Origin of the sequence: Rhizobium sp. LjRoot254 (genome assembly GCF_964254105.1) — a bacterium.
Lineage (GTDB): Bacteria > Pseudomonadota > Alphaproteobacteria > Rhizobiales > Rhizobiaceae > Rhizobium_E.
The window spans coordinates 57,672-114,949 of record NZ_CAXUSM020000002.1 but is presented as its reverse complement, the minus strand read 5'-3'; the positions used below and the strand labels follow the sequence as shown (position 1 = coordinate 114,949).

Below are 57,278 nucleotides of genomic sequence, written 5' to 3'. Positions count from 1 at the left end.
GCACGATCGCGCGCTCGGGCACCAAGGCTTTCATGGAGCGGATCGAGGCAGCGAAAAGCGGCGAGGGCGCCGAGCTGATCGGCCAGTTCGGCGTCGGTTTCTATTCGGCCTTCATGGTCGCCGACAAGGTCGATGTGATCTCGCGCAAGGCCGCCGGCAATGACGCCTGGCAATGGTCGTCGGATGGCAAGGGCAGTTTCTCGGTGCAACCGGCTGAATTGGGTGATGCCCCAGCGCGGGGAACGCGCGTTATCCTGCATCTGATGGAAGATGCGAAGAATTTTACCAGCAAATGGACCGTCGAGCGCATCATCCGCGAGCAATCCGGCCATGTGCCGGTGCCGATCCGTATTGCGGAAAAGCCGGGCGAGGAACCGACTTCCATCTCCGATGGCAGCGCGCTGTGGACCAAGCCGAAGGGCGATATTTCCGAGGCTGATTATACGGATTTCTATCGCGGCGTCTCCGGCCAGTATGACGATCCTGACCTCACGGTGCATTTTCGCGCCGAGGGCCGCAACGAATATACGGCGCTGGCCTTCGTTCCCGGATCACAGCCCTTCGATCTCTCCGATCCCGACCGCAAGGGCAGGATGAAGCTCTATGTCCGGCGGGTTTTCATCACGGACGATGCGGAGCTTCTGCCGCGCTACCTGCGCTTCATGCGCGGCATCGTCGACACATCGGACCTGCCGCTCAATATCTCGCGCGAAATGATCCAGGATAGCCCGATCCTCGCATCGATCCGCAAGGGGCTGACCGGCCGCATTCTGACCGCGCTCGAAAAGCTCGCCGAATCCGACGCGGAGAAATTTGCCAAGATCTGGGAGCATTTCGGCAGCGTCATCAAGGAAGGGCTATACGACGATTTCGAGCGGCGCGGCCAGTTGCTCGGCCTGACACGCGTCCGGTCCACGGTGTCGGGCGAGGGGCTCCGCAGCCTCGCCGACTATGTGAAGGACATGAAGGACGGCCAGAAGGCGATCTATTATCTCACCGGGGCCAATCTCGAACAGCTCAAGGCCTCGCCGCAATTGGAGGGTTATCGTGCCCGTGGTGTCGAGGTGCTGTTTCTCACCGATGCCGTCGATAGCTTCTGGGCGCCGAACGCGCCGGAATTCGACGGCAAGCCCTTCCGGTCGATCACCCAAGGTGCGGCCGACCTCGACGAGATTGCCAAGGCGGACGGAACGTCAAACGAACCCTCCGAGGCATCCGCCGACGTGCAAACCTTCATCGCCTTCGCCAAGGAAAAGTTGGCCGAAGAGGTCGCCGATGTCCGCGTCTCCTCGCGGCTGACCGACAGCGCCGCCTGCCTCGTCGCGTCCGACCAGGCGCTCGACCGCCAGCTCGAGCGTATCCTGCAGGGCGCCGGCCGGCTGCAGACGGCGGAAAAGCCGGTGCTCGAGATCAATCCGAATAGCGAGCTGATCCAATCACTTGCGGGGCAGGGCGACGAGGCGCTGCGCAGTGATGCAGCATGGCTGCTGCTCGACGAGGCGCGGATACTGGACGGCGACAAGCCTTCCAATCCCCGACTATTCGCCGAACGGCTGTCGCGCCTGTTCGAGCGCGCCTTGAAAGAGCATTAGACGAAAGTATAAATGCGCCGCACAATAATCACTTGAATATTGTGCGGCGCAGCATTATATTGATTTTGAAGCTGATCATCCTCCTCCCGATCAGCTTCGGGACCATCGGCACTCCTCCTCCCAGCCGCTGGTCATAATCAAGAGCTCGGTGCACCTCCTCCCGCACCGGGCTCTTTTGTTTTTGCGGTGAGGTTTCTTGAAAATTGCTCTCAGTATGTTATGTTGGACGAAATGGAAAAACGTCTGACAGGGAATCATGTCGATGGCCAAGACCGCAAAAGAGCAGACCGTAAAACGGCAGCGAACTATTACTCGGAATGCTAAGACTGGCGAATTCATGACTGTAGGCAGCGCTCGGTTTGAAGCGGTGATGAAGGCCGCTGAGCAGTCGGGCCTGCTGGGTGAGAAGAGCAAGCGCATTGGCGGCCGCATCAGCCCGGCGCTGGTGGAGCAAGCAAAGAGGCAAACGGGTATTGACGCCGATACAGATTTGATCGAGTTCGCATTGGCAAATGTCGCGCTCGATGACAATTACGGGGAGACTTTACGTAAAGTACGAGGCACGGTAGATCCTAGCATAAAGCTCGGATTCTGAGTTGCCGGTTGTCAATTTCGATACGCTGATACGTTGGGCAAGGTTCGACCCTGGCCGGACTTTGGCGCGTAGAGACGATAGCGAGCTGCCGTTTAGTGGCGACGTTGCTCAGGCCGGGCAAGAGCTTCTGCTCGATACTTGCGTCTATATAGATGCTCTGCATGGACGCATGCCCGATGTAGTTGCCGAACTCCTGAATGTGCGGCTAGGCAATCACTCAACCGTCGCCATTCAGGAACTGATGCATGCTGCGGGCGCTCTTGATCCCAGGCATCCCGGCACAAAAGATGCTTTGAGGCAGATCGGCATTACGATTGATAACATGTCGCGGAGTCGCATTTTCACGCCTGATGCCGATGTGCTGGCGAGAGCGGCGTTGGTTTCCGGCATGTTGTGCCGGCTCCAGGGATATCAGAAGGATGCGCGTCTACGCGCGCTTCAGGATTGCGTTCTGTTCCTGCAAGCCCAGAAACTGGGTTTCACGGTGCTGACGGCGAATGTGAGCGATTTCGACTATCTGCTGCAACTGATCCCCGCAGGCCGGGTGTTGTTTTACAGAGCTGAACACTAGTTTTTTGTTACCTAGATCGGGAGCATTAAAGATGGATGTTACGCCCAGTCCAATCTTCCGCATCCTCACGATGGCGGCCGAGATGGCTGGCGATGAGCATAAGGCCAGCATCTGGTTCAAGCAGCAACCGATCCCCGGATGGGCAGGTAAGACCGCGTATGACTTGGTGACGGAAGACAAGCCGGATGAGGTCTTGAAGTATCTGGAAGCGGTGCGATCCGGCGCCTACGGCTGACCGGCTGGAGATGCCGTCGCCAAGCAAGATGATCGAGGCTTTAATCCCCATGCCAAGGTTTGATTGGCATGGGCGTTGTCGATCTGGATACAGATCCGATTATCGGACCTTGTTATCAGTTCTTCACCGTGTCTTCGAGGAAGAAGCGGCCGAGCGGGTTCTGGTAGAAGTTCTCGATATTCTTGCGCGCGACGTTGATATAGGGGCTGTAATAGAGATCAATCCAATGGACGTCGTCCTTGGCCATCTTCTGGATCTCGACATACATCTGTTCGCGCTTGGCCGGATCGAGTTCGAGGCGGGCGGCGGCCACCAGGTCCTTGACCTTGTCGTTCTTGTAATGGGTCATGTAGTTGTTGTTGCTGTCATGGCCGACGACAAAGGTGGTCTTCTGGTCGGGGTCGAGGATGTCGTTGGTCCAGTAATTGACGCCGACATCATAATCGCCGGCGACCAGCATGTCCCATTCCTGGCTCGGATCGACCTTGTTGATATTGACGGTGACGCCGGCCTTGGCCAACTGCTGCTGCAGCAGGACGGCAGTCTGCTCGACCACTTCATCACCCGCGCGGACGACATAGTTGAGCGTCAGATCGGAAGCACCGGCTTCAGCCAGCATCGCCTTGGCCTTTTCAGGGTCGTAAGCGCGCTGCAGGTTGTCGGTGTAGTAGTAGAGCGCGCCCTTCGGGACGTAGGAATTGGCGACGGTACCCTGGCCGAAGGTCACGGTGTCGACCAGCGCTTTCTTGTCGATGGCCATGTCGAGCGCCTGGCGGACTTCCTTCTTGGCAAGCGCGCCGTGCTCATGGTTGATCAGCAGGTGGTCCTCGCGGGTCGAGGCGTCGATCAGGACGTGGAGATTGGGATCCTTCTTCAGTTCCTCGACGCGCGAGAAGGGCACGAAGATCGCGGTATCGAGTTCGCCGGCCTGGACGTTGAGCATGCGGGTATTGTCGTCGGGCACTGAAATCCACTCGACGCCGTCGAGCTTGACGCGATCCGCCTGCCAGAAGTTCGGGTTCTTTTCGAGGATGACCCGGTCGCCGCGGCGCCATTCCTTGACGATGAAGGCGCCCGAGGATGCCGTCGGCAATTCGGCGAAGGCATCTTCACCGGCTTCGACCGCCTTCTTCGAAAGCACCGAGACGTTGGGCAAAGCGAGCGTCGACAGGAACGGCGCGGAGGGGTTCTTCAGCTTGACGACCAGCGTTTTGTCGTCGGAGGCTTCGGCGGTGTCGATCACCTTGTAGCTGTCGCTCCACAGCGAGCCCTTGTTGTCGCGAATGCGCAGCAGGCTGAAAGCCGCGTCGCCCGCCGTGATCGGCGAGCCGTCCGAAAACTTGGCGTCGCGCATCTTGAACGTATAGGTCAGGCCGTCCCCGGAGACGGTCCAGCTTTCGGCCAGTCCCGGCTCGAGCTTGGTGCCTGTCTTGTCGACGCGGATCAGCACGTCGAAGACGTTGGAAAACACCCAGTTGTCGACGTTTTGCGCCGTCTTGATCGGATCGAATGTCGTCGAATCCTCGCGGCGGCCGATCGTCAGCGTGCCGGCGGCTTCGGCGATCGTGGTTCCCAGCGTCAGCATGGCCAGCACGGTTGCCACGCTCAAGTTCATCCATCTGTTTTTCATGGTCTCGTTCCCTTTGTTGTTGTCAGGCAGGCATCAATTGGTGGGCGGAGGCATCGGCCAGCAGCGGCTTGTCCGGATTGATGTCCGGAATGGCACCGATCAGGGCCTTGGTATAGGCATGTTGCGGATGAGCGAAGACCGCATCGGAACGGCCTTCCTCGACGATCTCGCCGCGATACATCACCACCACGCGTTCGCAGAGATTGCGGACGATGGCGAGATCATGGGCGATGAAGATCAGCGTCAGGTTCATCCGCGTCTTGAGATCGCGGAAGAGGTCGATGATCTGCGCCTGGATGGTCACGTCGAGGGCCGCGACGCATTCATCTGCGATAACAAGCTTCGGATCGACCGCGAGCGCACGGGCAATGCCGGCGCGCTGGCACTGGCCGCCGCTCAGGCTGCGCGGCTTGCGGGTGGCAAATTCGCGGTCGAGGCCAACGAGGTCGAGCAGTTCGCCAATGCGTTCCGGAATCTGGTGTTGAGGCACTTTGTTCTGTACCTTCAGCACCTCGCCGATCATGTCGCCGATCGTCAGTCGCGGATTGAGTGCGCCGTAGGGATCCTGGAACACCATGGCCGCCTCGGTGCGGATGCGCGCCAGCGTCCGGCTGCGCTGCTGGGCGAGGTCGGAGCCCTCGAAAGTGATATGGCCGCCGCTCAGCGGCGTCAGGCCGAGTATGGCACGGGCGAGCGTACTTTTACCCGAACCGCTCTCGCCGACAATGCCGACACTCTCGCCCGGCATGATCCGCAGGCTGACGCCATTGACGGCCGCGATGGGTTTTCGGGTACCGAAGAGGCCGAGACCGGGGGCGGGGAAGCGGACATAGAGGTCGTCGATTTCGAGGAGGGGACGGGTTGGTACAGTCCCGACAAGCGCAGGTGCCTCTTCTCCCCGGCGGGGAGAAGTGCCGAGCGCATGCGAGGCGATGAGGGGGTGTTCTTGCTCAGCATTGGCGCTTCGCGCCCCCCTCATCCGGCCTTGCAGGCCACCTTCTCCCCGCTGGGGAGAAGAGGGAGCGAGTGGCTCGCTTTGCGATAAATCCGCTTCCTCCGGCATCGAGGGATGGCTCTTGAGCAGGCTGATGGTATAGGGATCCTTCGGCGCCGAAAGCACCTGCCGTTTCGGGCCGATCTCCAGCAGCTTCCCTGCACGTAGCACCGCGATCCGGTCGCAGGTCTGGGCGACGATGCCGAGATCGTGGGTGATGAGGATGATCGACAGGCCCTTGGAATGGCGGAGGTCCATGAGCAATTGCAGGATCTGGGCCTGGATGGTCACGTCGAGTGCTGTTGTCGGCTCATCGGCGATCAGGATATCAGGGTTGCAGGAGAGTGCTACCGCGATCATCGCCCGCTGCCGCATGCCGCCGGAGAATTCGTGCGCGTAGTTTTCGTATTGCCTGACGGGATCGGGAAAGCCGACCTGGCGGAGGATTTCGATGGCGGCTGATTTGGCTGCGCGGCGGCCGGCATTCTGGTGATAGCGGATGCCCTCCGCCACCTGGTCGCCGATGCGCATCACCGGATCGAGATGGCTGGTCGGGTTCTGGAAGATCATGCCGATCTCGCCGCCGCGCACCGCCTGCATCGATTTCTCGTTGAGCCTGGTGAGGTCGCGGCTGCCGAGCATGACCGAGCCGCCGGTGATGGAGATCGCACGCGACGGCAGCAGTCGCACCAGCGCGCGGCAGATCATGCTCTTGCCCGAACCGCTTTCGCCGACCAGCCCGAGGATCTCGCCACGGTTGAGGTCGAGCGATACGGCATCGAGCAGCGTCCGCACCTCGCCATCGAGGCGGGCCTCGACCGTCAGGTCGCGGATGGAGAGGATCGGGCCGCTCATTCCTTGACCCCGAGCAGTTCGCCGAGGCCATCACCCAGCAGGCTGAAGCCGAAGGCCAGAACGACGATCGAGAGGCCGGGAAACAGCGTGATCCACCAGGCAGTGGTGATGAAGCTCTGGCCCTCTGCTACCATCACGCCCCATTCGGCGATCGGCGGCTGGATGCCGAGCCCGAGATAACTGATTGCGGCGCCATTGAGCAGGACGAGAACTGCATCCGACATCGAGAAGACAATCGAGCCTGATATCGCGTTGGGCAGCAGGTGGCGGAACATGATGCGGCTGCGGCTGAAACCGAGGCTGGTGGCGGCGACCGCGTAGTCGCTGGTTTTCACGACCAGCATCTGGGCGCGGATGAGCCGCGCATAGGACACCCAGCCGACCAGCGCCATGGCGATATAAAAGCTCGAAAGGCCGGGGCCGAGAATGGCGATGATCGAGAGCATCAACACCAGGAAGGGGAAGGCGAGGATGATATCGATCAGCCGCATGAAGACGATATCGACAATGCCGCCGAAGAAGCCGGCGCAGGTGCCGATCAGCGTGCCGATGAGGAAGGGGAAAACGACGCCGATCACCGCGATCTGCAGGTCGATGCGCGCGCCCCACATGACCCGCGAGAGAATGTCGCGGCCGAAATTGTCGGTGCCGAAGGGATGCGCCCACGATGGCGCCATCAACCGGACATCGCCATTCTGCAGGATCGGATCATAGGGCGCGATCCAGGGCGCTGCTATCGCCATCAGCACGAAGAGTGCCAGCAGCGCCGCGCCGATGGCGAGCGTCGTGTTGCCGCCGAGCCAACGTTTGCCAGTCGTGGTCCTGCCGATCGCCGCCGCCGTCATATCTTCACCCTCGGATCGACGGTGACGGTGAGGATGTCGGCGATGAAATTGACGAGAACCGTGGCGCAGGCGAAGACCATGGCGACGCCCTGTACGACCATGTAATCGCGCGAGAAGATCGCCCGGACCAGCAGCTGGCCCATGCCGGGAATGGCGAATACGGTTTCCACGACGACGGTACCGCCGATCAGCCAGCCGATATTGACCGCCAGCAGGTTGATCGTCGGCACGATGGAATTGGGCAGCACATGGCGGCAGAAGACGATGCTTTCCGGCATGCCGCGCGCCCGCGCGGCCGTCGCCAGGTCCGATTGAAGCTCGATGATCATCGCGGCGCGCAGAGATCGGGTCAGCACGGCGGAGAGCGAGAGCGCGATCGTCAGGCTCGGCAGGACGAGATGTGCCGCCTTGTCGGAAAACGAGTTGCCGTAGCCAGAGACGGGGAAGATGCCCATCTTCACCGACAGCAATATGATCAGCATCAGCGCCAGCCAGAACGGCGGAAAGCCGATGCCGATGGTCGAGACGATGCGGATGGCGTGATCGGCGAAACGGCCGTTTGCGCGCGCCGAGATCGCCGCAAGCGGCACGGCGATCAGGATAGACAGCAATACGCTGACCAGCACCAGCGTCAGGGTCGGCTCGATGCGAGTGGCGACCAGCTTGAGGACGTCGATCTTGTAGAGGATCGACTTGCCCATCTCGCCCTTGCCGAGATTTTGCAGGAAATAGAAATATTGCAGCCACATCGGCTCATCGAGGCCGTACTGGGCGCGGATATTGGCGATCGCCGCAGGCGTCGAACGCGCGCCGAGCAGCACGCGGGCGGGATCGCCAGGGATCAGCCGCACCAGAATGAACGTGATGACGCTGATGCCGAACAGTACCGGCAGGAACTGCAACGGCCGAAACAGGACGAACCTATAGCGGTGCATTCATGCGCACCTTTCCGATCAGGGTCGTTGTCTGGCTTAGAGCCTCTTGCATTGAAATGGAGCCGGTTCTGCCGGAGCAGGTTTTCGTCAGGGCAGGGGCGATTGGCGAAGGTCGTACCCGGATGTACGGCCGAGCCGATCGCCTCTGATCCTGGCGGAAAGATGCCCGGCCCTTCGGGTTGGCTGAAGCGGGCCGCCTCTTTGACCGGCCGGCTTGGCCGTATGCTTTGGCTACGGCACGCGCCGGCCGGTCAAACATGCGACTCCGCTTGAGCCAACAGAACCGGTTCCATTTCAATGCAAGAGGCTCTTGGATCATCTGGCGGTCCTGTGCCGCTGGAGAAAATCGATCAGCGCAGGATAATATGCACCGGGATTTTCATAGAAGGGCATGTGGCTGGAATGTTCGAAAACCTGCAATTCGGCATTCGGCAGGTTGAGTTTCATGCGCAGCGCACAGGCCGGCGTCAGTTCATCATGGGCGCCGCAGGCAATCAATACCGGCATGGTGATGTGGGGCAGATCGGGGATGCGGTTCCAGTCCTTGAGATTGCCGATATAGAGGAATTCGTTCGGCCCCTGCATCGTGCCGTAGGGACCCATGTTCCAATCGTCGAGCGAGCGCATGACGGGAGCCGGCCATTCCGGCAGGCGGCAGACGTGGCGATAGTTCAGGATGGTGATCGCCGCGAGATATTCCGGATGGTTGATCGTGCCGCGCGCCTCGTGTTTCTGCATCATCGCGACCGTTTCGGACCCCAGCGCCGCGCGCAGGCGTTCGAGTTCCAAAATGAGATGCGGCATGTCGGCGACGGTGTCCTCGAGAATCAGAGTCTTGAGATTTTCGGGGTAGGTGAGTGCATAATCGATGCCGAGCCAGCCGCCCCAGGAGTGGCCGAGCAGATGCACCTTGCCGAGGTGGAGCGCCTTGCGCACGGTCTCGGTCTCCTCGACATAGCGGCCGATCGTCCAGAGCGCCGGATCGGTCGGCCGGTCCGAGGCGCCGGTGCCGAGCTGGTCGAAGGCGACGACGCGGTAGCCCTGGTCGATGAGGCAGGAATGGGCCTCGCGGAGATAATCGCAGGGCAGGCCCGGACCGCCATTGAGGCAGAACACGACCTCGTCGCCGGTACCGAAGGAATAGGCGACGACCTTGTAGCCATCGACATCCACCACGATCCTGTCGTCCGGCTCGATCTCACGCCACATGGTGCTCTCCGGTCACGGATTGTTGCTTGCTCATCTTTTGAGCATGGCTAATTTTTAGCGGATTGACAGTTCCGCGCCAGCTATAAGAAGTGATAGGATAGCGGCTTGGCGCCTTGAGTTACAGGCCGGACGGGATGACCTGATGCTTGACGAGATCGGTGAGATCAGACAGCGGTTTTCGGCCGAGCCGACGCTTGAAGGGCGGATCGACCAGGCATTCGAGGCGATGAAGCAGCTCGGCTTCGATGCCTTGATCTATGACTATACGCCAGTGCCCTATGATCTCGCGGGCGAGCTGATGATCCCGTCGCTGCTGAAGCTGCGCAACATCTCGGAAGACATGCATGAATACTGGTGCGAGCGGGGCTATTTCCGTATCGATCCGGTGCAGCAGCTGGCGCTGCGGACGACGACGCCGTTCTTCTGGAACTACGATCGCGATGCCGGGACGCTGATCAACCGCTTCATGACCGAGGCGACCGCGCCGGTGGCGCGCTACCTGCACGAACGCGACATGTCCTGCGGCGTGACCGTGCCGGTGCATATGCCGCGCGGCGATTATGCGACGGTCACCGGGCTCAGGCTGGGCGACAAGCGGGATTTCGAACGCGAGGCGGGCGAGACGCTCGCCGATTTCAGCCTGCTGGCCCATGTCTTCCATGAAACCGCCTATCCTGTCTTCGATCGCGATGCCCATAGCTGCACCTCCATGCGGCTGACCGAGCGGGAGCGGGAATGCCTGCGTCATTCGGCCGAGGGCCTGTCAGCCAAGGAGATTTCGCGGATCATCAACCGGTCGGTGCCGACTGTGGTCATGCATCTCAATGCGGCCTCGCGGAAGCTCGGCGCCAAGAACCGCACCCAGGCCGTGGTGCGCGCCGCCCATTACCGCCTGCTCGACGACGCACCCTATTACTTATGATAGCTGCCGCGCTTGGTGCTACGGCGCTATGTTTCCACCATGCTTTTTGAGTGATGGAGACAGATGGTGGGATCGATCGCGACGACAGAGGGTCATGTGCCATTCCGTGATTACCAGACATGGTATCGCGTCACGGGATCGCTGGATTCGGCCCTGCTGCCGCTGGTCGTCGCCCATGGCGGGCCGGGCTGCACCCATGATTATGTCGATTCCTTCAAGGATATCTCGGCCCTCGATGGCAGGCCGGTCATTCATTACGACCAACTCGGCAATGGCAATTCCACCCGGCTTCCCGACAAGGGGCCGGATTTCTGGACCGTGGACCTGTTCCTCGAAGAGCTCGACACGCTGCTCGCCCATCTCGGCATCAAGGATCGTTATGCCTATCTCGGCCAATCCTGGGGCGGCATGCTGGGCGCGGAACATGCGGTGCGCCAGCCCGAGGGGTTGAAGGCGCTGGTCATCGCCAATTCGCCCGCCAACATGCGGACCTGGGTGGCGGAGGCCAACCGGTTGCGCCGCGACCTGCCTGATGATGTGCAGGCGACGCTTCTGAAGCATGAGGACGCGGGCACGATCACCGACCCGGAATATGTCGCGGCGTCGCGGGTGTTCTATGATCGGCATGTCTGCCGCGTCAGCCCCTGGCCGCCCGAGGTGGTGCGCACCTTCGCGATCATGGACGAGGACAATACCGTCTATCGCAACATGAACGGGCCGACGGAATTCCATGTCATCGGCACGATGAAGGATTGGACCATCGAGGATCGGCTGTCACGGATCACGGCGCCGACGCTGTTGATCTCCGGCCGGCACGACGAGGCGACGCCCGAAGTGGTGCGGCCCTATGTCGAGAACGTGCCCGGCATAAAGTGGGTCCTGTTCGAGGACTCGAGCCACATGCCGCATGTCGAGCAAAAGGCGCTTTGCCTCGCGACAGTCTCCGATTTCCTCAAGCAGCATGATGGGCTCTAGCCTCGCACCTTGCTCCGGTTGCTCAGCGCGTTGAACAGGCGGTCGGCGATGATGCCAATGAAGGCGATGGCGAGGCCGGCAATGATGCCGCGCCCTGAATCGGCTTTTGAGAGCGCGATGAACACTTCCTGGCCGAGGTCGCGGGTGCCGATCATGGCACAGATGATGATCATCGAGAGCGCCATCAGGATCGTCTGGTTGATGCCGAGCATGATTTCGGGCAGCGCAAGGGGCAGCTGCACCCGCCAGAACATCTGCCGCCTGGTGCAGCCGGAAACCAGCCCCGCCTCGATCAGCGAGGGCGAGACCTGCCTGATGCCGTGATTGGTGTAGCGGATGGCGGGCACGACGGCGAAGGCGACCGTGGCGATCATCGCGGTCACGTCGCCGACCCGGAACAGCATCACCACGGGGATGATGAAGCAGAAGGATGGCAGGACCTGCAATGTGTCGATCAGCGGCGTGACGAGGCGCTCGAAGCGATCGTTGCGGGAGGCGATCAGGCCGATCGGCACGCCGATCAGGCAGGCGATGAAGGCCGAGATTCCGCAGAGATAGACCGTGGCCATGGTCTTTTCCCAGAGACCGGTGACGGCGCAAAAGGCGGTCAGTACCGCAAGCGTCAGGGCCAGCCTCAGCCCGCCGAGCTGGAAACCGGCGAGGCCCAGCAGGAAGACCGCGCCGAGCCAGGGGAAGTTCTCGCAGAAGGCCCTGATAGGATTGAGTACGTAGAGGATCAGCGTGACGCGGAACACTTCGATCACGTCGAACAGGTTGATTGTCACCCAATTGAGCGCGGCTTTCCAGATCGGCGCGGTGCTCAGCGTCAGCGATTTCGGCAGCTGGACGAAGGCGGGGATATAGAGGCTGAGGACCGTGGTGACCACGAGCAGCGCGATAGCGAGCGACAGGTTGGGGTAGCGGCGCCAGAACGGCCTTGCATCGGCCTCGTCGGTGCTTGCGGTGGATTGGCGCGTCGCCATGGCCTGGCTGAGGCGATCGAGCGCGATGGCGAGTGCGACGATCGCGAGACCTGCCTCCATGGCCTCGCCGACCTTGAGTGCCCGGAGCGCCAGAAGCACGTCGTAACCGAGGCCGCCGGCGCCGATCATCGAGGCGATGATGACCATGTTGAGCGCCAGCATGATCACCTGGTTGACGCCGACCATCAGCGTCGGCCGGGCGGAGGGGATCATCACGCGCCAGAGCTTCTGGCGTTTCGTGCAGCCCGCCATGTCGCTGAAATCGACGATCTCGGAGGGCACGCGCGACAGGCCGAGCATGGTTGCGCGCACCATCGGCGGGGTGGCGAAGATCGCGGTGGCGATCATCGCCGAGACCGGACTGTTGCCGAACAGCAGCAACATCGGGATGAGATAGGCGAAGGTCGGGATCGTCTGCATCAGGTCGAGCGCCGGCGAGATCAGCACCCGGTTCAGGATCGGCCGGCGCCATGCGATGATGCCGACCAACAGGCCGGCGATAATGCAGAACGGAACGGCGATCGAGATCAGGCCGAGGGTCAGCATCGCGCTCGTCCATTTGCCGAACAGCGCGATATAGAGAAAGCAGCCGCCAACCAGAAAGCCCAGCCTATTGCCCCCGAAGGCGCGGCCCGCGAGGAAGGCTGCGGCGCAGATGCCGACCCAGGACAGCCGGGGCAGGGTGATCGCCTCGAGGCCACGGCCGATCTTGAAATTCTTGGCGAAGAGATTGAGCGCGAAATCGAGCGGCACGTTGAAGACTGTAGTGATGAACCGCGTCAGCCAGCTGATATTGGTCTTCAGCCACACCATGACCGCCGTCACCCAATCGGCGACCGGGATCACCAGTGAGGCCGGATACTGGACGGCCGCGGGCAGGGTGTCGCGGAACAGGAAAAGCAGCAGTACGGCTGCGAGCGCCGCGGCCCAGATGACCAGCCATTTCTGTACCGGCCGCTGTTCGACCGAACGGGCGTCAGAGGCGAGCAGCGCCATTCCCACTCCCTTTTTCTTCCACGCCCGCAAGCAGGTCGATCACGGCGTTCGGCGTGACTTCGCCGAGAAGCTGGCCTGATTTGTCGACCACCGCAAAAGGCTTGCCAGCGGTGACGATTGCCTGGGAAAAGCTGGCGATGCGGGCCTCGGGCGTGACATTGCCGCCATGGTCGGATGTGCTGGCGGCGCGCATCAGGCGATGGGCGGACACCACCTTGGCGCGCTGCACGTCGCGGGTGAATTCGGCGACGTAATCGGTCGCCGGGTGCATCACCAGTTCCTCCCGCGTACCGATCTGGATGATCTCGCCGTCCTTCATGATGGCGACGCGGTCGGCGAGCCGGATCGCCTCGTCGAAATCGTGGGTGATGAAGACGATGGTCTTGTTGAGCACCGCCTGCAGGCGCATCAGTTCGTCCTGCATTTCGCGCCGGATCAGTGGATCGAGTGCCGAGAACGGCTCATCGAGGAACCATATCTCGGGCTTGGTCGCCAGGCTGCGGGCGATGCCGACGCGCTGCTGCTGGCCGCCGGAGAGTTCGCGCGGATAGAAGTGCTCGCGGCCGTTCAGGCTGACCAGTTCGATGACTTCACGCGCCCGCTTCTCGCGCTCGGCCTTGCCCATGCCTTGAATGCTCAGGGGAAAGGCGATGTTTTCCAGCACGTTGAGATGCGGCAGCAGGGCGAAGTTCTGGAACACCATGCCCATGCGATGACGGCGGAGTTCGATCAGTTCGGCATCGGAGACCTTGAGCAGGTCCTTGCCCTCGAACTCGACCTTCCCATAGGTCGGCTCGATCAGCCGCGACATGCAGCGCACCAGGGTGGACTTGCCGGAACCCGAAAGCCCCATGATGATGAAGATCTCGCCCTGCCGGATCTCGAGATCGACGCGGCGGACAGCGCCGACGAGGCCGGCCTGTGCGATGTCCTCGGCACTCGCCCGCCCATCGCGCGTTTCGATGAACTGCCGCGCCCCGGCCCCGAAGACTTTCCAGACATTGCGGCAGGCGAGTTTGATGGGCTTTTGTTCGCGTGCCGCATCGAAGGGTGCCGCAACGCTCACATCGGCAATACTGTTCATGCACGTTCCCCGAAACTATTGCCTTGGAGGGCGGCTCCATGCGCGAGGCACAGAGCCGCCGTCATTCCGGTGACGGGCTTACTTGGCCCAGGCCTTCCAGGTCGCTTCGTTGGCCGCGATCCATTCGGCCGCAACATCCTCGGGGGTCTTGCCGTCGAGGTCGATCTCGCCGCTCATCTTGTTGAGCACGGCGGTGTCGATCGTATAGGCCTTGGCGACCTTGTAGGCGACCGGCCACTTGTCCTTCATGCCGGCCCAGGAATATTTGAAGATGTCGCCATGCGGCTTGCCGCAGTCATACTTTGCGTCGGGATTGGAGCCCCATTTCGGATCCGTGTAGCATTCCTTGGCATGTTCGGGGAATTCGATCCATTCGCCCTTGTACTTGGCCGGCGCCCAATGCGGCGAGTAGACCCAGAGCATGATCGGCGCCTTGCGCTGATAGGCGGAGTCGAGTTCGGCGAACATCGCGGCATCGGTGCCGGCATGGATGACCGTGAATGGCAGGCCCAGAGCGACGACACGCTCATCGTCGAAGCCTTCCCAGGTCACCGGTCCGCCGAGATAGCGGCCCTTCGGCGCGGTTTCGGCCGTCGAGAAGGCCTCGGCGCATTTGGGGTCCTTCAGCGCTTCCCAATTCGGCAGGCCGGGGCATTTTTCCTTCATATATTCGGGATACCACCATTCTTCCTTGGCCTTGGGGCCGAGGGCACCGAGATTTTCGGTCTGGCCCGTCGCGTCCGATGCGGCCATGGCCTCGCCTGCGGTCGTTGCCCAGAATTCCATGCCGACGGTCAGGTCGCCGTTGGTGAGCCCCGTGGTCAGGCTCGAGAGATAATCGGCGGTCGGATATTCGACCGTATAGCCGAGCTTTTCCAGGATGCCGCCATAGATCTTGGCGTTGAGGTTGACGCTGGTCCAGTCGAACAGCGCGATCTTGATCGGATCGGTCGATTCAGGCGCCTGCGCGGATGCCGCGGGCGCCATACAGGCGGCGGCTGCAAGCGCGATGACGCCGGCACTCAATGTAGAAAGCAATGCACTTCTCATATTGAACTCTCCCGTTAAAACGCTGCATTCGCCATATTCTTGAGACGGCCAAGAAGCGCGTATGTCTGATATGGATGGCGCGGCAGCTTGGGAGGCGCGTGTTCCGGCCTTGTGAATGGCCGATTACGGCGTCTTTCGTCCGGGGAATATTAATACACTCCCAGTAAGATTTCGCAAATCGCAATTGCTGATTTCGGTCGAATTTGCCGTTGCTTGCGCGGCATGGGTATTGTTTAGCTGAAGTGCTTGAGTGGAAGGCGAATTGCTTCGTGGCGTGCAGTATTTGCTTGATATTTAGGCAATCACGGCCAAATGCGGGCTGATCGGCCCGCTGCAAGTTGAAAGCCGTTCACCTGCAATTGGCAAACCGGTTGTTTCGCGCGATACTCCCGGTGGAGAAATGTGTTTGCGAGGAGAGCGAAATGCGTCCAGTCGATCCGGCGGAGCGTAAGGTTGCCAATATCTATTCAGCGGAGTTCAAGCCCTTCGTCTTCGAGGACGGGGCGACGATGGGCGACAGCGTCCTGCAGCTCGACGAGCAGTTCCCGCTCGGTGTCGGATTTCACGTCTACCGCATGCCGCCGGGCATGACCTCGCGTCCGCACCGCCACAATGGCAGCGAGCAATTCCTGATCCTCGACGGTGAGCTGATCGACAATGACGGGACCGTGTTCCGGAAGGGCGACATGGTGTGGTTCAAGGATGGAACCGAGCACAGTTCCCATACGCCGACGGGGTGTCTGCTGGCGGTGCATATCACGGAGCTTGAGACGACGGTGGAGTGAGGAAGACCCCGCCCCGAAACCCCTCCCCACAAGGGGGAGGGGCCAACTCGTGGCACGAATGCTGCCCCTACTCTCCGCCCAGTGTGTGGGTCGAGAAGGGCGCGTCTCGCTGGACGTAGAGCTGATCGAGGCGGTGCGGAGGGTTAAGCCCCTCCCCCTTGTGGGGAGGGGTTTGGGGCGGGGTCTTCTTGAATCCGATCAACCCGTAACCGGGATGGAGATCTTGCATGGCAAAGCTCGTTTTCGGAATGAACCAGTCCCTGGATGGCTATGTCGACCATATGGAACTGCCTGCGCCAAGTCCCGCGCTCTTTCGTCACTGGATAGAGCACGTGCGCGACCTGACCGGCAGTGTGTACGGTCGCCGCATGTACGAGGCCATGCACTATTGGGACGAAGACCGTCCTGAGTGGAGCCCGGAGCGGCAGGAATTCGCCGCAGCCTGGCGGCGCCAGCCGAAATGGGTCGTGTCGCGTTCGTTGAAATCGGTCGGCCCCAACGCCACGCTTATCGAGGATGACTTGGAGACGGTGGTACGCGGACTGAAGGCCGAGCTAACCGGGGAGATTTCGGTTTCCGGACCAGAGCTGGCACAAAGCCTGACCGAGTTCGGTCTTATCGATGAGTATCGACTCTATTTCCACCCCGTCGTGCTCGGTCGCGGCAAGCCATTCTTCGCCGGTCCCCGGCCGCCGCTCCGCCTGGTCGCCAGCGACCGCATTGACGAGGATGTGATCAGGTTGACCTACGTTCCTGCCTGAATGGCGGCGCAGCATGAGGGGCGGTCAAAACGCAAACGGCGCCGAATTTCTTCGGCGCCGTTTTTTCATGTCCGTCCAATCAGCTCGGGAGCTGGAAGAACCAGTTGGCCCAGAGCACGATCGCGAGGCCAGCGGCGAGGGTGAGATAGGGCAGGATACCGGCTTTCTTGACGCCGAGATCCTGGCCGGTCAGGCCGAGATCGTCCATGGCGCCGGCCGGGAACTTGCCCCCGTCGCGGATGTAATGCCGGAACGCGAAGACCGGCAGGATGAGTGCGGCGAAGATGAAGCCCACCCAAAGTGCGTTGGAATAGCCCCAGACCTTGGCGCCGGCACCGAGGAAGAGCACGTTGACGAAGGCGAGGATGGTGTTGAGGCCAATCAGCCAGGTCGGCGCCTTCCAGGGACGCTCAATGTGGCCTGAATCGACGCGGTGGATCCAGCCGGCATTGAGATTGAGGAAGTTGAAGATGATGTAGCCGACGTTGGATACCGCAAGCACGAAGAAGTAGCCGGCGACATCCGAGGCGATCGCCAGCAGGATCAGGTTGAAACCGAAGTCGGTCCACATCGCCCGGGTTGGGGCGCCATGCTCGTTGGTGTGGTCGAGATATTTCGGCAGCCAGCCATCCTTGGCGCCCTGGTAGAGGGTGCGCGACGAGCCGGCCATGGCCGTCATGATCGCCAGGAACAGTGCCATGATCATCAGCACGACGAGAAGCTGCGTGACGATCTTGCCGCCATGGACGAGACCCGCCAGCGCTTCGGCAACGCCCGTGCCATCGACGATACCCGGCGCCAGCATGCCGCTATGGCCGAGAACGCCCTGGAACGTGAACGGGATCAGGAAGAAGAACAGGATGCACAGAAGGCCGGAATAGAAGATGGCCTTGAATGTGTCGCGCTTCGGATCCTTGAGTTCGCGCGTGTAGCAGACCGCGGTCTCGAAGCCATAGGTGGACCAGGCGGCGATGTAGAGACCGCCGAGGAACAATGTCCAGCCGCCGACCGTCCACAGGCCGTCTATACCGGAGTAAGCGGCCGTCGGCGGCACCAGGCCCATGATGTTGGCGCTGTCGATGTTGCCCGAGATGATCGGATAGATGCCGATCAGCAGCAGCGGCACCAGCACGATGATCGCCAGCCATTTCTGCACGCTTGCCGTGCCGGAGATGCCGCGATGCTGGATCGCGAAGATGACCAGCATCAGCAGGCCGCCGATGAAGAAGGTGGCGTTGAGGTTCGCGGTTGCGAGATAGGGAATGTTGAAGCTCGCCAGCGACCAGCTGCGCAGCGCCGGCGTCAACGCCGTAACGGCGTCACCCGCAAGCAGAGCCTGCATGGCGGCGTCCGGCGCGGTGCCGGCATGCGCTGCGATATACTCCGCGACGCGCGGGCTGTCCGCCGTCAGCGATGCTGCATTGGCCTTGATCCAATCGAGCACCGGCTGCGAATCAGCCAGCGGAATAGGAAACAGCGCGTTGAGGATATAGCCGGCGGCGATGGCACAGCCGAGCGACAGGACCGGCGACCAGGCGAACCAGTTGCACCAGACCGAAAGCGGCGCGATGAACTTCGAATACCGCAGCCAGGCCGTGGCGCCATAGATCGAGGCGCCGCCGGATTTATTGCCGAACATGCCGGCGATTTCCGCATAGGTGAAGGACTGCAGGAAGCCCATCACCATGGAGATGATCCAGACCAGGAATGCGAGCTTTCCCGTGGTTCCGGCGATGCCGCCGATCGAGAACAGGACCAGCGGCGGCACGCCGGCCGCGACCCAGAATGCGCCTTTCCAATCGAGCGCCCGGTGCAGCGAACTGCTTGAGTCCGCCTCACTGGCCGGCATGCCTGCTTGTGTAACCTGTGACATTGATAACCCCCGTTTTTCGATCGCGCCAACGCGCGGTTCCCCTCGAATCCCATCCATGCACGCGGCGCTTTAGCGGGCCTGTTCTGTGCAGGATGTGTGAAGCCACAGTGAATTAAATTTCATACAGGTCAAGAGGGCTTTACTTTGCGCGGGCCTTTGGGGAATAATAATCCCAGCATTTTGGAGGCGGATCGGCGCTTTGGCGTCATAGAGGACCGATGCAGGAGTCTGCTCTATATCCAGAGGTTGCAGCACCTCGACCCAGCACTATTTTGCGTCCTGGCATTCCGTCGTTCGGACCCGGCCGGGAGCGCTATCGCGTGCGCGGCTGCGGCACGGTGATGATTCGCGTCGCGGCAGGGGATCGCATCACGCTGGTCGACGTCGAGGGCTGCCAGCCCTGCGAAGTCACCTTCATCGACAAGGACGGCCGCTTCGATGCGCATGGGTTTGGGCTCCCGTTCACCAACGGGGCCGAGGGGATCAAGGCGATCCTGTCATCCGGCGATGAGAGTGCCGCACGCACGCTCGCGGCACTCAGGCGGCGCGGCGCGGATCTCGCACAGGCCGGGGCGCTGAGACTGTTCGGCACGCATTCCAATGCCGGCACCGAGGCGAGCCTGACGATATCGGCCGACGGCCTGCTGCTCGCGGCCGCACCCGGCGAGGCGATGGCACCCGATAGCCAGGACACCGCCACACCGATCGAGATGCGCGTCGAGCGCACCCTGATCGACCGCTCCTACGAATCCTTGCTGCCCGAGCCGATGGCGGATTCACTGCAGGAAATCCGCATCAAGGCGGCGACGGCGTCGGCCTATTTCGTCCGCGCCGGCGAGTTTATCCAGGTCATCGACGTGTCGGGCCGGCAATGCACCGACTTCCAGGCATTTTCGGCACGCAAGGTCGACAAGGGGCTCGATCTGGCCCTGGATTCGACCGTCACGCGCACGCTTCTCGGCCGCAGCTATCCCATGCCGGGCCTGCCCTCCAAGGCCTTCGACCGCGACTTCGAGCCGCTGATCGAGATCGTGCGGGATACGGTCGGCCGCCATGATGCCTTCGCGACCGCCTGCAATTCGCGCTATTACGACGACATGGGCTATCCCGGCCATGTCAACTGCACCGACAATTTCAACGCGGTGCTGAAGCCCTATGGCATCGCGCCGCGCAAGGGCTGGGAAGCGATCAACTATTTCTACAACACGGCAATCGATCACAACAACCAGCTCTATCTCGACGAGCCGTGGTCGCGGCCGGGCGATTATGTGCTGATGCGGGCGATGACCGATCTGGTCTGCGTCTCGTCTTCCTGTCCTGATGATATCGACGCGGCCAATGCCTGGAATCCGACCGACATCCACGTCCGCACCTATTCCGGTGCCGAGAAATTCACACGAGCGGTGGCAACAAGAATGACGCCCGATGCCGATGCCGAACTGACCCGCGAGACCGGATTTCATCCCCGGCTCGCCGAACTGACCCGCGATTTCACGGAGTATCGCGGCTACTGGCTGCCCAACAGCTTCACGGATCACGGTCCGACCGACGAGTACTGGGCCTGCCGCGAGGCCGCCGCTGTCATCGATCTGTCGCCGCTGAGGAAATTCGAGGTCACCGGGCCGGATGCCGAGGCACTGCTGCAATATTGCGTGACGCGCGACATCCGCAAGCTTTCCGTCGGCCAGGTCGTTTACACCGCGATGTGCTACGAACATGGCGGCATGATCGACGACGGCACCGTGTTCAAGCTCGGCGACAACAATTTCCGCTGGATCGGCGGCGACGATTTCAACGGCATCTGGCTGCGCCAGCAGGCCGAGAAGATGGGCTTCCACGCCTGGGTGCGCTCGTCGACCGATCAGATGCACAATATCGCGGTGCAGGGACCTAAAAGCCGCGATATCCTGAAGGAAATCATCTGGACGCCGCCACGTCAGCCGGCACTCGCCGAGCTCGAATGGTTCCGCTTCGCGGTCGCCCGTATCGGTGATTTCAACGGTCCGCCGATCGTCGTGTCGCGCACCGGCTATACCGGCGAACTCGGCTACGAGATTTTCTGTCATCCGCGCGATGCGGTCGCCGTGTTCGACGCGGTGTGGAAGGCAGGCGAGCCGCATGGGCTGAAGCCGATGGGCCTCGCGGCGCTCGACATGCTGCGCATCGAGGCGGGACTGATCTTCGCCAATTACGAATTCACCGACCAGACCGACCCGTTCGAAGCCGGCATCGGCTTCACCGTGCCGCTGAAATCCAAACCCGATGATTTCATCGGCCGCGACGCGCTGATCAAGCGCAAGGAGAACCCGCGCCAGGTGCTGGTCGGCCTCGATATCGATGCCAACGATCCCGCCGGACACGGCGACTGCATCCATATCGGCCGCGCCCAGGTGGGGGTGATCACCAGCTCGACCCGCTCGCCGATCCTCAAGAAATCGATCGCGCTCGCCCGCATCGACGCGATGTATGCCAAGCCGGGCACCGAGGTTGAAATCGGCAAGCTCGACGGCCAGCAGAAACGCCTGCCGGCGGTGGTGGTGGGGTTGTCGCATTATGATCCGGGGAAGGTGCGGCCACGGTCGTAGTGAACCCTCTCATCTTGACAATGCCACCATAATGGTGGCATTGTTAGTCATGGAGAAGTTGCGGCCGACATACGATCTCGGAGCCATAAAGAGAGCGTTCGACTCGGCCAAAAACCTTTCCCTGACTACGACCGCACTTTTGAGTGCTGCGGCTTGGGCTTTGACCGTCACGGCATTGTCGAGACGATATCGACCATGACATCGAAAATGTTTCAGAAGTCGATGACGACCTATGCGGATCATCGGGTTTGGCAGGACGTGTATTTCGTCCCTGCGGGAGACGTCATCCTCTATGTCAAATTCCAGGCTGATATCGTGACGGAATTCACGCTTGTTTCCTTCAAGGAGAAATAAGATGGCCGAACAGCAGGACATGAAGATGGTATCGCCAGAAACCGGGGAACCGTTGTTTCGCGGCGTCCGACCCGTCGAGGTCACCTATAAGGGCCACAGTATCACCGTTGACCTGCCGGGATATTATCCCGCAGGCGAAGGTGAAGGCGTGCATGTCGGCAAGGACATGGCGGTGGTGGATCAGGCGTTGCGCGTCCTGAAGGAGAGGGCAGATGGCCTGCCGTCGCCGGCAACCATCCGCCGTGTCAGGACGAAATTGAAGCTCTCGCAGAGAGAGGCCGGCAACCTGTTCAAGGTCGGGGAGAGCGCCTTCGACAAGTATGAGCGCGGCCTGATCGAACCGAGCGGCCCGACCATTCAATTGATCAAGGTGCTCGACCGGCATCCCGAACTGGTCGACGACTTGCGCTAGCGGGAAATCGCCGAAGCAAGCACTCTAAGCCGTCTTGCGCTGCGCCTGCGAGATCTGCCGCGCCGTTGCCTCGGATTCGTTGGCGAGGTTGCGCATTTCGCCGGCCAGCACCGCGAAACCCTGTCCCGCCGCGCCGGCGCGCGCGGCCTCGATTCCGGCGTTGACGGCGAGCAGTTTCAGGTAGCGTAGCGAATGCAGGATCTCGGCGGTCTTGGATGCGGTGATGCGCATCTCCGCCGTCTGCGCATCGAGCCGCTGGTAGAAGGATTCGATGTTGATGATGCTGCCTTCGAGATAGAGCAGGGTGCCATCGGTATCCCAGACACCGCCGCCCGTTTCCGACACCCAGATGTAATGGCCGCTATTGTGGCGCAGCCGATATTCCATCGACCAGTTGGTCCTGGTTTCGAGTGCCTGGCCCACGGCCTCATCCATGCGCGGCACGTCTTCCTCGCACATGATTGACGTGAACGTCCGGACGCGATTGCCGATGATCTCGTCGGCGGGATAGCCGAAGGCCCGGGTGATACCGTCGGTCATCTCGAGCATCGTGTAGTTTTCGTCGGCGCGGCACTGGTAGAGGAAACCGTTCATCCGACCCAGAATGCTGGTTTGAAAATCCATGGCAATGCCCGATGCTGGAATTGATCGGAGAAGTATTGGCGAAGATGGATAATAAAGTCTTACGAAGGCGGGGTTTTGTGCCAAATCCTCCGCCGTCATGCTCGGCCTTGTGCCGAGCATCTGGTGACGTCCAAATAGACTTCAACGTCGATTGCTTGACCGACGTCACCAGATCCCCGGGACAGGCCCGAGGATGACGTCGCGGGTGGGACTGTCGACAGGCCCCATCGCCTTTCAATTCTTCAAATACACTTCCATCGAATCGTCCATCGCTTCCAGCCACTTCGTGTGGTGCTTGGGCGACATCGTGCCGGTCATCAGGGAGCGGTAGGCGTTGTCGCGGAAGCCCATGATGTTTTCGGCCTTGTGGTGTTCCCATTCCATGAAGGTCTTGTTGGTCGCCTGGATATCGAAGGAGGGGTAGTCGGTGGCGTCGATCAGTTCCTGGACATAATCGCCCTGGAACCAGATCATCTGCTCGGCGTCCTCAAGCGTTTCCTCGCGGGCGCGCCACGTGTCGAACTCGGCCTTGAGCTCGGCCTCGGCGGGCAGCTTGATGCGGCCGAGGATGATATCGCGGACATACCAGGCCTGTGCGTCGAACATGTTGAACGTGTAGAACTGGTCCTGCATGCCGATGAAGAACAGTTGCGGGTTCTTCGTCGAGACCACGCCCTTGTAGAGTCCGTCCGACCACATGCGGTTGCCGGTGATCAAGCGGAGGCTGTCGGGCAGGAACGGGAAGTGGTGCAGGTAGCCGGTGCAGAGGATCAGGACGTCGACGTCCTTGGTCGAGCCATCGCGGAAATGCGCCGTCTTGCCGGTGAACTTGGTGAGCAGCGGCCGCTCCTCGAAGCGCTCCGGCCAGTTGAAGCCCATCGGCTTGGAGCGATAGGTCGTGGTGACGGATTTCGCTCCGTATTTCCAGCATTGCGAGCCGATGTCCTCGGCGGAATAGCTGCGGCCGACGATCAGGACGTTCTTGTCCTTGAATTCCAGCGCATCGCGGAAATCATGCGAATGCATGACCCGGCCGCCGAAGCTTTCGACGCCCTCGAAATGGGGCACGTTCGGCGTCGAGAAATGGCCGCTGGCGACGATGACATTGTCGAATTCCTCGCTATACATCACGTCGCGGACGCGGTCATGCGCGGTCACGGTGAATTTCTTCGTCGCCTCGTCGAATGTCACCATCCGCACCGGCGTGTTGAAGCGCACCCATTTCTTGACGTCGGCCTTTTCCACCCGGCCCTTGATGTAATCCCACAGCACGGCGCGCGGCGGATACGAGCCGATCGGCTTGCCGAAATGTTCCTCGAAGGAATAGTCGGCGAATTCCAGGCATTCCTTCGGGCCGTTCGACCAGAGATAGCGGTACATGCTGCCGTGGACGGGCTCGCCGAATTCATCGAGGCCGGTGCGCCAGGTGTAATTCCACAGGCCGCCCCAATCGGCCTGCTTTTCGAAGCACACGACCTCGGGAATGTCGGCGCCCTTCTGGGCCGCCGATTGAAAGGCCCGCAACTGTGCGGTTCCGGACGGGCCGGCGCCGATGACTGCAACTCTGCTCATGAACTGTTCCCTTTTTGATTATATGCCGTGGTCCCCGCGCCCTGATGTCAATCGGGCCAGATGCCGGGGCTGGTCGGCGCGCCGTCGTCATACTTCGATAGCCAGTCGATCGTCGTCTCGCGAAACCGGGTCAGGCCCTTGTAGTCCACCAGTTCCGGCGGCAGAGTGCGCAGCACGCGCGGAAAGCGCCGCGCCCATTTCGGCACCGTCACCAGTTCTTCCATGCTGATCAGATAACAGCGAATAACGAACAGGATGGCATTGGAACGCGGCAGCCGCCAGAGGCTCTGCAATTCGACGCGCAGATGCACCTTTTCGCCCACATTTTCGGGCGTCACGGTCATGCGGTCCGGACCCCATTTGTGGTAGTTTTCCGGGCTCGTATCGAGGCGCGGATTGATCGTCATCGTCCAGTTGAAACGCCGCGTCGGCTTGCCCTGCTGCAGGTTGAGCAGGAATTTCAGCGCCCGCTCGAACACACCGATCTGGTGTGCCAGCGGCACGGGGCCGTGCCATTCCATGAAGTTCATGCCGATGTCGAAATCAAGCGACCAGTCGGCCTGGGTGGTCACCATGCCGGCATCCATCCACAGATTGCCGTCGCGCTGATCGACGATGCAGAAATCGCCCTGTGCCTGGCGGGTGATGTATTCCATCGGCTCGTAGGGCAGGGTGGCGCGGTCGCCGAAGGTGAAGGTATCGTCGATGCCGAGCGGCCGGTTGATCCAGCGCCACTGGTCGCCATTGCGAATGAGCGTGAAATGCTCGGGATACCCCGCCGCCTGCTGTTCCATCAGGAGTTCCAGCGTATCCCACTGCGCCGTCATCATGTGGGGCAGGGCCTGGCAGCGCAGCGGGTCTTCCTTCAGCACCAGCGCCCGGTCATGCATTTCGGCGATATAATGCTCGTCGACGTCGATCAGGCTTTCATAGATCGAGTTGGGCTGGCCGAGAACATGCGGCTCCATGTTGACGGAGTACATGTATTCGTCGCGATCGAAGGGGAAGGGGAAGCGGCGGATATTGGCCGGGCTGTTGCGATAGGTGAAGTCGTCCCGGAACGTTTCCTGCTTGAACTTGATCGTCATGTCAGTGTTCCCTAAAGTTGAAGCACCAGCTGCTGGCCCTTGAAGCGCGATACGCAGACCATGATCTTCTTGCGCTCCGCCTTCTCCTCGTCCGAGAGATAGATGTCGTTGTGCTGAATTTCGCCGTCGCAGGAAAGCACTGACGTCTGGCACTCGCCGCAAGCGCCGCCACGGCACATATAGGGCGCGTCGATGCCGGCGGCCTCGATCGCTTCCAATATGCTCTGGTGCTCGCCGACGGTGATCGAAAGCCTGGATTGTTCGAGCCAGATCTTGAACGGCTGTCCGGGCGGCGGCGCCAGGAAGCGTTCCGAATGCAGGTTCTCGCGCGGCCAGCCGGCTTCGAGCCCGGCCAGCAACACGCCATCGATCATGCCCGCCGGGCCGCAGACATAGAGATGCGTGCCGAGCGGCTGGTTATCGAGGATGGCAGTGAGCGGGATGCGGTCGCCCTCGGCATCGAAATAGGTCTTGATGTGCTGCGGGCCGTACGCGTCCAGCAGTTCCCGCCAATAGGCGCCATGGCTGCGCGACCGCATGGCGTAATGCAGTTCGAACGCGATGTTGTCGCGCGAGAACTGCGCCATCATGGCCAGGAACGGCGTGATGCCGATGCCGCCGGCGATCAATATATGCTTGCGGCCACGGTGATCGGCGGGAAACAGATTGACCGGCTGGCTGACCCGCAGCTCGTCGCCTTCGCCGAGCCGATGCATGAAGACCGAGCCACCGCGCGAATTCTCCACCGCCAGCACGCTGATCTCATAGGCGCTGGAATCGTAAGGCGCCGACATCAGCGAATAGGGGTTGCGGCGCAGGATATCGCCGTCATGCATCGAGACCACGACATGCGAACCGGCCGAGAAATAGGGCATCGGCTGGCCGTCCAGCCGCTCCAGCCGGAAGCGCCTGATCGTCTCGGCCACCGGTGTGATCTTCGCGACCCGGACCGGAATTTCCGTATTGATGCTCACGAGAACAATTCCTCCGGATCGGGTGCGGTGCCGGGTTCCTCCGCATCGATATTGACGCCCTGGAATGCCGCGAGCCGGCGCGAATAGTGATCGCGCACCAGAAGCGACAATCCGCAATGGCTGCACTGGAACGGGCTCACGGTCACATTCTCGGTGATGCCCTTGCAATGAACACACTGGACGCGCCGGGCGAGGGAACCGCGATGCTCGGTGGGAATGGAATTGAAATCCATGCCGAGGTCGAGCGCGATCTGCATCGCCTGGCCGATGAACCCTTCGGTGCCCGATATATAGAGCCGCGTGCCCATGGTCGCATTGGTCAGCGACGCCTTCAGCCGGAAGAGCAGCGTGGCAATGGTCGGCGCCTGCCAGAAGACATCTGCGCCCAAGGCGGCGAGCGCCAGGTCATGATCCTGACCGCGAGAGCTACGCGGCACATACAGTACCTCGCAGCGCGACAGGATCTCCGGCGTCAGCGCCTGCCTCTGTTCGGTCAGCGCCAGCGCACCTTCGCCTTCGAGCGCGATGATGTGGCGTTTTGCATGCGGCTCGATGGCAATGCCCCGATAGGTGGGGCGGCTCTTGATGCCTTGAACGAGCATACTCTACTCCTAACCCACCGCCGTCCGCTTCTTCTTCTCGGGATCATCGAAGGTGATCGTATGCGCGATGGCCTTGGCCTTCACGTTGGCGCCGCGCACTTCGAGGGGCACGCCCTGCTTGGCGACATCGACATCGAGCCGGGCAATCGCCATCGAACGGTTGGTGAGCTTGGAATAGCTGGTGCAGGTGATGACGCCGACCTTTTTATCGCCCTGGAAGACCTCGTCGCCGAGATCGGTCGGGCCATCGGCCTCGATCAGAAGGCCGAAGATCTTGAAGCGCTCCTTGCCCTTGAGCCGCGCATGTTCCTCCGCGCCCCGGAAGCCCGTCTTGCCGGGGCTGACGGTGAAATCGAGGCCGAGCTCCCACAGGCTGTCGCCGGGTTGCTGGTCGGGGAAGGGATACATCTGCGAATTGTCATAGGGGTAGAACAGCAGGTAGCTTTCGACGCGCAGCATGTCGAGCACCGAGAAGCAGACGGGGATGATCCCCATATCCTTGCCTTCGTCGAGAATGCGGTCCCAGACCATCGGCGCATCCTGGCCGCGCACGAAGAGCTCATAGCCGCGCTCGCCGGTATAGCCGGTGCGCGAGATCATCACCGGCGCGCCGAACAGGGTGGTCTGCATGTGGTGGAAATATTTGAGATCGCGGATGCCGGGCACGTGTTTGGCGAGGAAATCCACGGCAATCGGGCCCTGCAGCGAGAGATCATGCAGGTCGTCATCGAACAGCACGGCGCAATTGCGGCCGGCTGCCTGCTTGACGAGCTCCTCATGGCCTGAGCCCGAGCCATGCACCAGCATCCAGGAATTCGGGCCGGTGCGGTAGACGATGCAGTCATCGGTGAACATGCCGCGATCGTTGAGCATGCAGGCATAAACCGAGCGGCCGGGATAAATCTTGGTCATGTCGCGGGTGGTGATATATTCGAGCACCGCGATCGCATGCGGGCCGACCAGATGGACCTTCTTCAGCCCCGACACATCCATCAGCCCCGCCTTGGTGCGGACGGCGATATGCTCCTGATAGATGTCCTTGTCGTAGGTCCAGGCGGTTCCCATGCCGCTCCAGTCCTCGAGTTTCGACCCGAGTGCGCGATGCCGGTCAGCGAGAGCTGAAAAACGCCACGATAGAGCCATGCCCATTCCCCTTTTATTTCCTGTCTGGAATATTTCTTTCCTGACTATATGATTTCGCGGCGTGAAACAAGCTTCCGCCGATCATGCGCGGGAAAAAATGCAGTGGTCAAGCGAGAAGGTGGTGGCTCAGCAAGTCGTGCTGGCTCCCTCTTCTCCCCAGCGGGGAGAAGGTGGCGCGTAGCGCCGGATGAGGGGGTGCGCGAAGCGCCAAAGCCGCGCCCGGAAGCCCCCTCATCGCCTCGCATGCGCTCGGCACTTCTCCCCGCTGGGGAGAAGAGGGAGCCAGCCGCAGCGCCATCTCTTCAAACGCGATCGCCCCGCCTTCTATACCTTCGGTTTCGCACGCTTCAGGGATTCGCGCAGCACATCATAAATATATGGGTCGAGCGTCTGCGAAACATTGAAACGCATGAAATTCGTCGCGGTCTGCGACAGGCTGAAGGCGTTGCCGGGGGCCATGACGATGTCTTTTTCGAGCGCCGCACGGGCGATATCGGCGGCGTCGATGCCATCCGGCAGGCTGCACCAGAGGAACATGCCGGCCTGTGGCTGCAGCCACGGCACGATGCCCAGATCCTTCAGCCGGGTGGTGACATCGAACATCGCCCGCGAGAGCCGACCGCGCAGGATTTCGAGGTGCTTGCGGTAGCCGCCGTCGCTTAGCACATTCAGCACCAGTTCGGCCGAGAGGCGGCCGCCGCCGAAGGATGTCGCGATCTTGAGGTCGGTCAGCCCGTCGATCCATTCCGATTTGGCGGCGATGAAGCCGCAACGCGCCGAGGCGGACAGTGTTTTCGAGAAACTGCCGATATGGATGACGCGATCCAGTCCATCGAAGGCCGCCAGGCGCGGGGCGGGGGTATGCTCGAAATCGGCGAAGATATCGTCCTCGATAATGGTGAGGTCGTGCTGGTCGGCGAGCTTCAGCACCCTGTGGGCCACCACGGGCGATAGCGTCGCCCCGGTCGGGTTCTGGATTCCCGAATTGGTGACGTAGAGGCGCGGCTTATGCTCCTTCAGCACCTCGGCGAACGCCTCGATATCGGGCCCCGTCGCCGTATAGGGAACGCTGACGATCTTGGCGCGATGCGCCCGCAGCAGCGCGTTGAAATTGAAATAGCAGGGATCGTCGACCAGAACCGTATCGCCGGGTTCGATCAGCAGCCGGCAGAGCAGGTCGATCGCCTGGATGCCGGATTCGGTCAGGATGATCTGTTCCGGCGAGGCCTCGATGCCGCGATCGGCCATGCGCCGGGCGATGAGATTGCGGAGCGGCGGTAGCCCGAGCGGCGATCCGTATGCCAGCAATACCGGGGCATCGGCGCGGGTGAGCGTACGCAGAGATTTACGCACGCCTTCCTCCGGCAGCCATGACGGCGGCAGCCAGCCGCAACCGGGCTTCAGCCCCGTATCCCCGGTTTCGAGCGATTGCCGCGACACCCAGAAGGGATCGATCGCCCTGTCGAGTCGTGGCCCGACCTCGGAGAGCGTGAAGGGTGCGGCGTGATTGGCGACATAGAAGCCCGAGCCCGGCCGCGACAGGATCGTGCCCTCGGCGACCAGCCTCTCATAGGCATCGACCACCGTCGAGGTCGAGACTTTTGACGTGGCCGCCAGTCCCCGGACCGATGGAAGCTTGGCGCCGGGCGTCAGGCTGCGGCCGGCGATCCGTTGCTTAATAACAGCCATGACTATCGCCACGCGGGTGGGGCTTGTGGTGCCAGGTTCGCTCATCCGTACTGTTCTCCAGACCATAACAGTTTTGCGAAACCGTATCAGACTGTCTCTGGCATTGCCACCGGATTTCCCGCGATATGGATGCAGCAATATTGGAGTGGATGATGGACCGCATGACATCGGGCTGGATCAATGGCTTTATCGGCGTGGTGATCTTCAGCGGATCGCTGCCCGCCACCCGCGTGGCCGTGGCACAATTCGATCCGGTGTTCCTCACCACGATCCGGGCCGCGATCGCCGGCGTGCTGGCCCTCGGATTGCTGCTGCTGTTCAGGGAGAAGCGGCCGACACGGCGCGATATCGTTTCGCTCGTGGTCGTGGCGCTCGGCGTCGTGGTCGGCTTTCCGCTGCTGACCGCCTTGGCGCTCAAGCATGTCACCTCGGCCCATTCCATCGTTTTCATCGGCCTGTTGCCGCTGGCCACCGCGATCTTCGGCGTCATCCGTGGCGGCGAGCGGCCGAAGCCGGCTTTCTGGCTGTTCTCGATCCTGGGCAGCGCACTGGTCGCGGGGTTCGCCATGGCGCAGGGGCTGCAGGCCTCACCCGTGGGCGATACGCTGATGCTGGCGGCGGTGATCGTCTGCGGTCTGGGCTATGCCGAGGGTGCGAAACTCTCGCGCACGCTCGGCGGCTGGCAGGTGATTTCCTGGGCGCTGGTGTTGTCGCTGCCGGTGATGATCGCAGCCGCGATCCTCTATCGGCCCATCACACTCGCCGGCATCGAAGTGCCGGCGATGCTCGGGCTTGCCTATGTCTCGCTGTTCAGCATGCTGATCGGCTTCGTCTTCTGGTATCGCGGCCTGGCCCAGGGCGGCATCGCGGCCGTAGGGCAGTTGCAGTTGCTGCAGCCGTTCTTCGGCCTGGCGCTCGCTGCCACCCTGCTCGGCGAATCCGTGACATGGGGCATGCTGGCGGTAACGGTCGCGGTTATCCTCTGCGTGGCGGGTGCCCGCAGGTTTGCCAGATAAAAGGCAGATCAGGTGGCACCGGACGCTTCATTGCGGTATTGCAGCTGCCCGGCGATGTAAGTCGCCTGCACGGCCCGGTCGTCTCCCAGGGTCATCTGAATGAACAGCGCTTCCTGCAGGTCCTTGGCAAACTCCATCCGGTATTTGATAATCGGCGTCGACTTCATGTTGAGCACGACGATGTCGGCCTCCATTCCGACCGCTATGCTGCCGACCTTGTCGTCGATATACATGGCGTTCGCGGTGCCGCGCGTGGCCATGTAATAGGCATGGCCGGCCGTCAGCGCGTAGTTGTTGAGCTGGGCGGCTTTGTAGGCCTCGTTGAGAGTCGCAAGGATCGAAAATGATGTGCCTGCACCGAGATCCGTGCCAAGGCCGACCCGCACGGGGCGCTCCTTCTTCATCGCGCGCCCGACGTTGAAATAGCCGCTGCCGAGAAAGAAATTCGACGTCGGGCAGTGCGAGATGGCCGACCCGGTCGTATGCATGCATTGCATTTCATCGTCGTCCAGATGGATACCGTGGCCGAAGACGGCGCGCGGGCGGCAGAGCTTGTGATGATCGTAGACATCGAGATAGCCCTTCTGGTCGGGGAAGAGTTCCTTCACCCAGGCAATCTCGCTCTTGTTCTCCGACACGTGCGTCTGCATGTAGCAATCCGGGTGTTCGTTCCAGAGCACGCCTGCGGATTCAAGTTGGTCTGCGGTGCTGGTCGGTGCAAAACGGGGCGTAATCGCATACATCAGGCGGCTGCGGCCATGCCATTTGTTGATCAGGGCCTTGGAGTCGTCGTAGCCCGACTGGGTGGTGTCGAGAAGATAGTCCGGAGCATTGCGGTTCATCAGCACCTTGCCCGCGGCCATCCGCATGCCAAGCCTTTCGGCCTCCTCGAACAATGCATCGACTGATTGAGGAAAAACCGTGCAATAGACGCAACTCGTCGTGATGCCGTTTTTCAGGCATTCCTGCAGGAACACCTTCGCGACGGAACTCGCAAATTCCTTGTCGGCGTATCTCCGTTCGGTCGGGAATACATATGCATCGAGCCAGTCGAGAAGCTGCGCGCCGAACGCCCCGATCATCGGCGTCTGGGGAAAGTGGACATGGCTGTCGAGAAACCCGGCGGAGATCAGCGAGTCGGACCCGTAATTCTCAATCGGCAGGCCGGAAGGCAATTGCGAATGGATGTCCGCAGCAGGCCCGAAATGGGTGATCTTGCCACCGCCAAACGCGACGATCGCGTCTGACTCGTAAACCATCGTATGTTCCAATCCCTCCTTGAAGGGGTTGCCCGTGAACGTGAGAACCGGACCGCGTATGGCGGCCGTGGGAGTTGGGTTTTCTATTGTCTGACTCACTGCCATGACGCGACCTAACGAGTTGGATTTCCCCATGCGTTGGTATTTCTCCCAGGAAGAATGCGTTCTCTGTGGGGTCACCAGTCGCATTTGGCATTGCCAGGTGTTTTTTGCAATCGGTTTCCCGGTTGTGTTCACGGCTTCCGCAGATGGAGCCGGAGCAGCTCGAGATTGCTGGTCGGGCGGGAACCACCACACGATCGGTTGCCGGCAGCGCTGCAAATACCGGTTGTCTTTCCAAGGGCGTCGTGAGAGGATTATCACTCAAACCGATTGAGTGTGTTTGACATCAAAAGTCTGAGCCGACGTTATTTTCCACGAAGGCTAAGTGTCATGTCCTGACATAACTTGGGAATCACCGGTTCCTGAGAGCGTTATTTGTCACGCTAGGGGAGGCTGAGTGTGGTTGGTGGTAGCACGAAGGAGAGCTGCTTCGGTCTGGTCGTTGCAGCGGTGTTCATTGTCACCGTGACTACGAGCTTTGGCGCGGCAGGGCAGGAAAAAGAGACGCCAGCCAAGCCACTGCCGACCGTTACCGTAATGCCGGTAGTCTCGAAAGACATTCAGCCTTCCATCTCTTTTACCGGACGCGTCGAAGCCATAGACAAGGTGACATTGCGCGCTCGTGTTGATGGCTTCCTGGAGCAAAGGCGCTTCTCGGAAGGACAGGACGTCAAGGCCGGCGACCTTCTCTATGTCATGGAGAAGGGACAGTATGAGGCTGCCCTTGCACAGGCGCAGGGTGCCGTCGAGTCGGAGCAGGCCGCGCTGGAGCTTGCCAACATCGAGGTGGGTCGACTGAACACCCTTATTGCGAAGAATGCTGCGCCCAAAGCGCAACTTGACGTAGCGACGGCCAAGCAGAAAGAGTCCAAGGCACGTCTTTCCCAGCTCCTGGCAGCACTTGACAAGGCCAAGCTGGACCTTGGTTATACCGATATCCGGGCTCCGATCGCGGGACGCATCGGTCGTTCGCAATATTCTATCGGTAACTTCGTCGGTCCGTCGAGCGACGCGCTGGCAACGATCGTCAGTCAGGATCCGATCTACGTGACATTCTCTGTCTCCCAGCGCGAAATTCTGGCAGTTCGCGAAAAACTGGGCAGCGCCGGAAAACTCGGCGACAATGTGAACGCGGCAATTGTTCTGGTGCAGCTTGCCGACGGAAAACAGTATCCCGAACCCGGAAAAGTCAATTTCGTCGACGTTACCGTGGATCAAGGCACCGACACGGTGCCGGTGCGCGCGACCTTTCCCAATTCCGACCGCATCCTTATCGATGGCCAACTCGTCAATGTCATCGTTGAGAGCGGGACTACGAAGACCATGTTGCTCGTACCGCAGTCGGCGATCCAGATGGACCAGGCCGGTCCTTATGCGCTTGTCGTCGACAAGAGCAACAAGATTGAAGTTCGGCGGATTGAGCCAGGGCAGGTTCAGGGCGCCGATCTTGCGGTAACAAAGGGCCTTGCGGCGGGCGAAATGGTGGTCACCGAGGGGGTGCAGAAGGTTCGTCCCGGCCAGGTCGTAGAGCCGGTCGTCGTCAAATCGGGTTCCTGAGCCATGCTGTCCACGATTTTCATCGATCGGCCACGGCTTGCGGTTGTCATTTCACTGGTCATCACTATCGCGGGCCTCGTGGCCCTCGCCTCCATTCCAATAGCGCAATTCCCGGACATCGTGCCGCCGCAGGTCTCTGTGACCGTCAGCTATCCCGGTGCGAGCGCGGAGATCGTTCAGCAGTCCGTGGCCCAGCCGATTGAATCGCGCGTCGTCGGCGTCGACAACATGATCTACATGAAATCGACAAGCGGCAACGATGGCAGCTACACGCTCACTGTCAGCTTCGCGGTCGGTACCAATCCCGATATCAATGCGGTCAATGTGCAGAACCGCGTCAACCTCGCCGAAGCGCAACTTCCGCAGGAGGCTCGGGCTCAGGGCATCAACGTCAAGAAAAAGTCCTCGGCGCTGATGCAACTTATCTCGCTGACGTCTCCGAATGGCAGTCGTGACCAGCTTTTCCTGTCGAACTACGCGACGATAAACATTATCGACGGCCTGAAGCGCATACCTGGTGTCGGCGATGTCTCACTCCTGACGCCGTCCGATTACAGCATGCGTATCTGGGTTACCCCCCAACGCCTTACGAACTACGGCTTGACCCCGAAGGATATCGTCGATGCACTCAAGAGCCAGAACATCCAGGCAGCAATCGGCCGCATAGGCGCCCAGCCTGCCTTGCCTGACCAGCAATTTCAGCTCACCATTCAGACCAAGGGACGCCTTTCGACCATACAGGAATTTGAAAGTGTCGTCCTCAGAGCCAATCCCGACGGCTCGTTCGTGAGGATCCGCGACGTTGCGCGCGTTGAGCTCGCCTCGAAGTCGTCCGAACAAATCGGAAGACAGGACGGCGCGGCCGCCGCCGTCCTCGGCATCTATCAGGCACCCGGAGGCAACGCGATCGCCACCGCCGAGGCGATCGGCAAACTGCTTGAGACGCTGAAACCTTCATTCCCGGAAGGTGTCGAGTACCAGATCACCTATGACACGACAAAGTTTGTCGAGGAGAGCATCCAGGAGGTCGTCAAGACTTTGATCGAGGCCTTCATCCTCGTCGTCCTCGTCGTCTATCTGTTCCTGGGAAGCGTGCGCGCGACGCTCATCCCGCTGATCGCCGTGCCGGTATCGCTTGTTGGAACGTTCGCGGTGATGCTGGCACTGGGGTTTTCGGCCAATACGGTATCGCTTCTTGCGCTCGTTCTGGCGATCGGCATCGTGGTCGACGACGCCATCGTGGTGGTCGAAGCGGTCGAGGCGCATCTGGAAAAGGATCCGAGCATTACCCCGGCCGAGGCGGCTCGCCGCGCCATGGGGGAAATCACCGCTCCCATCATCGCAATCACACTGGTGCTGCTCTCGGTGTTCGTACCTGTAGCCTTCATCCCAGGCATATCCGGCGAGCTCTTCCGGCAATTCGCCGTTGCGGTGTCGGTATCCATGGTGATTTCCGCCATCTGCGCGCTCACGCTCTCGCCCGCTCTCTGCGGGGTTTTGCTCAAGGCACATCAGGGCCCGAAGCGCGGCCCGATCCGCTATATTCAAAAGGGCATCGATCTCGCTCGCGACGGCTATGCGTCCATAGTGCGTCGGCTGGTTCGCATCGCCGTGCTCGGCCTGGTCGTGCTGGCCGTTCTTGCCGCGGGTACAGGCTGGCTGTTCACCGCGACGCCCACGGGCTTCCTTCCCTCGGAGGATCAAGGCGCGATCTTTGGCGAAATCGTCCTGCCGGACGGCGCTTCCGTCAACCGGACCGATGCCGTCACCAAGCGGATCGAAGAGATCATACGTAAAACGGATGGCGTTCAGGGCGTCATGTCCGTGGTCGGCTACAGCCTGCTTGACGGTCAGGTAAAATCGAACGCGGCCCTGCTCGCAATAACCCTGAAGCCTTTCGCGGAGCGCACCGAGCCGGCGCTTTCGGCGAACGGCCTGATCTCCACCCTTGGCCTCGAGCTGCAAAAAGTCGTCGAAGCCAATGTGATCGTCTACAACCTGCCGCCGATCATCGGACTGGGGACGGGCGGCGGCTTCGAATACCAGCTCCTGAGCCTCGGTGGCGCCAGCTCCACCGAAATCGCGCAGGTCGCGCGCGGACTTGTGTTTGCGGCAAACCAGGCTCCGGCACTGGATCGGGTCTTCACGACCTATGCGGCCGCCACGCCTCAACTTTATCTCGAAATCGACCGGGAGAAATTGCAGACGCTCGGCATCGAGGTTTCGGATGTTTTCAATGTCCTTCAGTCGATCCTCGGCAGTGCCTATGCCAACGACTTCAACTTGTTCGGCCGAACCTGGCAGGTGACGGTTCAGGGCGAGGCCTCCGCGCGGGCGAAGATCGACGACATCTATCAGATCAACGTCAGAAACAACAAGGGACAGATGGTCCCGATCAGAGCCTTTGCCGAAGTCCGCCTCATTCTCGGGCCGCAGCTCGTCGTACGCTATAACAATTATGCAAGTGCGACGATCAATGGCGGGCCGGCACCGGGGCGCAGTTCGGGCGAGGCGATCGCCGCGATGCAGGACGTTTCCACATCGACACTGCCGCCGGGCTATACCTACGAATGGACCGGGACCGCGCTCCAGGAGATCGAGGCGAGCGGTCAGACGACGATCATATTGGGCCTTGCCGTGCTCTTTGCCTATCTGTTCCTCGTGGCGCTCTATGAGAGCTGGTCGATCCCGGTCGCCGTGCTGTTGTCGGTGACAGCCGGCATCACCGGTTCGATGCTGGCGCTCAAGATCGCCGGTCTCGACAACAACATTTACGCCCAGGTCGGCCTCGTCGTTCTCATCGCTCTTGCTGCGAAGAACGGCATTCTGATTGTCGAGTTCGCCATGGAGCGACGCGAACGCGGGCTGGGAATCTCGGAAGCGGCTGTGGAAGGCGCACGCGAACGCTTTCGCGCCGTGATGATGACGAGCTTTGCGTTTATTGCCGGCCTCATCCCGCTGGTTGTTGCGGAAGGCGCTGGCATGCTCAGCCGCCGCGGTGTCGGCACAGTCGTGTTCGGCGGCATGCTGGGCGCGGCACTGGTCGGTATTTTCCTGATCCCCGTGCTCTACGTGGCCTTTCAGTGGTCCCGGGAGAAGGTGAAGGGCGTCAAAAGCATACAAGAGCAGCCGCCTGCCACGTAGTGTTCGGCGTTGAGAGAAAGATGCCGGCAGGCAGATGAGGGGCTTTCAAAAGCACAGCACGGATGCTTTAGCCGGACTTCTCCGCAAGCTTCGCCAGCCCCGCCAGCACGGCCTTCGAATCCGCCAGCGCGCCGAAGACGCCAAATTCCACGGTCACCATGTGCAGCGCCGCCGCGTGGGCATATTGGTCGCCGCTCGCGCAGGCGTCCGAAATCGTCAGGCACTGGAAATTGCGGTCGCAGGCCTCGCGCAGCGTCGTATGGACGCAGACATCGGTGGTGCAGCCGCTGAACAGCAGGTGGGTGATGCCCCGGGCGCGCAGCACATGCTCGAAATCGGTGTAAGTGAAGCCGCTGTTGCAGGTCTTGTCGACGATGATATCCGCAGGCTGGACATCGACCTCCGGCACGATCTGGAAGCCCTTGGCCGAACGCAGCAGCACGTCGGTACCTTCGAGGCCGCTCTGTGCACGGCGCCATTTCTCGTAGGGCGTCATGTCGGCCATGTCGCCGCGATAGCCTTGGCGGGTATGGATGATATGCATGCCGGCGGCACGACAAGCTTTGATCAGCGCGTTGACGGTTGGCAGGATCGCCCGAAGCGGCGACGGATCGTAGCCCTGCAGGGCGAAATAGCCGGTCTCGGAGAGAAAATCCTCCTGCAGGTCGATCACGATCAGCGCCGTCGCCGCCGGGTTCAGATTGCCGTCATAGGGATAGTTGAATGGCGTCGCGTCGATCATCTGCGGTTCCTTTTCCAGCGGCACTATCCCGGCATTTTCTCGAATGTCTTGAGCGCGGGATCGAGCGTATCCCATGCATGGCCGCGAACTGTATAGGTAACCACCTGCGGATTGAACAGGGCGGGGTTATCAAGGCTACCTGCGGCGATCGCAATAAAGTCCCCCGCCTCCGGAAATGTCAGATAGACCGGCGTTCCACAGGTCGGGCAGAAGGCCTGGATCTTTTCCTTGCCGCTATCGGCGATCATCCTCCAGGTGCGCACTTCACCCTTGATCGTCACCTCGGCGCGCCGGGGGAAGGTTAGGTAGGATCCGTGCCCCGTGCCGCTGCGTACCTGGCAATCTTTGCATTGGCAATGGTTCTCGAAGATCGGCTGGCTCGTGGTTTCATAGCGGATCGCGCCGCAGGCGCAGCCGCCGATAAAATGCTTGGTCATCGTCATTCTCCAGATGTGGAATGTATGGATTACGATCAGGCCGCCGATTTCGGCTTGGCGAAGACGTCGAGCCCCTGGCCGGTTTCGAGGAAGGACTTCATGCTGGAGAGCACGGCGGGCCAACCCTGTTTCACGCCCTTCGCCATGCCGCTATCGGCCTGGAGTTCGTCATGGCTGACGGTCAGCCGCACCATGCCGCCGTTGAACTCCTCGATCGCGAAGGTCACCCGGCTGTAGGCCTCGGGATCGGCGGCCTGCGAGGCATTCGCCCAGGTGATGACGAGGCGGTCCGGCGGCGAGACCTCGATGACCTCGCCAACGAGTTCGACAGTCCGCGTGTCATTGGCGCGGATGTGCTCCCATTTCGATCCCGGCCGCCAGTCGGAGACGTTCTCGTGGCCCCAGTAGCGCTTGGCGATATCCGGCTTGGTGATTGCTTCGAACACCTTTTCAGGGGTCGAGAGAATATAGGTCACATAGACGAAGCTGGTCTTTTCCCTGGTCATCGTCATTCTCCTTCGAGTTCTTTTTTCAGGTCGTGCAGCAGGCTGAGCCGCTGATGTTCGAATCTCCGTATCCACCGCTCATAGACCTCGTAGAGCGGCACGGGATTGATGAAATGCAGCTTCTCCCGCCCACGCCTCACCGTGCTCACCAGGTTCGCCGCCTCCAGTATTCCGAGATGCTGGGTGGCGGATTGCCGGGCCATATCGAGATGTTCGCAAAGCTCGCCGAGCGTCTGCCCGTTCCTCTCACAGAGAAGATCCAGCAGCTTCCTGCGTGTCGGGTCGCCCAGCGCCTTGAAAACCTCGTCCGTGTCCATCGGTGTCTCTCGAATGCGAGGGATAATATGCAGGTAAATACCTGCATGTCAAGTGGGGGTTGGAATGCGTGATCCGGTCGGTGCTCGCAAGGCAGTGAACAGATTGTTGGACAACGCAACCAAGGATATGGATATAACCGATCAGATGGTCGCGGCATTCTGAAAGAACCCCCGAAACCCAATCGAAATTGTATGGTTGATAGCCCAATGTCCTTTGCCTATTTCCTCTCTTTTGAAAATACTCCCGGCCATTCGATTGGTTTGCCAGAGCCCGCGCTGCCGGCTCTCCGGACCCTTCTCGCCGGCGTTGCCGGCCTCGAACGGGCGTTGATTTTCACGCCCGAAACGACAACTGACCGGTTCATCGATGACGGCACGCCGCCGCCCTTGTCGCTCCAGCTCTATTTCGCCGAATTGCCTGATCTGGAGGCCGCTGCGTCGGCCGGCGGACCACTTCAGCTGCTCGTTGGCACCGGTCTGCTCGGTGATTTAGGCGATGCGGCGATCAACCAGCAGGCCTTCTATGCGCGATCGTATCCCGTCGACGATCCCGTCGTTCGGCCCGGTACGTCCGGTCTGCCCTGCAGCTTCGTCGTGCATTACGAGGGCCCCGCGGCTGACCTCAATCTCTGGCTTTCCAACTATATCGAGAGCCACCCGCCGGTCATGCGCCAGTTCCCCGGCATCCGTTCGATCGAGATTATGTCGCGCGTCGACTGGTGCGGCAGCCTGCCCTGGCTTCGCGCCAACCATATGCAGCGCAACCGCGTGATGTTCGACAGCGCCGAGGCGCTGACCGCAGCCCTGGCTTCGCCGGCAAGGCTTCAGCTTCGCAGGGATTTCGAGAAGTTCCCGCCATACGAAGGCGGCATTTTCCACTATCCGATGGCAACCGAAGAGGTGCTTCCCGGCTGACTACATCGTCAGCACCAGCCGGCCGCGCGTGACCTGGCCGGACTGGATGAGCCGGTGCGCTTCCGCCGCTTCCGACAGCGGCATGGTCGACGAGACCTGTGGCCGGAAGACGCCGGACGCCATCATGCCGACGACCCTCGCGATCATCTCCGGATCGTCGGCAGGCCCCTTGTAGCCGAGGGTCACTGTGACGCCGAATTCAGCGCCGCGATCGACAATCGGCAGGGCGTTCAGATAGATGAGCCGTCCGCCACGCCGCATGACGGCATAGGAGCGGTCGTGGACCGCCCCGCCCATCAGGTCGAAGACCACGTCGATGTCGCGAAGGGTGGCGAAATCTTCGTTGTCGTAAGCAATGGCCGTATCTGCCCCGAGACTGGCGACATAGTCCTTGTTGGAGGCGCGGCAGGTGGCCGCGACATGGGCGTCGGCGGCGTGGCAAAGCTGCACCAGTATGCCGCCAACCGCGCCGGCGCCACCATGAACGAGCACGCGTTCGCCGCGTTTCACCATCGCCATGTCGAAGCAAACCAACGCATTGATGCCAGCGTTCAGCCCGGCCGCCGCCTGCGCCGGCGCAAGGGAAGGGGGGATGAGCGCGATATTGCGGAGGGGCAGGGCGACCTTTTCCGCATAAATGCCACCCTTGGCCGCGCCCGCGAGCACGCTGACACGATCGCCCGGTTTGAGATCGGTAACATCAGTGCCCACAGCTTCGACGATGCCGGCACCTTCGCGCCCCGGAATGAAGGGAAAATCAGTCTTGAAATGCGCCTGCAACAGGCCCTGTCGCAGCTTCCAGTCGAACGGTGCGACACAGGCCGCCTCCAGCCGCACCAGCACTTCGCCCTCCGCCGGAACCGGATCAGCAATGTCTACATATTCAAGCACATCAGGCCCGCCGAACGATCTGTAGAGTGCTGCCTTCATGCTGGTTGTCCTTTGTCGGCGGATCGCCGCTGCCGCGCCGAACGAGGGATGCGGCTTCGGCTGGCTGAGAAGGTTTAGACATAAAATATATCGTCTCGCAAGACGGGTTTGCGGGTGCAGGCGCAATGCCGAGGGCCGATCCGCATTTGTCGCGACGATCGCGGTTGAGCTTCTACCGGTCATTGGGTATCCAAGGCACCGGAGCTCGCTGCACCGAACCGATGTTCTTGGCGGCATTCCGAGAGCTTTCAGTTCATAATCGCATCCCGAGGAGTCGTTGCCGTGGCCTTGATCGAAAAGAAGATGGCTGCGGCGGGTGGCTCTGGTTCTGGAGAGATCGATTCCAGATATGCCTGGTGGCGGCTGGTCCTCACGCTCATTCTCGGCACCGTTGCCTGCGTCGGCAATTGGTCCGTCGTGGTGCTTCTTCCAACCCTTCAGCTCGAGTTCGAGACGGTGCGTGGCGGTGCTTCGTTGCCTTATACCTGCACGATGCTTGGCTTTGCCTTTGGCGGAGTGGCGATGGGGCGGCTGGCCGATCGGGGCGGCATCGTCGTGCCGGTGCTTATCGGGGCGTTCCTGCTCTGCATTGGCTATATCATGGCCGCCTTTACCGCCAATATCTGGCAGTTCGCCGCCTGCTCGCTGGTCATCGGCCTTGGATCGGCTGCCGGCTTCTCGCCGCTGATATCCGACCTCTCGCTTTGGTTCAGCAGGCACCGGGCGCTCGCGGTCGCCTTCGCGGCCTCGGGCAGCTATCTCTCGGGCGCGGTTTGGCCGATGGTCATCGAGCATTTCCAGACGAGCCAGGGCTGGCGCGCCACCCATATCGGAATCGGCATCTTCGTGCCGCTGGTGATGGTGCCCATCGGCCTGCTGCTGCAGCGGCGTCTGAAGGCCGTTACCTATGTCCAGGCGGAGGCCGTTACCGAAGCAGCACGCAGCGAACTGGGTTTAAGCCCCAACGCGCTGCAGGCTATTCTCGTCGTGGCCGGCTTTGCGTGTTGCATGGCAATGTCGATGCCGCAGGTCCATATCGTCGCCTATTGCGGGGATCTCGGCTATGGCGTGGCGGTGGGCACGCAGATCATCGCCTTGATGCTCGGGCTGGGTGTGGTCAGCCGCCTGGCGTCCGGGGCGGTCGCCGACCGGATCGGTGCCGGTCCGATGCTGATCCTCGGCTCCTCGATGCAGGCGGCAGCGCTGCTGCTCTATCTGTTTTTCAACAGCCAGTCGTCGCTCTATGTAATCTCCGGCCTGTTCGGGTTATTCCAGGGTGGCATCGTTCCGATGTATGCGGTGATCATTCGCAAGTACCTGCCGCCGCGTGAGGCCGGCATCCGGATCAGCCTGGTGTTGATGGCGACGGTCCTCGGCATGGCGTGTGGAGGCCTGGCGGCGGGCTATATTTTCGACGCCACCGGCTCGTATCGTCTGGCCTTCCTGCACGGCTTCCTTTGGAACTGCGTCAATCTTGCCTTGGTGAGCTGGTTGATCCTGTGGCCTTGGATGCGTCGGCGGAGCCGAGCGGTGGCGACGTGAGGCGGATGGTTTTCTCGGATAGCGACGATGAAACGCTCCAGGCAAAACGCTAGCCAACCGCCAGCGCGTGGTGCTCGGGTCGAGCATGATGGTGTACGCCGCGCCCCGACCTCATTTCTGCGGCTGCCCTCCAGGGTGTCCAAGGCGGAAGACGCTGCTATCGACGGACTGACGCCTGTCGCGGCTGGGAGAGACGTGGAACGCCTTCCTGTACGTCCGGGAGAAGACCTCGAGCGATGAGAAGCCGCAGGCCACCGCGACCTCGGTGATCGTCAGGTCGGTCAGCTGAACCAGCTGATGCGCCCGCTCCATTCTGAGCATGTGATAGACCTGCGCCATGCCGGAGCCGAGCTGTTGTTGAAACAGGCGCTGGAGATGTCTTTCCGAAACGCCGACCATCTCGGCGATCCTGGTGCAGGATTTGGGCTCGTCAATCGTCGATGCCATGATCTGGCGTGCGCGGGCGACGGGGTCGCGCGCCGCGACGCCCTGATCCCGGATGTCGAGCGTCTGTTGGCGGTCGTTGCCGTGCCGCTTCTGCAACAACAGATGCTGGGCAACTTCATTTGCCAGCTCCTGGCCGGCCGCGCGGGCAACGAGTGCGATCATCATGTCGAGCGTTGCGCTGGCGCCTGCCGAGATCGGCCGACGCGCTGCAAGGCTGAAGAGCGTATCGGTCACGTTCACGCTGGGATAGCGCTCTCGCATGCCTTCGATATTGTACCAGTGGACGGGCGCGGTGTGGTCTTCCATCATGCCGGCCGCTGCCAGGATCTCGCTGCCGGTCTCGATCGCGCCGACTTCGGCGCCCCCCCGCTCGGCCCAGCGCAGCCATTTCAGCAGGCGGGCGTCAGTGGCTGCCTGGCGGGCGTCGAAGCTCGCCAGCACCAGCACGACGTCGAAACGCTCCGTCGTGCCAAGCGGATGATCGACCGGAGTCTGCATGCCGTTGCTCGCCGTTACCGCGAAGCCATCGGTCGACAGCGTGTTCCAGCTGAACAGCTGGCGCCGGGCAATCCAGTTGGCGATGAACAGCGGCTCGATCGCCATCGCCATAGCCAGATAGGAGAAGCCCGGAACGAGCACGAGGCCGAGGCGATGGGACCCGGGATTTTCGATGGACATGAAATGCCTTTGATCTTTTCGGACAATCGTGTCCGAATTTGTCCAATTGATCAAGATCTGCATCGCGAGGTCATGCGAAATCCTGTAAATTATTAAAATCATTATTGATTTTTGGCAAGCTGCTCAGGCAGCATCGCACAAGATGCGGCGGAAATCGTCAAGTGTCCGCATCTGCAGAGCCATAATATCTCTCGCAACCGGTCCTCCCGAGGGCCGCACGGTTTAGCAGGAGGGTGACATGACCATAGCGCAATTGACGTGGGACTATAGCGATCCGAAAACGGGCACGTCGATGCCGGCGCGGTTCTTCTTCGATCAAGGCGTGTTCGATGAGGAGAAGGCAAAGATCTTCATGAACTGTTGGCACGTCGTCGGGCATGTCAGCGAGTTTGCCAAGCCCGGCGATTTCGTCGTCCAGGAAATCTTCGAACAGAGCGTCATCGTCATGGCCGGCCGGGATGGCGAGATTACCGCCTTTCACAATGCCTGTCGGCATCGCGGCAACCGGCTGATCGAGGAGCGGCGCGGCAACAGGACCGGCGTGATCCGCTGCGGCTATCACTCATGGTGCTACAATCAGAATGGCAGCCTGCGCGCCGCCCCGCGTACCGAAAACCTCGAGAATTTCGAGAAGAAGGACTGGGGCCTTCGCACAGTCCGCCATGAGGTCTTCGCCGGCTTCGTCTTCATCACGCTTGACGAGAACGCGCGCCCGGTTGCCGAGATCGCCGATGGCGCCGAAGCCGAGATGCGCAGGTTCCTGCCTGACCTCGACAATCTGGTGCTGTCGTCGGAGACCGATGTCATCGTCGACGCCAACTGGAAAGTGATCCAGGAGAACTCGATCGAAGGCTACCATTTCGACCTCTCCGGCCCGGTTCACAAGGACCTGGCAGCCCTGATCGATTTCGAAGGTTATACGCTGACGCCTTATGGCGACTGGTGGACCTATATCGGCCCCCCGAACACGGGTGCCAAGGAAGCCTACGGCGTGCCGCTCGAAGGCTCGACCTGGCAGACCGACTGGTTCTTCAATATCGGCATCTTTCCCAACACGACCTTCTATTCCTTCCCCTATACCGACATGGTGGGCGTCTTCGTGATGACCCCGCTCACCCCTGAAAAGTCGCTGCTGCGCTTCGGCTACTATACGCCTAGGGATCGCGAGGAACCGCCGGTGACCAAGGCTGCGATCGAATGGATGAACACCCAGCTCGGGCCTGAAGATATCGAACTCAACGTCACCAACCAGAAGGGCTTGCATTCGCTGGGCTTCGGCGCGGGCAAATACATCATCGACGACGCCCGCCCGAACCAGAGCGAGAACCTCGTCCATCATTTCCACACGCTTTGCTACAAGGCGATCCGGGAATGACCGATGGCTCCGATATGTCCTGGGATTATGTGATCGCTGGCGCCGGGTCGGCAGGCTGCGTGCTTGCCGCGCGGCTGTCGGAAGACCCTTCATGCTGGGTCCTGCTGTTGGAGGCCGGTCCCGAGGATCGATCCATCTGGCTGAGAATGCCCGCGGGCATGTCGCGCGTCGTCTGGGGTACCCGCTATAGCTGGGCGTTCACCTCGGCGCCCGAGCCGCATCTGGAAAACCGGCGGCTCGGCCATCCGCGCGGCAAGGTCGTGGGCGGCTCCTCCTCGATCAACGGCATGGTCTGGTTGCGTGGCCACGCCCGGGATTTCGACGGCTGGGCGCAACTTGGTGCGCGCGGCTGGAGCTATGAGGACGTGCTCCCTTATTTCTGTCGGTCGGAGACCGCTCCAGCGGACACCGATACGCTGCGCGGAAAGGGCGGCCCGATCCGGATCACCCGTGGCGATGTCGAGGCATCACCGCTCGCGAAGGCCTTCGTCGAGGCCGGCGTCGAGGCCGGCTATCCCAAAACGACCGATTTTAACGGCAGCCAGCAGGAAGGCTTTGGCGCCGTCGAACGCAGCACCTGGCGCGGCCGCCGCTGGAGTGCGGCGCATGCCTATCTGAACCCTGCGCGCGACCGCCAGAACCTGACAGTCATCACCGGCGCTCATGTGCTGGGTGTCGAACTCGAGGGCCAGCGCGCGACGGGGCTGCGTTATTCCAGGGGTGGGCGAGAGCATCTCGCCAGGGCGAGCCGCGAGGTCATCCTCTCGAGCGGCGCCATCGGCTCGCCGCATATCCTGCAGCTGTCGGGCATCGGACCGCGCGAGCATCTCGAAGCCGCCGGCATCACGGTGCGCCACGCGCTCCCGGGCGTCGGGGAGAACCTCAACGACCATCCGGATCTCGTCATCCAGCACCTCTGCAAGCAGCCGGTCTCGCTCTATCCGGTGACGCGTGCGCCGCGCAGTTGGCTTGCCGGCGTCGAATGGCTGCTCAAGGGCTCCGGCCCCGCGGCGACCAATCATTTCGAGGCGGGAGGCTTCATCACCAGCCGGCCAGAGCTCGACCAGCCGGATATCCAGTTCACCTTCATGCCACTGGCGGTCGTGCCGGGTGGGACAGATGTGCTCGCCGAACATGCGTTCCAGGTTCATATCGACCTGATGCGGCCGCGCAGCCGCGGGCATGTGCGGACTGTCAACAGCGACCCGTTCCAGGCGCCGGAAATCCTGTTCAATTATCTCGACGATCCGCAGGATCTCGCCGACCTGCGCGCCGGCGTCCGTCTGCTGCGCGACATACTTTCTCGGCCCGCGCTTGCTCCCTTTGCCGGCGCCGAGCTTTTTCCTGGCCCTGCCATTCAGACGGACGAGGAGATCGATCGCTGGATCCGGCAGACGCTGGAGACCTGCTATCACCCCGTCGGCACCTGCCGGATGGGTGCGGCCGATGACCCCGGCGCCGTCGTCGATCCGGAATGCCGCGTGCGTGGGCTGGAACGCCTGCGCGTCGTCGATGCCTCGATCATGCCCGCCATCGTCAGCGCCAACACCAATGCCTCGACGATCATGATCGCCGAAAAGGCCGCCGACATCATCCGTGGCCGGACGCCGCTGCGTGCTCAGTCCATGAACGAAGACCCCGCCCAGAACTCCACACGGAGGATCAGTGCGTGAACGCCATCTCGACCAGTGCGCACCTCTCCTAGATGCGCGCCATTCCCGACGACGAGTAACCCCAATACTGTCGAGAGGCGAGACTGTCGCATTACTAAATGGAATCTACCATTCCGATGAAGGCCCGGCCTGTGGCCGCCATCCCGACAGCAAATGTTCGGTTGCGCAGCAGATCGATCATCCTGGCCACCGAGACGGTGTCCGAAGCCGGAAATGTCGGCAGAACTGCGAACTGCTAGATCAGCGCGGCTGCAGCGATGACAATGGCAAACGCAGTGCCTCCCTAAAGCAACGTGATGGCCTTCGGCAGGTCAGACGGTGAAGCCAATCGCGCAATGATGGCCATCGACAGCGACCAGAAACCGCCGATGGAAATGCCAACGAGCGCCCTGCCTATCAGGAACACGGTGATCCTCGTGGCGGCGATTGAAGTGAACGTCCCGGAACTGGTTGTCGCCCGCACAGCTATTGGCGACTTCCAGCCCATGATCTGCTCGAAGACAGCAGAAAAGCTCAATGGACGGCTTGAAACTGCTAAGAAAAGCCTGGTTGGATCGTTTGCCAGCGGTGTCGAGAAGGACATTGCTGCCGTCCGAAACGCTATCGTCTCACCCTGGTCGAATGGGCAAACAGAGGGTCAGATCACGCGGTTGAAACTCATCAAGCGCGAGATGTATGGGCGAGCGGGACTCGATCTACTGCAGGCGCGATTGATCGGCGCAACGTAGGAGTTCCACGTCAGCAAATTTGCGTCAGACCCACTTCTCAGAAATCCCCACCGGGTCAGTTCGTCGCGGAAATCAACAAACCAGCCTCCATCATCGCAAACGAACGTTGAATGCGGGATCAGGATAGGAGACAACCGGATTGCATCATTGGTGGCACGCGGAGAAATTTCAGCTTGAGAGATCGGTTGACCAGCCCAACGCGACATGGGGTAGATCTAGCTTGAGTTCACCGCCTTTTATGAGATTGAGGATACGAGGCGGTGTCAGCGGCAATTCCGAGACACCGTGCCCGATAGCTCTCGTGACCGCGCAGGCGATGGTGGCTCCTACATTCATGATCGGAATTTCGCCGGCTCCCTTGGCTCCCATCGGTCCGATGGACGGCGCACCTTCATACAGCACGATCTCGACTGGAAGGACATCCTGCGCGAGCGGCAGCAGATATTGCTCGAAGCCCGGCTGCTCCATGCCGCCGTGATCGCCGATGGTGATTTCCTCATGCAGCGCGTAGCCGATTCCCTGGGCCACGCCGCCCTGGATCTGGCTGCGAACGGCGCGCGGGTTGATCGCAAGACCGACATCTTGCACGACCTTGTAACTCAGGATCTCGACATGCCCCGTGTCCGGGTCGACCGCCACCTCGCAGTCGTGAACGTTGAAGATCGGGATATCGATCGCCTCGATAAAATGGCCCGCCGCGCATCCCGGCAGCGCCGGCACGCCAGGCGCCGTGAAATTGCCAGTGCCGGACAGTGGGCCATAGAGCTCTTCGGCCCTTTGCACCACCTGGGTGATCGCCATTCCGGCCCCGGGCCGGCCGTCGATCTCCACGCGACCGTCCTTGAGCACGAGCCGGGATGCCGGCGTCTGCAACATCTCCGAGGCAATTTCCAGGATCTGCTCGCGGATCTTCTCGGCCGCCATCTTGCTCGCCGCACCAATGGAAACGGTAGTCCGGCCACCGCCGACGCCGAGGTCACGGCCGGCAGCATCGGTATCCGCCGTCTTGACGATGACATCCGAGGGGTGAATGCCGAGGATCGCGCCAACGATCTGCGGCAGGGACTGCATCATCGTGCCCGAGCCGATCTCGACGCCCGAGGTGACGAGGGTCGCGCTGCCGTCCGCATTGAGATTGATCGTCGCCGCTGACGGTCCGACGAAGACAAACCAAGTGCCCACTGTCGTCGCGCGGCCATAGAGCCGGTTTCCGACGTCGGCCCGCTTGTCGGGTGTGGAGGCACAAAGCGTCTCCATCTGCTCCAGCATCGGCCTTAGCACATCGCCGCGGAACACCTGTCCGGTCGCGCCGAGACTGCCGTCCCCGATGACGTTGCGCTTGCGGAAGTCCAGCGGATCCATGCCGATCGCGGCGCAAATATTGTCGGTGTGCCGTTCAAGGAAGAAGGTATTGTAGACCCCGTTGCAGGCGCGGAAAGCGCCATTGGGCGGAGTGTTGGTATAAACCGCACGGCTGTTGAGCCTGACCGAGCCCAGCCGATAATTGCCGCCGAGTGTGTGTGCGGTCATGGTGGAAAGGAATATCTGCTCGCCGCCATAGGCGCCGCAATCCATGAGCACCGTTGCCTCGCGGCCAACGATCTCGCCCTCGGCGGTCACCGCCGAGCGGATGCGGACTTCCGCATTCTCGCGGCACAGGCAGGAGAGGAATTCCTCCTCGCGCGAATTGAATAGCGACACCGTCCGCCCCGTCTTGCGCGCCAGGACCGCCGCTATGGGTTCGATCGTGCAATCGAACTTCAACCCGAAGCCGCCGCCCACGGCCGGAACGGTGACGCGGACACGGGACGAAGCAACGCCCAGCACCTTCGCCGTCACATTGCGGACCGTCCAGGGAACTTGGGTCGAACACTGTATGTGGAAGCGACCATCCTCAAAGCGCGCAATCGCGCAGCGCGGCTCGAAAGGCACATGGCTCTGACGACCCACACGGAAACAATCGTCGACGATGGTGACATCGCTTCGCGCGAAGGCTGCATGCGGATCGCCCCTGAGGACACGCGCTTCCCAGGCAACGTTGCTGCCGCGCGGCGCGCCTTCCTTCAACACCTCGTAGTTCTGCCAGTCGAGATGGATCAGCGGTGCGCCTTCGGCCAGCGCCTCCGCCATGGTGAGGAGCTTCGGGAGCAGTTCGAGTTTGACGACAACTGCAGCGGCCGCGGCTCGTGCGATCTCCAGCGTATCGGCGGCGATCGCCGCCAATGGCTCGCCATGGAAACGGATTACGTCCTTGGCGAAAAGCGGATGGTCGGCGATGCCGATGCCATGCAGACCCGGCGCATCCTGATAGGTGACGACGGCGCGGACGCCCTTCATCGCCAGCGCTTCGGAGGCGTCGATCTCGACGATCCTGGCCGATGCCACCTCAGAGCGAACGATGACGGCATGCAGCATGTCCGGACCGATATTGTCGATCGTATAGCGCGTGCGGCCAGTCAGCTTGTCGAGAGCATCGCGTCGCGGCAGGTCCATGACGACCGATTTGGGGTCGAGCACAGCGTTCATGGAGCACACACCTTCCTGATATCATCGAGCGACATCACCGCATCGACGATCCGCTCGTAGCCGGTGCAGCGGCAGACATTGCCGACCAGCGCTGCCTTGATCTCGTTACGCGTCGGCGCGGGTCTCGTTTCGAGAAATTTCGTGAGCGTCATCACCATGCCCGGAAAGCACATGCCGCATTGCACGACATCGTGGTCGAGCATCGCCTGCTGCAGCGGATTGGGCGCCTCGAAGGGGGCAAGCCCCTCGATCGTCACGATCTCGCTGCCATCAAGCATGCCGACGGGCCGAAGACAGGAGGGCGCCGCCTCGCCGTTGATGATGACTATACAGGCACCGCAAAAGCCCTCGCGACAGACGGATTTCGCGCCGGTCAGGCGACAGTGATCGCGAAGCACGTCAAGGAGCGGTGTTCGCGGATCGACCGCGAATGCGTTTGTCTCGCCGTTGATGGTGAGTTCCACCGTCATTGCGGGCTCCCTGTGAGATCGGCCTGGATCGTCGCAAAGGCGCGCCGCACCAGTACCGGCAAGACGCTCGTGCGGTACCAGCCCGGTGCGTCTACCGCTTCGCGTCCGGTGAAGTCCTTGATCAGGTCCCGCGCGACCTGTTCCGCCTGATCGGGCGCCGGCAGGCGACCGGCCAGTGCTTGTTCCAGCCCATGCCATCGGCGCGCGACCGCTTCAACGGCTCCGATGCCGATCCTGATATCCCGGATCAAGCCAGCGCCATCGAGCGCGACCGAGACGCTGACGATAGCGCAGGGATAGTCACCAGCCTGCCGCATGGGCAGACGTTCATGCGCACTTCGCCGTTCCGTCAATGGCACGATGATGCGCGTCACGAGCCAAGGCTGTGCAAACGTGGCGCGGCTCGCCAGGAAACGCTCAATGGAAAGTTCGCGCGAACCCTCGGCATCGGTGATTTCGATTCGAGCATCGAGGCTGAGCAGTGCGGGTGCAAAATCGGATGCCGCGAAGGCAGAGGTCGAGATATTGCCGCCGATGGTGGCGATACACCGGACGCCTGGATTGGCGGACCGCCCTGCCGCCTCGCGTAGGACTCGCAGAGCCGTCGTTTGCGGCAGAGTCCGCGCCAGAACATCATGCGTCGCGAGCGGTCCGATCAAGAGCTCGGCTTCGTTCGTATCCAGCCGACCGAAGTCCTGTATCCGGCTGAGCGCCACAAACCGCGCCGGCTGTCTTTCGTGCCGCAGCGTCCCACGCATCACCCAGGTTGCGCCGGCGACTGCGACCGCATCACCGTTCGCGGCTGCGAGGTCTTGCAACGCCTCCTGGACGGATTGCGGGCGGGTCATCCCGGGAGGCATCGGTTCTTGCTGCACGGCCATAATGGTCTCCCTTGGAGGAACGCCTGGGCGGTTGCGCCCCGGCGCGAAGTCTCGCGGAGCTAGCGGCTCTTTCAGGCCTTGCGGGCCGGCACCACATGGCGCAGCAAGGGCAGCAGGCAGGCGCCGAGAGCGAGCTTCAGGGCATCGCCAGCCAGGAACGGGATGAGGCCATAGGCCAGCACCGGCTTGTCCCAGCCGATCACGCTGCCGAGCCAGAGGACACCCGGCACATAGATCGCGATATTGCCGAGCACGAGTGCGAACGCCGCCTTGGGCAGGCTGCGATCGAAGCCGCGTTCGGCGAGCCAGCCCGTCAGTGTGGCGGCAAGGATATAGCCGAGCAGGTAGCCGCCTGTCGGACCCATCATATAAGCGAGGCCGATGCCCTTCTCTGGCGTGCCGGCGAAGACGGGCAGGCCCGCCATGCCCTCGGCGAGATAGAGCGCCAGCGTCGCGAAGGCCAGTCGCGAGCCAAGCGTCATGCCCAGTACCAGCACCACCAGCGTCTGCATGGTCACCGGCACGGGATAGAACGGCACCTGCAGCTTGGCGGAGATGGCGAGCAGGATAGAGCCTGCGACAGCGATCGCCACTTTCACGGCAAGACTGCGCTCGCCGGGTAGATGGGCGATCAGCGGCGGTTGAGATGCGAAGAACTGGGACATAACGAGATCCTTTCTGGATTGAACGATGTCAACGCGAGCCGGTGAGCATGCGGTAGCGGAACTGATCGGTGACCACGGCGAGAATGAGCAGGCTGCCGAGCAGCACCATCTGCATGTAGGAGCCGATCTGCATCAGGTTCATGCCGTTCTGGACCAGCACGATGAAGAAAGCGCCGAGCACGACGCTTTCCACCCGGCCGATGCCGCCGCGCAGCGATACGCCGGCGATGACGCAGGCAGCGATGGATTCGAGCGCGATCGTGCCGCCGAGATTGGTCTCGCCGCTCTCGACCCGCGCCGTCATCAGAATTCCGGCGACCGAGGCGAGGAAGGCGCAGACGATATAGGCGACGAACAGAGTGCGCTTGGTGTTGATGCCCGAAAGGTTCGCGGCCTTGATATTGCCGCCGATGGCATAGATGCGGGCACCGGTGCGCGTGCGGTTCATCAGCACCCACATCGCCACGATGGCGACGATGGCGACCAGCACGGGAACCGGCACGCCGAAGATCCTGCCGAAGCCGAAGAGTTCGCCGAAATCATAGGGCAGGTTGCCCACCGGCACACCGCCGGTGATGAAGAGTGCGACGCCCGCGCCGACCGACTGGACGCCCAGCGTCATGATGAAGGGAGATACGCCGAACTGAGCGATACCGATGCCGTTGAGCGTGCCGATGGCCAAAGCTGGCAGAAAGCCGGCCAATACGCCGAGCACGATGACGAGCCATACCATGTCGGGAAACTGCGCGGCGAAATAGACCATCGCCGTCGCCGAAACCACCGAGGTCAGGGCAATCGAAGTGCCGACCGCAAGGTCGAAGCCACCGGTCACCAGAACCAGCATCTGCCCCAGCGAGACCAGCACGAGATAGACCGACTGGCGCGCCACATTGGTGATGTTGTCGATCGTCAGGAACTGACGCGAGGCGATGGTGAACAGGATGAGAGCCGCGACGAGGAAGAAGGGCAGAACGCCGAGCTTGATGAAGGTCGCCCTCAGCAATGCCACGGCTCCAGTGGGCCGGCTTGCTTGGACGGATGCGGCGGTATCTGGCTTGCTGGTCATGCGGTCTTTCTTTCCTGGTCGAAGAAGGCGGCGAGGATGGCTTGTTCCCTTATCGCCTCGCCTTCGAACTCGCCTGATATCCGGCCGTTGCGGAAGGCGATCAGCCGGTGGGCGAGATGCATGACCTCCGGCAGATCGGAGGAAATCACCACGACCGCCTTGCCGGATTCGGCAATGGACTTGATGATCCGATAAAGCGCGGCGCGCGTGCCGACATCGACGCCGACGGTCGGCTCGTCGAAAATATAGATGTCGAAGTCGCGCCCGAAACTCTTGCCGAACAGGATCTTCTGCTGGTTGCCACCTGAGAGTTTCGACGTGGCACGGGCGAGAAAGGCCTCGGTAAGATCGACACGCTTGCCGATCTCGCTCGTCATCGTGCGGATCGCCTTCGGCGAAACGAGGCCAGCATTGTTGCGTGCCTCCGGCCTGTCGATCACCGAAAGGCCGATATTGTCGCGCGCGCTGGCGGAGAGCATGAGGCCTTCCTCCTTGCGGTCGGACGGCAGGAAGAAGACGCCGGCCTCCATCAGCGCCCGGGTCGGCGCCCCCGTCAGGTCGCGGCCCTCAACGAAAACGCTGCCGTCCTGCACCGGAAGCAGGCCCATCACGGCCCGGAAGGTGCGCGATTTTCCGGAACCGACGAGGCCGGCCACGCCGAGGACTTCGCCCTTGCGAACATCGATATTGACACCATCGACGCCCCAGGCCTTGAGGCCCCGGATCGCCATCACTGTTCGAGGCGACGGATCGCGGGCGATTGTCGGATAGATCTCGTCCATCTTGCGCCCGGTCATCATTTCCACCAGCGCTTTCTCGGACAGGTCGGCGGCCGGAATCGTGCCGATCAGTCGGCCGTCGCGAAGAACCGTGATCCGGCTGGCGATCGATTTGAATTCCTGGATGCGGTGGGAAATGTAGACGACGCCGACGCCATTCTTCTTGGCCGCGGTGATGAATGCGAACAGCTTTTCCGTCTCGCGTTCGGTCAGCGACGCGGTCGGCTCGTCGAGGATCAGGATCCGCGCCTTCTGGTGCAGCGCCTTGGCGATCTCGACCATTTGCTGCTCGGCGCGTGACAGCGACATGACCGGACGGCGAATATCGATGGGGAAGGACAGGCTTTGGAAAAGCGCTCGCGCCTCCTCCCGCATCCGCCGCTTGTCGACGAGGCCGAATGCGCGCGGTTCCGCGCCGAGGAAGATGTTCTGCGCCACCGACATGGTGGGTACGAGCGAAAACTCCTGAAACACCGCGCCGATGCCGGCGGCACGTGCTTCCTTGACCGACTGGAAGGTCTTCTCCTCGCCATCGATCCGGATCGTGCCCTCGCTCGCGCCGGTCACGCCGGCAAGAATCGAAATGAGCGTCGACTTGCCCGCGCCGTTCTCGCCGAACAGCACATGGACTTCCCCCGCCTCAAGCGTGAAATCCACGCCGTCGAGCGCACGGACACCAGGATATGATTTGGCGATACCGGTCATTGCGACCAGCGGCGGAGCGGCAGTCATTCCCCATGTTCCCACTTTATTTTTGCTGGTCAAACCCCGGCGCTTTCACGCCGGGGTCGCTCGGGAGGCGGTCAGTTGACCGAGAAGACCGGCTTGTAGCCATCCGGCGGCAGGATGTTGGTCTGCGGCACGGTTGCGATGTTGGAGGGATCGACCACGAAGATCTTCGGGCCGACATGCTTGACCAGTTCCTTGCCTTCAAGCGCACGCACGGCCTGGTCGATGGCGATACGGCCCTGGATGACCATCGAGTCCGCCGGGGCGGCGAGGATGAAGCCGCGCTTGATGCCTTCATAGACACCCGGGGTCATGTAGAAGGCCAGGAGATCGACCTTACCCTGGAGCCCGCGCTCGCGGACGAGGCCCTGCGCCGCTTCGGCGGTGACGGCGGTGCCGGCGATGTAGCGGATGTCGGGGGCGGCCTGCAGCGCGTCCTCGACCAGCTTCAACTGCGCTTCCTTGCCGGTGTCGCCATATTTCGGCTCGAGGGCCACGACGGCCGAACCCTTGATCGCCGCAAGGAAGCCCGTGTTGGCGGCTTCCACCCAGCCGGCGCCGGCCGGACCAGGGAACCAGCCGACCTTGACCTCTCCAGAGCCGGCCGGATGCTTCTTGGCGAGATAGGCGCCGGTCTCATAACCCATCGTGTAGAAGGAGACGAGCGACTTTGCAGTGACGTCAGGCGAGGAAATGCCATTGATCACGTCGATCACGGGGATGTTCTTCTTCTTGATTTCGCTGACCAGGTTGTTGAGGCCATCGAAGGAGATCGCGCCGATCACCACGGCCTGCGCGCCACCGGCCACGCAATCCTCGATCTGGCTGATCTGCTTGTTGAGCTCGGTATAGCCGCCGGCTTCGACAAGGTTCATCTTCACGCCGAGATCCTTGGCCTGCTCAGCCACGCCATAGTCGACGCCGAGCCAGTAGGCATCCTTCATATGCGGGAAGGACACGCAAATATTCCAGGGCTTCTCCGCCTTTTCCAGCGGCGAATAGGTGACATCGACGGACTTGCCGTCGGCGGCGAAGGCGGGCTCGATCGCCTGCGCCGGATAGGGATACCAGCTTTCGGCGAAGGCCGGTGCCGCGGCGACAAGCGCGAAGATCGAGCTTGCGAGGGTCAATGCGATTTTCGGTGCGATTTTCTGTTTCATGGTCGTTCCCCGGTTCGTAGGTTTTTGGTCTCTTGGATCAGAAGAGCGCGCGGATCTGGTTGATCAGCGCGGCCCTGTCTTTGCGGGCTGTCAGTGCGGTCTCCATGTCCACCTTGACGAATTTGGTCGGCGTGTGCGGCTGGAGCTGGCCGATCAGGTCCATGTCGGACGAGATCACGGTACCGACCATGAAGTAGCCGCCGCCGGAAACGGCATCGCGATGCAGGATGATCGGCTCGGTGCCGCCGGGCACCTGGATGGAGCCATACGGGTAGCAGCTGTCGACGATGTTGGACGGGTCGGAGCCGGCGCCGAAGGGCGGGGTGCGCGGCTCGAAATCGAGCTTGCGGCCGCCCCGGAAGCGATAGCCCATGCGGTCGGCTTCGGGCGCGACCTTCCACTCATCCTCGAAGAAGTTGTTGCCCGACTCCTCGGTGATGCGGTGCCAGTAGAGGCCGGGCAGCACGCGGAGAGCGGCGGGCATTCCCGGCCGGCGGCGCAATGCCTCCGGGATCGATTTGCCTTCCGTCGCCTTGCCCGCATTTCCCACCGGCAGTTCGTCTCCCGCCGCGATCGGCCGGCCCTTGAAGCCGCCCAGCGCGCCAATGGCATAGGTTGAACGCGAACCAAGCGCGACCGGCACGTCGATGCCGCCGGACACCGCGATATAGATGCGGGCCCCGGTCTTGAGGAAGTCGAACGTGAGAACCTGCCCCGCCTTGACCTTGAAGGCGGTCCAGCCGGGCTTCTCCTCGCCGTCGACCTTGATCGGCATCTCGGCGCCGGTGACCGCGACCATGGTGTCGGCGGTGAATTCGAGCTTGGGGCCGATGAAGACCGCCTCGAGGCCCGCGGCTCCCACGTCGTTGCCCACAAGCAGGTTCGCGGCCTTGAGCGCCAACCGGTCCATTGCGCCGCCCAGCGGAATGCCGAGATGGAAATAGCCGGGACGGCCGAGATCCTGGACCGAAGTCGCCAGACCGGGATGGAGAACATTAATGGCCATGGAGAACGCCCTCCAGCTTCGCGTTGTAGCCGTCGATATCTTTCCGGAATTCGGTGAGGTCGAATTTCACCTCGCGGATCGGCGGGGCGAAACGGCCCTTGTCGACGTCTTCGACCGCCTGGTCATAGGCGTCGCGGTCGACCGGCTTGAATTTGACGATGTCGCCCGGCCGGAAGAACACCATGAAGTCCTTGAGGTAGGAGGTCGTCTGGGTCGGGTCGTAGATCGGCATCGGTGTGATGCCGAACATCTGGTAGCCGCCCGCGCCGCGCACCGAATAGATGCAGCCGAAGCAGCCGCCATGGCCAACCGTCAACTTGGGCGTATCAGTGCGAGGGCGGAGATATTTCGGCACCTCGATCTGCCGCTGGCGCTCCACCATCTGGTACATGAAGGGTAGGCCCGAGACGAAGCCGACCATCGAGACAAACCAGGGCGAGCCGGCATGGGCGCTGACGAAATCATCGACCGAGCCGAAATTGTTGATCCGCGCCGCATAGTCGAGGTCAGTACCGGAGGGGTCCTGATGCCGCTCGCGGAAACGCATCAGCGTCTCATGCGTCCAGGGGTCGTTGTAGAAAACCGGAATCTCGACGATGCGGGTGGTGATGACGGGTTCCGACCTCGCCGCCGCGACCTCGATCGATTTCACCTCCCTCATTATGTCGTCGGGGTGGATGATGTCGGGGTCGAAC

Annotated in this window: 49 protein-coding genes and 3 pseudogenes (2 of these 52 cut by a window edge); 19 read left to right on the top strand and 33 right to left on the bottom strand. The window is 61.6% G+C overall.

Going from position 1 to position 57,278, the window contains the following annotated elements; translation table 11 throughout:
- The 4 genes and pseudogenes from htpG to ACSQ26_RS29130 form a co-directional block, all read left to right on the top strand.
- Positions 1-1,592 carry the 3' portion of a molecular chaperone HtpG gene (gene htpG / locus ACSQ26_RS29145; protein WP_436015727.1) on the top strand. Its footprint begins 301 nt before the window's first position, so the window shows 1,592 of its 1,893 coding nt (coding positions 302-1,893); the start codon falls outside the window, past its left edge; it ends in the stop codon at positions 1,590-1,592.
- Between the two features lie 262 nt (positions 1,593-1,854).
- The gene (locus tag ACSQ26_RS29140) at positions 1,855-2,187 is read left to right on the top strand and encodes a hypothetical protein (RefSeq protein ID WP_436015725.1); all 333 of its coding nucleotides are present in this window, start codon (positions 1,855-1,857) and stop codon (positions 2,185-2,187) included.
- Position 2,188: 1 nt separating this feature from the next.
- On the top strand, positions 2,189-2,758 hold the full coding sequence (locus ACSQ26_RS29135) for a type II toxin-antitoxin system VapC family toxin (protein ID WP_436015723.1): 570 nt from the start codon (positions 2,189-2,191) through the stop codon (positions 2,756-2,758).
- Positions 2,759-2,762: 4 nt separating this feature from the next.
- Positions 2,763-2,993, top strand: a pseudogene (locus tag ACSQ26_RS29130) (MbcA/ParS/Xre antitoxin family protein); the annotation flags it as partial.
- Positions 2,994-3,108: 115 nt separating this feature from the next.
- On the opposite strand, the gene ACSQ26_RS29125 reads toward ACSQ26_RS29130, so the two are convergent.
- From ACSQ26_RS29125 to ACSQ26_RS29105, 5 genes are all read right to left on the bottom strand, one after another.
- Positions 3,109-4,623 carry an ABC transporter substrate-binding protein gene (locus ACSQ26_RS29125; RefSeq protein ID WP_436015721.1) on the bottom strand — a complete coding sequence of 505 codons (1,515 nt, stop codon included), beginning with the start codon at positions 4,621-4,623 and terminating at the stop codon, positions 3,109-3,111.
- Between the two features lie 22 nt (positions 4,624-4,645).
- Positions 4,646-6,472, bottom strand: coding sequence for a dipeptide ABC transporter ATP-binding protein (locus ACSQ26_RS29120; RefSeq protein ID WP_436015719.1), 1,827 nt, complete (start codon positions 6,470-6,472; stop codon positions 4,646-4,648).
- Positions 6,469-7,317: an ABC transporter permease gene (locus tag ACSQ26_RS29115; RefSeq protein ID WP_436015717.1), complete on the bottom strand. Its 849-nt coding sequence runs from the start codon at positions 7,315-7,317 to the stop codon at positions 6,469-6,471. Before ACSQ26_RS29115 ends, ACSQ26_RS29120 begins: the two co-directional genes overlap by 4 nt.
- Positions 7,314-8,252, bottom strand: a complete 939-nt coding sequence (locus ACSQ26_RS29110; RefSeq protein WP_436015715.1) for an ABC transporter permease — start codon at positions 8,250-8,252, stop codon at positions 7,314-7,316. Before ACSQ26_RS29110 ends, ACSQ26_RS29115 begins: the two co-directional genes overlap by 4 nt.
- 315 nt (positions 8,253-8,567) lie before the next feature.
- Positions 8,568-9,461: a proline iminopeptidase-family hydrolase gene (locus ACSQ26_RS29105; RefSeq protein WP_436015713.1), complete on the bottom strand. Its 894-nt coding sequence runs from the start codon at positions 9,459-9,461 to the stop codon at positions 8,568-8,570.
- A gap of 142 nt (positions 9,462-9,603) precedes the next feature.
- Between ACSQ26_RS29105 and ACSQ26_RS29100 the strand changes: the two genes are divergently transcribed.
- Both ACSQ26_RS29100 and ACSQ26_RS29095 read left to right on the top strand, forming a co-directional pair.
- Complete coding sequence (locus tag ACSQ26_RS29100) at positions 9,604-10,383, top strand: helix-turn-helix transcriptional regulator (RefSeq protein ID WP_436015711.1); 780 nt, start codon at positions 9,604-9,606, stop codon at positions 10,381-10,383.
- Positions 10,384-10,446: 63 nt separating this feature from the next.
- The gene (locus ACSQ26_RS29095; protein ID WP_436015709.1) at positions 10,447-11,358 is read left to right on the top strand and encodes a proline iminopeptidase-family hydrolase; all 912 of its coding nucleotides are present in this window, start codon (positions 10,447-10,449) and stop codon (positions 11,356-11,358) included.
- On the opposite strand, the gene ACSQ26_RS29090 is transcribed toward ACSQ26_RS29095, so the two are convergent.
- The 3 genes from ACSQ26_RS29090 to ACSQ26_RS29080 form a co-directional block, all read right to left on the bottom strand.
- Entirely contained in the window at positions 11,355-13,337 is a 1,983-nt protein-coding gene (locus ACSQ26_RS29090) for an ABC transporter permease (protein WP_436015707.1), read from the bottom strand. The two genes, ACSQ26_RS29095 and ACSQ26_RS29090, sit on opposite strands and share 4 nt — an antisense overlap.
- Complete coding sequence (locus tag ACSQ26_RS29085; protein ID WP_436015705.1) at positions 13,318-14,421, bottom strand: quaternary amine ABC transporter ATP-binding protein; 1,104 nt, start codon at positions 14,419-14,421, stop codon at positions 13,318-13,320. Before ACSQ26_RS29085 ends, ACSQ26_RS29090 begins: the two co-directional genes overlap by 20 nt.
- A 78-nt stretch (positions 14,422-14,499) precedes the next feature.
- Positions 14,500-15,471 (bottom strand): ABC transporter substrate-binding protein, encoded by a 972-nt coding sequence (locus tag ACSQ26_RS29080; RefSeq protein ID WP_436015703.1) that lies wholly within the window; start codon positions 15,469-15,471, stop codon positions 14,500-14,502.
- Positions 15,472-15,893: 422 nt separating this feature from the next.
- Here ACSQ26_RS29080 and ACSQ26_RS29075 point away from each other — a divergent pair, with 422 nt between their 5' ends.
- Positions 15,894-16,256 (top strand): cupin domain-containing protein, encoded by a 363-nt coding sequence (locus tag ACSQ26_RS29075; protein ID WP_436015701.1) that lies wholly within the window; start codon positions 15,894-15,896, stop codon positions 16,254-16,256.
- A 227-nt stretch (positions 16,257-16,483) separates the two neighbouring features.
- On the top strand, positions 16,484-17,017 hold the full coding sequence (locus tag ACSQ26_RS29070) for a dihydrofolate reductase family protein (protein WP_436015699.1): 534 nt from the start codon (positions 16,484-16,486) through the stop codon (positions 17,015-17,017).
- 79 nt (positions 17,018-17,096) lie between these two features.
- Here the strand turns inward: ACSQ26_RS29070 and ACSQ26_RS29065 are convergent, their stop codons facing one another.
- Complete coding sequence (locus ACSQ26_RS29065) at positions 17,097-18,866, bottom strand: APC family permease (protein ID WP_436015772.1); 1,770 nt, start codon at positions 18,864-18,866, stop codon at positions 17,097-17,099.
- Between the two features lie 242 nt (positions 18,867-19,108).
- Here ACSQ26_RS29065 and ACSQ26_RS29060 point away from each other — a divergent pair, with 242 nt between their 5' ends.
- The 3 genes from ACSQ26_RS29060 to ACSQ26_RS29050 all read left to right on the top strand — a co-directional run bounded on the left by ACSQ26_RS29060 (position 19,109) and on the right by ACSQ26_RS29050 (position 22,241).
- A complete protein-coding gene (locus ACSQ26_RS29060; RefSeq protein WP_436015697.1) occupies positions 19,109-21,475 on the top strand; it encodes a DUF1989 domain-containing protein in 2,367 nt (788 codons plus the stop codon).
- Positions 21,476-21,670: 195 nt separating this feature from the next.
- Positions 21,671-21,829, top strand: coding sequence for a type II toxin-antitoxin system MqsR family toxin (locus ACSQ26_RS29055; RefSeq protein WP_436015695.1), 159 nt, complete (start codon positions 21,671-21,673; stop codon positions 21,827-21,829).
- A 1-nt stretch (position 21,830) separates the two neighbouring features.
- Positions 21,831-22,241 carry a type II toxin-antitoxin system MqsA family antitoxin gene (locus ACSQ26_RS29050; protein WP_436015693.1) on the top strand — a complete coding sequence of 137 codons (411 nt, stop codon included), beginning with the start codon at positions 21,831-21,833 and terminating at the stop codon, positions 22,239-22,241.
- Between the two features lie 24 nt (positions 22,242-22,265).
- Here ACSQ26_RS29050 and ACSQ26_RS29045 read toward each other — a convergent pair whose 3' ends face one another.
- The 7 genes from ACSQ26_RS29045 to ACSQ26_RS29015 form a co-directional block, all read right to left on the bottom strand.
- Positions 22,266-22,865 (bottom strand): PAS domain-containing protein, encoded by a 600-nt coding sequence (locus tag ACSQ26_RS29045; protein WP_436015691.1) that lies wholly within the window; start codon positions 22,863-22,865, stop codon positions 22,266-22,268.
- Between the two features lie 234 nt (positions 22,866-23,099).
- Entirely contained in the window at positions 23,100-24,437 is a 1,338-nt protein-coding gene (locus ACSQ26_RS29040; RefSeq protein WP_436015689.1) for an NAD(P)-binding domain-containing protein, read from the bottom strand.
- Positions 24,438-24,484: 47 nt separating this feature from the next.
- Complete coding sequence (locus tag ACSQ26_RS29035; RefSeq protein WP_436015687.1) at positions 24,485-25,525, bottom strand: heme-dependent oxidative N-demethylase family protein; 1,041 nt, start codon at positions 25,523-25,525, stop codon at positions 24,485-24,487.
- 11 nt (positions 25,526-25,536) lie between these two features.
- Positions 25,537-26,499 carry a PDR/VanB family oxidoreductase gene (locus ACSQ26_RS29030; RefSeq protein ID WP_436015685.1) on the bottom strand — a complete coding sequence of 321 codons (963 nt, stop codon included), beginning with the start codon at positions 26,497-26,499 and terminating at the stop codon, positions 25,537-25,539.
- A complete protein-coding gene (locus ACSQ26_RS29025; RefSeq protein ID WP_436015683.1) occupies positions 26,496-27,101 on the bottom strand; it encodes a dimethylamine monooxygenase subunit DmmA family protein in 606 nt (201 codons plus the stop codon). Before ACSQ26_RS29025 ends, ACSQ26_RS29030 begins: the two co-directional genes overlap by 4 nt.
- A gap of 9 nt (positions 27,102-27,110) precedes the next feature.
- Complete coding sequence (locus ACSQ26_RS29020) at positions 27,111-28,244, bottom strand: aminomethyltransferase family protein (protein ID WP_436015681.1); 1,134 nt, start codon at positions 28,242-28,244, stop codon at positions 27,111-27,113.
- Between the two features lie 324 nt (positions 28,245-28,568).
- Positions 28,569-29,999 carry a PLP-dependent aminotransferase family protein gene (locus ACSQ26_RS29015; protein ID WP_436015679.1) on the bottom strand — a complete coding sequence of 477 codons (1,431 nt, stop codon included), beginning with the start codon at positions 29,997-29,999 and terminating at the stop codon, positions 28,569-28,571.
- Between the two features lie 86 nt (positions 30,000-30,085).
- Here ACSQ26_RS29015 and ACSQ26_RS29010 point away from each other — a divergent pair, with 86 nt between their 5' ends.
- A complete protein-coding gene (locus ACSQ26_RS29010; protein WP_436015677.1) occupies positions 30,086-30,949 on the top strand; it encodes a DMT family transporter in 864 nt (287 codons plus the stop codon).
- Positions 30,950-30,957: 8 nt separating this feature from the next.
- Here ACSQ26_RS29010 and guaD read toward each other — a convergent pair whose 3' ends face one another.
- On the bottom strand, positions 30,958-32,313 hold the full coding sequence (gene guaD / locus ACSQ26_RS29005) for a guanine deaminase (RefSeq protein WP_436015770.1): 1,356 nt from the start codon (positions 32,311-32,313) through the stop codon (positions 30,958-30,960).
- Positions 32,314-32,709: 396 nt separating this feature from the next.
- Here guaD and ACSQ26_RS29000 point away from each other — a divergent pair, with 396 nt between their 5' ends.
- Together ACSQ26_RS29000 and ACSQ26_RS28995 are read left to right on the top strand one after the other, a co-directional pair.
- A complete protein-coding gene (locus ACSQ26_RS29000) occupies positions 32,710-33,867 on the top strand; it encodes an efflux RND transporter periplasmic adaptor subunit (protein WP_436015675.1) in 1,158 nt (385 codons plus the stop codon).
- 3 nt (positions 33,868-33,870) lie between these two features.
- Entirely contained in the window at positions 33,871-37,011 is a 3,141-nt protein-coding gene (locus tag ACSQ26_RS28995) for an efflux RND transporter permease subunit (RefSeq protein ID WP_436015673.1), read from the top strand.
- A gap of 67 nt (positions 37,012-37,078) precedes the next feature.
- On the opposite strand, the gene ACSQ26_RS28990 is transcribed toward ACSQ26_RS28995, so the two are convergent.
- From ACSQ26_RS28990 to ACSQ26_RS28975, 4 genes are read right to left on the bottom strand one after another with little or no spacing between them, the layout of a single operon-like run.
- The gene (locus ACSQ26_RS28990) at positions 37,079-37,753 is read right to left on the bottom strand and encodes a cysteine hydrolase family protein (protein ID WP_436015671.1); all 675 of its coding nucleotides are present in this window, start codon (positions 37,751-37,753) and stop codon (positions 37,079-37,081) included.
- Positions 37,754-37,776: 23 nt separating this feature from the next.
- Positions 37,777-38,190, bottom strand: a complete 414-nt coding sequence (locus ACSQ26_RS28985; protein WP_436015768.1) for a GFA family protein — start codon at positions 38,188-38,190, stop codon at positions 37,777-37,779.
- 35 nt (positions 38,191-38,225) lie between these two features.
- Positions 38,226-38,696 carry an SRPBCC family protein gene (locus ACSQ26_RS28980; RefSeq protein ID WP_436015669.1) on the bottom strand — a complete coding sequence of 157 codons (471 nt, stop codon included), beginning with the start codon at positions 38,694-38,696 and terminating at the stop codon, positions 38,226-38,228.
- A 2-nt stretch (positions 38,697-38,698) separates the two neighbouring features.
- Positions 38,699-39,013 carry an ArsR/SmtB family transcription factor gene (locus tag ACSQ26_RS28975; protein WP_436015667.1) on the bottom strand — a complete coding sequence of 105 codons (315 nt, stop codon included), beginning with the start codon at positions 39,011-39,013 and terminating at the stop codon, positions 38,699-38,701.
- Between the two features lie 207 nt (positions 39,014-39,220).
- Here ACSQ26_RS28975 and ACSQ26_RS28970 point away from each other — a divergent pair, with 207 nt between their 5' ends.
- The gene (locus ACSQ26_RS28970; protein WP_436015665.1) at positions 39,221-39,928 is read left to right on the top strand and encodes a hypothetical protein; all 708 of its coding nucleotides are present in this window, start codon (positions 39,221-39,223) and stop codon (positions 39,926-39,928) included.
- Here the strand turns inward: ACSQ26_RS28970 and ACSQ26_RS28965 are convergent, their stop codons facing one another.
- Positions 39,929-40,858 carry an NADP-dependent oxidoreductase gene (locus ACSQ26_RS28965; protein WP_436015663.1) on the bottom strand — a complete coding sequence of 310 codons (930 nt, stop codon included), beginning with the start codon at positions 40,856-40,858 and terminating at the stop codon, positions 39,929-39,931.
- A gap of 288 nt (positions 40,859-41,146) precedes the next feature.
- On the opposite strand from ACSQ26_RS28965, the gene ACSQ26_RS28960 reads away from it, so the two are divergent.
- Positions 41,147-42,400 (top strand): MFS transporter, encoded by a 1,254-nt coding sequence (locus ACSQ26_RS28960; protein WP_436015766.1) that lies wholly within the window; start codon positions 41,147-41,149, stop codon positions 42,398-42,400.
- Positions 42,401-42,511: 111 nt separating this feature from the next.
- Here ACSQ26_RS28960 and ACSQ26_RS28955 read toward each other — a convergent pair whose 3' ends face one another.
- A complete protein-coding gene (locus ACSQ26_RS28955) occupies positions 42,512-43,525 on the bottom strand; it encodes a GlxA family transcriptional regulator (RefSeq protein ID WP_436015661.1) in 1,014 nt (337 codons plus the stop codon).
- Positions 43,526-43,763: 238 nt separating this feature from the next.
- Here ACSQ26_RS28955 and ACSQ26_RS28950 point away from each other — a divergent pair, with 238 nt between their 5' ends.
- Both ACSQ26_RS28950 and ACSQ26_RS28945 read left to right on the top strand, forming a co-directional pair.
- A complete protein-coding gene (locus ACSQ26_RS28950) occupies positions 43,764-44,900 on the top strand; it encodes an aromatic ring-hydroxylating oxygenase subunit alpha (RefSeq protein ID WP_436015659.1) in 1,137 nt (378 codons plus the stop codon).
- The gene (locus tag ACSQ26_RS28945) at positions 44,897-46,573 is read left to right on the top strand and encodes a choline dehydrogenase (protein WP_436015657.1); all 1,677 of its coding nucleotides are present in this window, start codon (positions 44,897-44,899) and stop codon (positions 46,571-46,573) included. Before ACSQ26_RS28950 ends, ACSQ26_RS28945 begins: the two co-directional genes overlap by 4 nt.
- A 112-nt stretch (positions 46,574-46,685) precedes the next feature.
- On the opposite strand, the pseudogene ACSQ26_RS28940 reads toward ACSQ26_RS28945, so the two are convergent.
- Positions 46,686-46,994, bottom strand: a pseudogene (locus ACSQ26_RS28940) (MFS transporter); the annotation flags it as partial.
- Positions 46,995-47,127: 133 nt separating this feature from the next.
- On the opposite strand from ACSQ26_RS28940, the pseudogene ACSQ26_RS28935 reads away from it, so the two are divergent.
- Positions 47,128-47,301: pseudogene (locus ACSQ26_RS28935) on the top strand (ISL3 family transposase); the annotation flags it as partial.
- Between the two features lie 168 nt (positions 47,302-47,469).
- Here the strand turns inward: ACSQ26_RS28935 and ACSQ26_RS28930 are convergent.
- From ACSQ26_RS28930 to ACSQ26_RS28890, 9 genes are all read right to left on the bottom strand, one after another.
- Positions 47,470-49,827: a xanthine dehydrogenase family protein molybdopterin-binding subunit gene (locus tag ACSQ26_RS28930; protein ID WP_436015655.1), complete on the bottom strand. Its 2,358-nt coding sequence runs from the start codon at positions 49,825-49,827 to the stop codon at positions 47,470-47,472.
- Positions 49,824-50,297, bottom strand: a complete 474-nt coding sequence (locus ACSQ26_RS28925; RefSeq protein ID WP_436015653.1) for a (2Fe-2S)-binding protein — start codon at positions 50,295-50,297, stop codon at positions 49,824-49,826. Before ACSQ26_RS28925 ends, ACSQ26_RS28930 begins: the two co-directional genes overlap by 4 nt.
- A complete protein-coding gene (locus ACSQ26_RS28920; RefSeq protein ID WP_436015651.1) occupies positions 50,294-51,178 on the bottom strand; it encodes an FAD binding domain-containing protein in 885 nt (294 codons plus the stop codon). Before ACSQ26_RS28920 ends, ACSQ26_RS28925 begins: the two co-directional genes overlap by 4 nt.
- Positions 51,179-51,249: 71 nt before the next feature.
- Positions 51,250-51,843 carry a biotin transporter BioY gene (locus ACSQ26_RS28915; RefSeq protein WP_436015649.1) on the bottom strand — a complete coding sequence of 198 codons (594 nt, stop codon included), beginning with the start codon at positions 51,841-51,843 and terminating at the stop codon, positions 51,250-51,252.
- Positions 51,844-51,871: 28 nt separating this feature from the next.
- Positions 51,872-52,909 carry an ABC transporter permease gene (locus ACSQ26_RS28910; protein ID WP_436015647.1) on the bottom strand — a complete coding sequence of 346 codons (1,038 nt, stop codon included), beginning with the start codon at positions 52,907-52,909 and terminating at the stop codon, positions 51,872-51,874.
- Complete coding sequence (locus ACSQ26_RS28905; RefSeq protein WP_436015645.1) at positions 52,906-54,420, bottom strand: sugar ABC transporter ATP-binding protein; 1,515 nt, start codon at positions 54,418-54,420, stop codon at positions 52,906-52,908. Before ACSQ26_RS28905 ends, ACSQ26_RS28910 begins: the two co-directional genes overlap by 4 nt.
- A 71-nt stretch (positions 54,421-54,491) precedes the next feature.
- A complete protein-coding gene (torT, locus tag ACSQ26_RS28900; protein WP_436015643.1) occupies positions 54,492-55,577 on the bottom strand; it encodes a TMAO reductase system periplasmic protein TorT in 1,086 nt (361 codons plus the stop codon).
- 37 nt (positions 55,578-55,614) lie between these two features.
- Positions 55,615-56,583 (bottom strand): biotin-dependent carboxyltransferase family protein, encoded by a 969-nt coding sequence (locus tag ACSQ26_RS28895; protein WP_436015641.1) that lies wholly within the window; start codon positions 56,581-56,583, stop codon positions 55,615-55,617.
- Positions 56,573-57,278: the 3' portion of a 5-oxoprolinase subunit B family protein gene (locus ACSQ26_RS28890; protein ID WP_436015639.1), read on the bottom strand. Its footprint extends 170 nt past the window's final position; 706 of the gene's 876 nt are visible here — the last part of the coding sequence; its start codon lies off the right edge, out of view; its stop codon occupies positions 56,573-56,575. The genes ACSQ26_RS28895 and ACSQ26_RS28890 overlap by 11 nt, the downstream gene beginning before the upstream one ends.

Coding starts and splice junctions, on each gene's coding strand:
- ACSQ26_RS29140 (WP_436015725.1), top strand. CDS start 1,855: ATGGCCAAGACCGCAAAAGAGCAGACCGTAAAACGGCAGCGAACTATT.
- ACSQ26_RS29125 (WP_436015721.1), bottom strand. CDS start 4,623: ATGAAAAACAGATGGATGAACTTGAGCGTGGCAACCGTGCTGGCCATG.
- ACSQ26_RS29120 (WP_436015719.1), bottom strand. CDS start 6,472: ATGAGCGGCCCGATCCTCTCCATCCGCGACCTGACGGTCGAGGCCCGC.
- ACSQ26_RS29115 (WP_436015717.1), bottom strand. CDS start 7,317: ATGACGGCGGCGGCGATCGGCAGGACCACGACTGGCAAACGTTGGCTC.
- ACSQ26_RS29110 (WP_436015715.1), bottom strand. CDS start 8,252: ATGCACCGCTATAGGTTCGTCCTGTTTCGGCCGTTGCAGTTCCTGCCG.
- ACSQ26_RS29105 (WP_436015713.1), bottom strand. CDS start 9,461: ATGTGGCGTGAGATCGAGCCGGACGACAGGATCGTGGTGGATGTCGAT.
- ACSQ26_RS29100 (WP_436015711.1), top strand. CDS start 9,604: ATGCTTGACGAGATCGGTGAGATCAGACAGCGGTTTTCGGCCGAGCCG.
- ACSQ26_RS29095 (WP_436015709.1), top strand. CDS start 10,447: ATGGTGGGATCGATCGCGACGACAGAGGGTCATGTGCCATTCCGTGAT.
- ACSQ26_RS29090 (WP_436015707.1), bottom strand. CDS start 13,337: ATGGCGCTGCTCGCCTCTGACGCCCGTTCGGTCGAACAGCGGCCGGTA.
- ACSQ26_RS29085 (WP_436015705.1), bottom strand. CDS start 14,421: ATGAACAGTATTGCCGATGTGAGCGTTGCGGCACCCTTCGATGCGGCA.
- ACSQ26_RS29080 (WP_436015703.1), bottom strand. CDS start 15,471: ATGAGAAGTGCATTGCTTTCTACATTGAGTGCCGGCGTCATCGCGCTT.
- ACSQ26_RS29075 (WP_436015701.1), top strand. CDS start 15,894: ATGCGTCCAGTCGATCCGGCGGAGCGTAAGGTTGCCAATATCTATTCA.
- ACSQ26_RS29070 (WP_436015699.1), top strand. CDS start 16,484: ATGGCAAAGCTCGTTTTCGGAATGAACCAGTCCCTGGATGGCTATGTC.
- ACSQ26_RS29065 (WP_436015772.1), bottom strand. CDS start 18,866: ATGCCGGCCAGTGAGGCGGACTCAAGCAGTTCGCTGCACCGGGCGCTC.
- ACSQ26_RS29060 (WP_436015697.1), top strand. CDS start 19,109: ATGCAGGAGTCTGCTCTATATCCAGAGGTTGCAGCACCTCGACCCAGC.
- ACSQ26_RS29055 (WP_436015695.1), top strand. CDS start 21,671: ATGACATCGAAAATGTTTCAGAAGTCGATGACGACCTATGCGGATCAT.
- ACSQ26_RS29050 (WP_436015693.1), top strand. CDS start 21,831: ATGGCCGAACAGCAGGACATGAAGATGGTATCGCCAGAAACCGGGGAA.
- ACSQ26_RS29045 (WP_436015691.1), bottom strand. CDS start 22,865: ATGGATTTTCAAACCAGCATTCTGGGTCGGATGAACGGTTTCCTCTAC.
- ACSQ26_RS29040 (WP_436015689.1), bottom strand. CDS start 24,437: ATGAGCAGAGTTGCAGTCATCGGCGCCGGCCCGTCCGGAACCGCACAG.
- ACSQ26_RS29035 (WP_436015687.1), bottom strand. CDS start 25,525: ATGACGATCAAGTTCAAGCAGGAAACGTTCCGGGACGACTTCACCTAT.
- ACSQ26_RS29025 (WP_436015683.1), bottom strand. CDS start 27,101: ATGCTCGTTCAAGGCATCAAGAGCCGCCCCACCTATCGGGGCATTGCC.
- ACSQ26_RS29020 (WP_436015681.1), bottom strand. CDS start 28,244: ATGGCTCTATCGTGGCGTTTTTCAGCTCTCGCTGACCGGCATCGCGCA.
- ACSQ26_RS29015 (WP_436015679.1), bottom strand. CDS start 29,999: ATGGTCTGGAGAACAGTACGGATGAGCGAACCTGGCACCACAAGCCCC.
- ACSQ26_RS29010 (WP_436015677.1), top strand. CDS start 30,086: ATGGACCGCATGACATCGGGCTGGATCAATGGCTTTATCGGCGTGGTG.
- guaD (WP_436015770.1), bottom strand. CDS start 32,313: ATGGCAGTGAGTCAGACAATAGAAAACCCAACTCCCACGGCCGCCATA.
- ACSQ26_RS28995 (WP_436015673.1), top strand. CDS start 33,871: ATGCTGTCCACGATTTTCATCGATCGGCCACGGCTTGCGGTTGTCATT.
- ACSQ26_RS28990 (WP_436015671.1), bottom strand. CDS start 37,753: ATGATCGACGCGACGCCATTCAACTATCCCTATGACGGCAATCTGAAC.
- ACSQ26_RS28985 (WP_436015768.1), bottom strand. CDS start 38,190: ATGACCAAGCATTTTATCGGCGGCTGCGCCTGCGGCGCGATCCGCTAT.
- ACSQ26_RS28980 (WP_436015669.1), bottom strand. CDS start 38,696: ATGACCAGGGAAAAGACCAGCTTCGTCTATGTGACCTATATTCTCTCG.
- ACSQ26_RS28975 (WP_436015667.1), bottom strand. CDS start 39,013: ATGGACACGGACGAGGTTTTCAAGGCGCTGGGCGACCCGACACGCAGG.
- ACSQ26_RS28970 (WP_436015665.1), top strand. CDS start 39,221: ATGTCCTTTGCCTATTTCCTCTCTTTTGAAAATACTCCCGGCCATTCG.
- ACSQ26_RS28965 (WP_436015663.1), bottom strand. CDS start 40,858: ATGAAGGCAGCACTCTACAGATCGTTCGGCGGGCCTGATGTGCTTGAA.
- ACSQ26_RS28955 (WP_436015661.1), bottom strand. CDS start 43,525: ATGTCCATCGAAAATCCCGGGTCCCATCGCCTCGGCCTCGTGCTCGTT.
- ACSQ26_RS28950 (WP_436015659.1), top strand. CDS start 43,764: ATGACCATAGCGCAATTGACGTGGGACTATAGCGATCCGAAAACGGGC.
- ACSQ26_RS28945 (WP_436015657.1), top strand. CDS start 44,897: ATGACCGATGGCTCCGATATGTCCTGGGATTATGTGATCGCTGGCGCC.
- ACSQ26_RS28930 (WP_436015655.1), bottom strand. CDS start 49,827: ATGAACGCTGTGCTCGACCCCAAATCGGTCGTCATGGACCTGCCGCGA.
- ACSQ26_RS28925 (WP_436015653.1), bottom strand. CDS start 50,297: ATGACGGTGGAACTCACCATCAACGGCGAGACAAACGCATTCGCGGTC.
- ACSQ26_RS28920 (WP_436015651.1), bottom strand. CDS start 51,178: ATGGCCGTGCAGCAAGAACCGATGCCTCCCGGGATGACCCGCCCGCAA.
- ACSQ26_RS28915 (WP_436015649.1), bottom strand. CDS start 51,843: ATGTCCCAGTTCTTCGCATCTCAACCGCCGCTGATCGCCCATCTACCC.
- ACSQ26_RS28910 (WP_436015647.1), bottom strand. CDS start 52,909: ATGACCAGCAAGCCAGATACCGCCGCATCCGTCCAAGCAAGCCGGCCC.
- ACSQ26_RS28905 (WP_436015645.1), bottom strand. CDS start 54,420: ATGACTGCCGCTCCGCCGCTGGTCGCAATGACCGGTATCGCCAAATCA.
- torT (WP_436015643.1), bottom strand. CDS start 55,577: ATGAAACAGAAAATCGCACCGAAAATCGCATTGACCCTCGCAAGCTCG.
- ACSQ26_RS28895 (WP_436015641.1), bottom strand. CDS start 56,583: ATGGCCATTAATGTTCTCCATCCCGGTCTGGCGACTTCGGTCCAGGAT.